This window comes from Streptomyces sp. ADI95-17, from assembly GCF_003846175.1.
In the GTDB taxonomy this organism is placed as follows: Bacteria; Actinomycetota; Actinomycetes; order Streptomycetales; family Streptomycetaceae; genus Streptomyces; species Streptomyces sanglieri.
Map to the genome: position 1 here is coordinate 932,917 of NZ_ML123044.1, position 57,671 is coordinate 990,587.

The following is a 57,671-nucleotide window of genomic DNA, read 5'->3' on the forward strand; positions in this document are numbered from 1 at the left end:
GCCTGGCGTCCATCCGCGGCCTCCGCGACGACCTCGATGTCCTCGCGGCCGGAGAGCAGAACGCCGAGGCCGGCCCGGACCACGGGGTTGTCGTCGGCGACGACGACCCTCAGAGCGTCGGGAGCGGCCATGGGCACCGCCGCGGGAAAGGGGGACATGGGCTCGGATGCCGCGGACTGCTGGGGGACGGGGAACGCGTTGGAGCTGGGCTCCGAGTTGAGCGGGGTGACGTGCGAGGACGTGTGCTGGGACGCGTGCTGTGCGGCCCAGTTCTGGCCCGACGCGCGGGAGACGTCGTCCGGCATCTGCGACCTCCTCTCAAGGGTCTATGGGGGGTGAGGGTGGAATCGGAGCGGTTCAGTCGGGCTGATCGGTGCCGGGAGCGGCCAGCAGTGCTGCGATCGGAAGCTCCAGACGGACCTCGGTGCCCTTGGCCGCCTGCCCCTTTCCGATACGGATGCGGGCGCCGATGGATGCGGCGCGCTCGACCATGCCCACCAGGCCGAAGTGGCCGGCGTGGCGGAGGTCGTCCAGAGTGATTCCGGTGGGCAGGCCTCGTCCGTCGTCGTACACGCTGACGCGCAGGACATCGCCCTTCACACCTGCGAGTACGACGAGGTAGGTGGGTTGTGCGTGGCGGTGCGCGTTCTCCATCGCCTCGGAGGCGATGGTGAGCAGCTGACGCGCGACAACCTGGGGGACGTGCGGTATCGGTGCGTCGTCGAGAAGCCGGAAGGTGGCGGTGAGTCCGTGCCGCCGCGTGAAGTCATCTGCTCGGGCGCGGAGTTCGCGTACGACGTTCACGCCTCCGTCGAGTCCGGACTCGCGGCGCAGGTCGGAGAGGAGCTCGCGGGACTCGGCGGCGGCCCGGCGGGCGGCACGGGCGACCAGTTCGGCCTGGTGCCTGACGGCGAGCGGGTCCATGCGGTCGGAGGAGCAGGCCAGGCCGTCGGCAGCGAGGGCCAGGCCGTGCAGGGTCTTGGCGACCGAGTCGTGCATCTCTCGGGCGAGGCGGGTGCGCTCGCCCTCGACGGCCTCGTTGACGGCGAGGCGGGCTCTGGTCTCGGTGAGGGCCTGACTGGCCGTCCCGAAGCGGAGGAGGAGATTGCGCAGGGTGACGCCGACGGCACCCGCGATCACGCAGAAACCGGGCAGCAGGAGCGCCGTGGCATCGGCGGGCTGCAGCTTCGGATCGGTTCCGTACACCCCGAGGACGATGACGATCTGGAGTGCGGCGAAGACCGCCGCACCGCGCCAGCCGTAGACGAGTCCGGCAAGCAGGGGGGTGCAGACGCTGACGTAGGCGAGGGTGGACTCGGGGCTTGCGGTGATCAGCAGCAAGGCGCCGAAGAAGGCGTCTATGCCCAGCAGCCAGGGGTGGCGCAGGAGTACGGGGCCGAAGCGTTCCCAGTCGCGGAACAGGACGTACGAGCCCATGAACGTGACGAGGATGGCCGAACCGATCAGCCAGGTGGCCAGCCCCGAGGCCGTGTGGCCGATGGCAAAGGGCGTGGCTATGGCGATCATCGCGAGCCGGAAGCCGAAGACCTGCCGGCACATCGCCTGGAGGGCGTTGAGCTGGATGGCGAACGCCGGGCGCGATCCGGGATCGGCGATGGCCCGGCGCACCTCCGCGTTCACTCCGGTCTGGATGCCGCCGAGTTGGAAAGCCATGGGCCTGTCACCTCCTTCTTCCCGTCCTGCCCGCCGTCCGCGTCGTTCACGTCATCGGTCCTAGAGGAAGCTGAGGTCGACGTTGGCTCCGTAGACGAAGCCGACGGTCAGCAGCACCAGGGTTCCGGGGAGAAGGAATGTGGTGACGGCAAAGGTCGCCTTGGGGACTGCCCTGGCCGCCTTCCTGCGAGCGTTCTGAGCATCCGTGCGCCGCATGTCGTTGGCGATCTGGATCAGCGTCTCCACGATCGGCGCACCGAGCTCCTCACCCTGCTGGAGCGTGGTCACGAACATCGCGACCTGCTCCGAGTCATTGCGCTTGCGCAGCTGCTCGAACGCCTCACGGCGGCTGACTCCCATGTCCATCTGGCGCAGTGTGATGCGGAGTTCGTCGGCCCACGGGCCCTCGTACTTCTCGGCGACGCGTCCCAGCGCCTGGCGGAAGCCGAGGCCCGCCGACACGACGACGGCGAGCACGTCGAGGAAGTCCGGGAGCGTCCGGTCGATGTGGTCGCGGCGGACGCGGACAGCCGACCAGAGGCCGACCTCCACCCAGAAAACACCGAAGGCGATCAGCACCAGGGAGAGAAAGAGCTGCCCGCGTATGATCATCGTGAACGCACCGAGCCCGCCGAGGGCGCCGTAGACGGCGCGTCGGGCAGCGTAGCGGTCGAGGGTCAGACCGCCCGGGTTACCAGCCATGTCGATCTGGCGGCGCTTCTTGTTGACGGCCTTCGGGCCCATCATCCGCAGGACCGCGGGCGCCCACCTCATGCCCAGCCGGTCGATGCCGGAGCCGACCGCGCTGGTGCGGGTCGAGCCGACCTCCAGTGCGATGGCCAGGTCACCGGGGAGCTTTGCGTCGGCCCGGTACATGCGGATGCCGGCGATGATGCCGTACACGGCCAGAGCCATGCCGCCCGCGAGCAGGAGGTCCATGTGTCCCCCGCCCATCAGACGTCGATCCGGGACAGACGGCGGATCACGATGAATCCGATCGCGTAGAGAGTGATGGCGATGACCACCGCGACCTGGCCGATGAAGGCACCGGTCATGCGGTCGAGGGCGCCTGGCATGACGGCGTTCATCAGGAGCATGGCGCCCAGGCCGAAGATGGGAACGGCGTAGGCGGTGACGGTGACCTGGGAGAGTTGGGTCTTGACCTCGCGTCGGGTCTCCTTGCGCTCCTCCAGCGTCTCGGTGAGGTTGCGCAGGGAGCTGACGACCGTACCGCCGGCCCGGTTGGACAGGACGAGGGTGGTGACGAGGACGACGAGTTCGCGGGAGGGAAGCCGATCGGTCAGCTCGCTCAGCGCGTCGTCGAGCGGTTCACCCACAGCGAGGCGTCGGGAGACCCTGGACAGTTCCTCGCCCGCCGGGTCCTCCATCTCGTCCGCCGCCATGCTGATGGAGGTGCGCAGCGCGAGGCCGGCCTGGGTGGCGTTGGCGAGGATACGGGCGAGCTCGGGAAGCTGGTTGATGAAGCGTTCGGTGCGCTTGGTCCGCTCCCAGTTCAGGAAGGCGTTGGTGCCCCAGAGGCCGATCAGGGCGGCGACCGGGCCGAAGAAGCTCGCGAGCATCGACGAGGCGATCATCCAGAGCCCGGCCATCGCGACGAGGGCGCTGACGAAGAACTCCCCCGGGGTGATGTCGAGGCCGGTGGCAGCCAGCTTGAGTTCGAGCTTCCGGCCGAGGCCGGTCTTGCGCAACCTGGCATCAAGGCCGCGGAACCGTCGGTGCCGCCCGGTCTCAGGAATCTGACCGGTGTACGACAGACGGTCCACCATGGCGTCCCGGTCGGCCTTGCCGCCGGAGTAGGCGTGCAGGCCCATGACGCCCGTGACGCCGGCGAGCAGCGTCACGCCGATGGTGAGAAGAGGAAGATTCGTCATGACACGTACCTAGTTGGCCTCTCGGGTGGCGAGCTGTTCGGCGGATTCGGCGACCCCGAAGGCCTGCGGGATGGGCTGGCTGGCCATGAAGAGGCGCTCGGCGATCTTGCGGGGGATCGGGAGGTAGTTGAACTCGCCGTTGATCCGCCCCTCGGCGTCCATCGGCTGGGCGTCGAACTTGGCGACCGTCACGATGCGGTAGGGGTCGCGCCCGTGCGAATCGAGGACGGCGATCTCGGTGATCTTTCGGGAACCGTCGGCGTGCCTGGTGAGCTGGACGATGACATCGACGGCGCTGTTGATCTGGTCGTGCAGCGCCTCGAACGGGATCTTGATCTCGGACATCGAGGCCAGGGTCTGCAGACGCATGAGCGCGTCCTCGGCGTTGTTGGCGTGGACGGTGGCGAGCGAGCCGTCGTGACCGGTCGACATCGCCTGGAGCATGTCGAGCGATTCGCCACCACGGACCTCACCCACGACGATGCGGTCGGGTCGCATACGAAGAGAGTTGCGGACCAGGTCACGGATGGTGATCTGGCCCTTCCCCTCGACGTTCGCCGGCCGGGACTCCAATCGGATGACGTGGCTCTGCTGGAGCTGGAGCTCGGCGGAGTCCTCGATGGTGACGATGCGCTCCCTGTCAGGGATCAGACCGGAGAGCGCGTTGAGGAGCGTCGTCTTCCCGGTGCCAGTGGCGCCGGAGACGATCACGTTGAGCTTGGCCTGGACAAGGCCGGACAACAGAATCAGCATCTGATCGTCGAGCGAGCCGACATTGATCATTTCCTGGAGCGTGAAGGCCCTCGGGAACCGTCGGATGGTGAGCGTCGCACCGGTCAGCGACAGCGGCGGGATGATCACGTTGACACGCTCACCACTGGGTAGACGCGCGTCGACCATGGGGTTCTGCTCGTCCACACGACGGTTGACCGTGGACACGATGCGCTCGATGGTCTGCATCAGCTGCTCGTGCGAACTGAAACGCATCGGCAGCTTCTCGACCTTGCCGCTGCGCTCGACGAAGATCTGGTCCGGCCCGTTCACCATGATTTCGGTGATCGACGCGTCTTCGAGGAGCGGTTCCAGAATGCCGAGCCCGAGGGCCTCGTCGACGACCCGGCGGATCAGCTGGGTGCGTTCGACAGTGGAGAGCACTGGGCCCTCACGGCTGATGATGTGGCTGAGTACACGCTCCAGCCTCGCTCGCCGGTCTGCGGCGGCGAGCGAGGACATTTCCGCCAGGTCGATCTCTTCGAGCAGCTTGGCGCGGTAGGTGGCCACCATGTGGCTGTCCTCCCGCGCCCCGCCGTTCTTCTCGGGGGCAGTCATGCGTGCCCGCAGACTCATTGCGTAACTCCTCGCTCAGACTTGCTTGTGGTGCTCCGGTTGTGCGATGCGGGCCCCGATCACCCTCGCGGCATGGTGGAACTGCGCTTGGCCCAACCCCAGTCGTCGATACCTGGAACGACGGAGGGGATCCTCACGCGGGTGGTGTAGGTCACGTCGCCGGACCCGCCGTGGCGGCTGAACTTCGAGTTCTTGTGGCTGCCGAGCCAGTCACTCATTGCCTCGCGGCCCGCCCGCTCGGAATCCCCACGCGGCACGTCCTGAGAGGCGGCGCGCGCCGCCGTGCGGGCGCCGGTGCCCGCCTGATTGGCGGCGTACGCTGCGACCCCCAACTGGATCGCGAAGAGACCCACCAGCAGCATCAGCGGGATGAAGCCCATGTACTCGAAGGCGACCTGCCCGCGGTCGCGGCGGGACGCAAAGGCCCTCCGGCCCGGTGTGTGCGTGCGCATGCTCATCGCTCGGCCTCCAACGGCGACGCGGCGTTGCCCTCGATGGTCATCGGCAGGTTGAAGACTCCGGGGACCAGGACCGGCACCCGCAGCTTCACCGTGGCCTTGTACAACCCGGACGAGTCATCGCACTTCGTCCGCTTCATCCCCTCCCGCCACACCTTCGGCAGGTTCTTCTCGGACGCGTCCCGGCAGGCATGACCCCGCGAGCCCTCCGAGATCGCCCCCGCGTGGGCTGCCTCGTCCGCCGCATTCGCCGCCAAAGAGAACGTGTAGCCGATCAACGCGCACTGCCAGAGCGCGACGCACAACAGGATGATCAGCGGCGTGACGCCCAGGAACTCGATCGCGGTCTGGCCCCGGTCACGCCCCCGGCCGACGAGGTGGACGCGCGTCCCACCCCGCGCCGGGGCGGCATCACCGTAACGCCTTCCCCGTATCTCCGTGTCTTTCGTCTCGGTTGCTGTCATTGGTCAACTTGCCCCCTGGGTCGTCTGCCGGTTCCGGGAGTCGCCGCCGCGGTCGCGTCGGCGACCGATCGAGCCTCGGTCGTTCTTGAACTTCGCGATGCTCTTCGCACCGTTCTTTTCCGCCTTCTCAGGAACCTTGACGATGCCGAGCTCGCCCGCAAGGGCCCAGAGGGCCTGTTTGACCGTGCTCTTGGAGTCGAGTTCATGCAGTCGGCCCGCGTCGACGACGGCCTGGAGTTCCTTGAAGTTCGCGGGAACGGCGGTGTTGGCCGTCGTGGTCCCGGTGATCTTCTCGATCAGCTGCGGCTGGATCTCGGTGCTGCGGATGAAGCGGTTGACAAGCGTGACCGTGTCCTCGGCCTTGCGGATCTGGAGCCGTTCCCACATCCGTACGACCCGCTTCGCACCACGCACCGCGATCACATCGGGTGTGGTGACCAGCAGTGCCGTGTCGGCCATCTCGATGGCCGCCGCGCTGGCGCCCTGGAGCTGGCTGCCGCAGTCGATCACCACGACCTCGTAGCGCGAGCGCAGGGCGCTGACGATCTGCCGGGCCGAGCGGTCGCTGACCTCCTCGGCGCTCTCGCCCTCGTTGGGGGCCAGCAGCAGCGCCAGGCCGGTGCCGTGACTGAACACGGCATCGGACAGGACGCGTGGCGATATGTCGTTGATCGTCGACAGGTCGACGATGGAACGCCGGAACTGCACATCGAGGTACGAGCCGATGTCGCCGGTCTGGAGGTCCAGGTCGACCAGGGCGACGTTGCGCCCGGATGTCTGCGCCGCCAGGGCGATCTGTACGGCGGTGACGGTGGCGCCCACACCGCCCTTGGCGCCGCTGACCGTGACGACCGTACCGCCGGGACCGGTGAAGACATCGGCCCCGGTGGTCAGGTGGCGGCGGACTCCGACGGACCACTGGGCCGCGGATTGAACCCTGTTGGCCAATTCTTCGTAGCTCAGGGGGAGGGTGACGACACCGCGCGCACCCGACTCCATCGCGGACGAGAACAGACCGGGGGTGACATCGGCGGTGATCAGCACGACCCCGATGGCGGGGAAGCGCAGGGAGACCTCCCGGATCAGTTCCAGCGCCGGCACCGGTCCGATCCGCTCGTGGACCAGCACGACCTCGGGCAGATCGTCCAGCGACTCGCCCGCGAGGCGGGCGAGGGTGTCGATCAGCTGGGTCGAGTCGGTGACCGGAGCGGCCGGCTCTGCGTCGGGGAGCTGGCTGAGCAGGGTGGTGACGGATCTGGCCGCGTCGACGTCACCGACGGCCGGGACGATCCTCGTGGTCATTCGATCCTCACTTGTCCTTGTCGAGCGTGTAGGTGCGGTCGCCCGGACGGATGGTGCTGTCGCTGCCGGAGGCGATGAGCGCGAGGCGTACGTGCTCCGCGAAGGACTCGGCGTAGGCGATGCGCTGGGTGTCGAGCGTGTTGAGCGCGAAGGTGATCGGGACGGCCTCGGTGCCCATGTTGGACTTGCCGTCGCTGCTGGGCTCCAGAGCGGTCAGCTTGCCGACGTCCAGCACCTTGGCGTTGGAGACGATGACCTTCGACTGGGACGCCTGACCGTCATTTTCACCGGCAAAGGTGGCGTAGATGTTGACGGTGGCACCGGGGGTGATCTTGCCCGCGACACCGGTCGCCGCGTCGATCATGATGGCGATCTCCTGTTCCCCGGGCTGGAGTTCGGGGCGGCGCTGCATCATGTCGGACTGGAGGAGCGAGCCCTTGCGCAGCTGGGTGACGGCGATCTTGCCGTTGACCTCGGAGAGGTCCGTCACCGCGTTGCCGGACAGCCAGCGCTTGGGCATCGAGATCTTTTCGAACTGCCCCGAGGACAGGGCGGTATAGGGGGCTACATCGGACTTCAGCTGGTAGGCCGAGACCTCCGGCCCGACCTTGGAATTGACGTCGCTGATCACCGAGAGCACGCCGGCGAAGGCGCCGAAGGCGCACAGAACCGACAAAAGCAGGAGTATCACGCCGCGGCGCTGACGGGAGTTCATGGGCCGGACAACCTCGTTCAATTCGGATGCGTGGGGCAGCGGACGGAAGGGCGTCTACGGAGGAAAAGCGGAAGCGCTGGGACTGCGGTGGCGCTAGGACTGCGGTGGTGCGAGCGCTCCTTGGCTGAGGACACCGGCTGGGTGCTTTCGGTTCTCCGCCGCGGGTAGCGGGGAGGAGCAGAACCCGCAGCGGTCACCGATGAGTTCCATTCCGCACCAGTGGCAGCTCTCCCGGCGCACCGAGGACACCAACTGGTACAGGACGGAGATGTCTGGCAGATAGGCGGCGAATTCCACCAGTTTCCCGGTTCCCCACCATGCGGAGGAATCGGACGGGAGTTCGGACTCGTGAATGGACTGGACCTTCCACGCGGGCGCGAGGGTCTCCTTCACCCACTCGGACTGGGACTGCCCCTTGGCGGTCATCAGATGAGTGGCGAATTCGGGGCCGGTCGGGAGTTCCGCCTTCGGGCCGACCTTGACGAGCTGTGGTTCGGGCCCCGTGACCACGGCGAACTGGGAGCCGGGCACCCAGGACTTGGCATGGGTCCTGAGGTCGACGGGGATCCGGTCGAACTTGGTGACCGAGTGGAGCAGGGCGCCCGCGTGGATGTAGTGCGCCAGCAGCCGGGCGGCGGAGGCTACCACTCCGGGGCTGAAGTCACAGATGGACAACTGGCGCAACTGCCGCACGAGTACGGCCACGCCGAGCGGTGGCAGGTCGGTCTTCACCAGGGCGATGCGGTCGCTCTCCAGGACCGAGCGGACGGAGTAGAGCCGACGCTCGTGGGCGGGCGAGATGGCGCTCGGATAGACGGCGACGACATAGCCGTGCTGTTCGAGCAGCACGTGCATGTCACCGATGGCCATGTCCAGCGCCTGGGCATCCGGAGCCTGCAACAGGGCGGCTGTCGGTGTCTGCTGATCGGTCGGAGGTAGTACCAAGTCAGCACTGGTCACTGCTATTGCGGTCGGCACGCTGTTCCCCGTTTCGGCTTCCGGCCGGACGCCGGTCATGACGTCGGCCGCAATCGCTCCTGCTCCGCGGTTCTGCCTCAGCACTTTATCCACGTCTTACCTGGCAGAGAACACTTTTCGGAGGCCAGTCCGACAACGTGTGCGAGGCGCCCGCGTAACGCCCCGGTGCTAAATCGGATCAAATCGAAAATCGTCAACTTCTGTACAACTGCGGAGGGTTACCGATACACCTTCCGGTCACCCGGGCCCCGAATTCATCGCCGCACGTCAGCGCGGATGCGGAACCTGCCGCGCCGACCCCCCGTGGAGGCCGGGCGGTCACTGTCCGAGCACTCCGGGCGCTTCACCCGCACGGGGTCCGACACGGCCGCACGAGGTCAACAAAACGTCAATTCACAGGGAAGCCGAGGCCGGTTCGGGGCCCAAGCGGAGGCTCCCGCACCCCGTCGCGGGGCCGGTTCGGAAGCGACCGGGCAGACGCGGTCGTCGCAGGTCCCGTTGCCAGAGGTCTTGACAACTCGATTGGTCTGGACCAGTTTTGTCGGCCAGCGGTGGCCACCGTTCCTCAACTCCACATCCCCTTCTCCTGCCCGTCACCTTCCGGACGGCCCGAGTACCGCCGGTCCACCCCGCCGGCTGTCGTACGGGTACCCCGGCAGGCATCCCCGACTCCCCACGGAGGCAGCAAGTGGAACCTTCCCCCGTCAACGGCCACAGAATCCGCAGGCGCTACAACCGTCCCCTCGTCGGCGCCGTCGCGGCCGTTCTCGCGGCCGGCGCGCTGACTGCCACGGGGCTCGCCGGAAATGCCCAGGCGGCCGACATCAATGTCGCCAAGAACGCGGGCTTCGAGTCCGGGCTCGCCAACTGGACCTGTTCCGGCGGCAGCGGCGCTGCCGTCTCCTCCCCCGTGCACGGTGGCACCGCCGCACTCAAGGCCACCCCGTCCGGCCAGGACACCGCGAAGTGCACCCAGACCGTGGCCGTGAAGCCCGACTCGACGTACACGCTCAGCTCCTGGGTGCAGGGCGGGTACGCGTACCTCGGCGCCAGCGGCACCGGAACCACCGACGTGTCGACCTGGTCCCCCGGCTCCGGCAACTGGACGCAACTCACCACCAGCTTCAGGACCGGGCCCAACACCACCTCGGTCCAGGTCTACACGCACGGCTGGTACGGGCAGGCCGCCTATCTGGTGGACGACGTCTCGGTCAACGGCCCCGACGGCGGGGGCGGCACCGACCCGGATCCGACCGTCCCGTCCGCCCCGGCCGGGCTCGCGGTCGGCACGACCACCTCCTCCTCCGTGGCCCTGTCCTGGAACGCGGTCTCCGGCGCGACCGGCTACACCGTCTACCGGGACGGCGCGAAGGCGACCACCACGACCGGGAACTCCGCTACGGTCACGGGGCTGGCCGCCGACACGGCATACCAGTTCTCGGTGACCGCCACCAACGCGGCCGCCGAGTCCGTCAAGTCCGCGACGGTCAGCGGCCGTACGGCCAAGGAGGGCGGCGGCAACCCCAACCCCGGCACCTCCGTCCCCAAGCACGCGGTGACCGGCTACTGGCAGAACTTCAACAACGGCGCGACCGTCCAGAAGCTCAGCGACGTGCCCGCGAACTACGACATCATCGCGGTCTCCTTCGCCGACGCCACCGGCACACCGGGCGCCGTCTCCTTCAACCTGGACACGGCCGGCCTGAACGGCTACACCGTCGACCAGTTCAAGGCCGACATCAAGGCGAAGCAGGCGGCCGGGAAGAACGTCGTCATCTCGGTCGGCGGCGAGAAGGGCTCCGTCTCGGTCAACAGCGACGCCTCCGCCACCAACTTCGCCAACTCGCTCTACTCGCTGATCCAGGAGTACGGCTTCAACGGCGTCGACATCGACCTGGAGAACGGCCTCAACTCCACGTACATGACGAAGGCGCTGCGCTCGCTGTCGCAGAAGGCGGGCTCCGGCCTCGTCATCACGATGGCCCCGCAGACCATCGACATGCAGTCCACCGCCGGTGAGTACTTCAAGACGGCGCTCGGCATCAAGGACATCCTGACCGTCGTCAACATGCAGTACTACAACAGCGGTTCGATGCTTGGCTGCGACGGCAAGGTCTACTCGCAGGGCTCGGTGGACTTCCTCACCGCGCTCGCCTGCATCCAGCTGGAGGGCGGCCTCGACCCGTCACAGGTCGGCCTCGGTGTGCCCGCCTCCACGAGCGCCGCGGGCGGCGGCTACGTATCGCCGTCGGTCGTGAACGCGGCCCTGGACTGCCTGGCCAAGGGCACCAACTGCGGTTCGTTCAAGCCCTCGAAGACCTACCCGGGTGTGCGCGGGGCCATGACCTGGTCGACCAACTGGGACGCCAAGTCGGGCAACGCCTGGTCGAACGCGGTGGGCCCGCACGTGCACGGCCTGCCGTAGCCGGTACTGCCCGGCCGGCAGCCGCACGGCCGGCATCAGTGACCAGCAGCGCCGCCGCTCCCCCGGCGGCGCTGCTGCACGTTCCGGGTCCGGTGGCCGTCCCGGGCCTGTCCCGGACCCGCAACAGGCTGTCCGGGACTGCCGACATTCCATGGCCGTTCGGAGATGTTCGTGGCACCGTTGTCTGGCGCGGTGGCGGTGCGACAGGGGGAGGGACATGGCCGGGGCGCGGATTCAGACGTTGGGCGGGGACGATCCGGCGGTGCTCGGACCGTACCGGCTGATCGGGCGGCTTTCGTCGGGCGGTATGGGGCGGATCTACCTCGCCCGGAGCGGTGCCCGGAGCGACGGGCGGGGCAGCGGGGAACTCGTCGCGGTGAAGACCCTGCTGGCCGAGGGCGAGATCAGCGACATCGACCGGCGCCGGTTCGCCCGCGAGGTGTCGCTGGCGCAGCGGGTCGACAGCGCGCACACGGCGCGGGTACGGGAGGCGGACCCGCGGGCCGAGCGGCCCTGGATGGCCATCGAGTACATCGCGGCGCCGCCGCTGTCCGAACTGGTGCGTGCCTGCGGGGTGTTGCCCGCGTCGGCCGTACGGTGGGTGGCGGCCGGCACGGCGAAGGCGCTGGTCGCCCTGCACGGGGCGGGCATCGTGCACCGCGATGTGAAGCCGCAGAACGTGCTGCTGCCGCTGGACGGTCCCCGGCTGATCGACTTCGGCATCTCGCACGCCAACGACCTCACCCGGACCAGTCTCACGCTGGGCACGATCGCCTTCACCTCGCCCGAGCAGGCGCGCGGGGAGCCGTCGACGGTCGCCTCGGACATGTACTCGCTCGGTGCCACGCTCTTCATGCTGGCCACCGGGCGCCCTCCGTACAGCCGGGACGGCGACACCCTGCGGTTGCTGGCCAGGGTCCAGCGCGGCGAGCTCGACCTCGGCGGGCTGCCGAAGGAGCTGGTCGAGACGGTCCGCCCGTGCCTGGCCGCGGATCCGGGGCAGCGGCCGGCCCCCGCCGAACTGCTCGCCCGGTTCCGCAGGGACCAGGCCGGGCTGCCGGCCACGGACAGCGGGGTGCGGTGGCTGCCGCCGAAGTGGTCGGCGCTGATCGGGGAGTACGCGGCCCAGGGCCAGGCGCTCGCGTCGGGACGCCCGTTCGATCCGGCGGCGGGGGGCGATGACCAGCCCACCGGCATGGTGCCGCCGCCGGGCCCCACCCGGATGTACACCGCGGACCGCGAGGCGCAGCTGCGGGAGCGCGAGCGGGCCGCGCGGGAACGGGAGCGGGCGGCGGAGGAACACGAGCGGGCGGAACGCGAGCGCGCGGAGAAGCGCGCGGCGCGGGAGCAGGCGGAACGGGAGCAGGCGGAACGGGAGCAGACTGAACGGGAGCAGGCGGAACGGAAGCAGACTGAACGGGCCGCGCAAGAACGAGCCCAACGGGAGCGGGCCCAGCGGGAGCAGGCCCAGCAGGCGGCCCGTGCCCGTGCCCGTGGAGCTCAGGCGCGGGCGGCCTCGTCCACCCCGGGCGCGACGCGCCCGACGCCCGCGCCGGCCGCTTCTTCGGGCGGGTCGTCGGGGTGGGGCTGGCTGATCGCCGTGGCCGCCGTCATCGCGCTCTTGTTCTGGCAGCCCTGGGCTACGTCGGGGAGCGGGAGCGCAAGCGGCGGGAGCCGTTCCGGCGTCACCGGATCCGGCGCCGTCACCTCCGGCAACGACCTCGGCACGCACACGGACGGCAGCGACACCGGCTCCGACTCCGACTCCGACAGCACCAGCAACAGCACCTATGGCTCCGGCAGCGGCGCCGAGGAGTCATCGCCCACTCCCACCCCCACACCGACGCCCACCCCGGACACCACCGACCGGGCGTTCGCCGCAGTGCGTGCCGGTGACTGTCTCGACGTGTACAACGCCGGGCACGACAACATGAGCGCCAGGACTCCGGTCCGGGTGGGCTGCCGGGCGTCCAATGCCTACATGCACGTCAACCGTGTCAGCACCGCCGCCGGGGCCGGCAGCTCCTGCGACAGCGGGCCGGGCTTCACCTGGTGGCGCAAGGCAGGTGCGGACGGTGTCGAGCGGACGCTCTGCCTCGACCGGGTGTACCAGGTGGGCCAGTGCTTCCCCGCGCAGGTCAAGGGGGCCACCAACGCGGATCTGACGGTGGTGTGGGACTGCGGCGCGTCGACCGTGCCCCGGGCCGGCCAGTCGATCCTCCGGATCACCGGCTACTACCGGGCGCCCGCGGCGGGCACGAAATGGACCTGTCCGGCCGGGCGTGGCGAGCGGTTCTGGTACTGGCCGGTGAACAACGGCCGGAGCATCATCTGCGCCTCGGCGGCCTGAACCGGAACGGCACCCCGGCCCCGGGGCCCTAGATCACCAGGCTCAGCAGCGCCGCCACCACGAACCCCGCGACCGACAGGACCGTCTCCAGGACCGTCCAGGACTTCAGGGTGTCGCGTTCGGAGATGCCGAAGTACTTCGACACCATCCAGAAGCCGCCGTCGTTCACGTGCGAGGCGAAGATCGAGCCGGCCGAGATCGCCATGATGATCAGTGCGAGATGCGCCTGCGACAGGTCCTGGCCCTCGACCAGCGGGACGACGATGCCCGCGGTGGTGACGATGGCGACGGTCGCCGAGCCCTGGGCGACGCGCAGGACCACCGAGATCAGCCAGGCGAGCAGGATGACCGGCAGGCCGACGTCGTTGAAGGTCCTGGCGAGCGCGTCCGCGATGCCGCTCGCCTTGAGGACGGCGCCGAACACACCGCCCGCGCCGACCACCAGCAGGATGTTGCCGACCGGCTTCAGGGACGAGGTGGACACCGATTCCAGGGACTTGCGGGACCAGCCGCGGCGGATGCCCAGCAGGTAGTACGCCAGCACCAGCGCGATCGTCAGGGCGACGAAGGGGTTGCCGAAGAACTCGATGACGGAGCGCGGCGTGGAGGGGTCCAGCGCGATGGAGGAGAACGTCGCGGCGAGGATCAGCACCAGCGGGGTGCCGATGATCGTGAGTACGGTGGAGAGCGCGACCGGTTCCTCGCGCGGGGTGACCCCGGCGGCCCGCTGCTCGGCGACGACCGCCGCCCTGGCCTCCTCGGCGGCCTCGACCATGTCCTGCGGGACCGGGACGAAGATCCGCTTCCCGATCCACGCGGCGTAGCCCCAGGCGGCGAGTACGGACGGGATGCCGACGACGACGCCCATCAGGATGACCCAGCCGAGGGAGACGTGGAAGAGTCCGGCGGCGGCGACCGGGCCCGGGTGCGGCGGCAGGAACGCGTGGGTCATGGACAGGCCCGCCAGCAGCGGCATCGCGTAGAGCAGGATCGACTTGCCGGACCGTTTGGCGGCGGCGTACACGATCGGCGCGAGGACGAAGATGCCGACGTCGAAGAAGACCGGGATGCCGAAGATGAGGCCGGTGAGACCCATGGCGAGCGGGGCCCGCTTCTCGCCGAAGAGGTTCAGCAGCCGGGTGCTCAACACCTCGGCGCCGCCGGAGACTTCGAGGATCGAGCCGAGCATCGTGCCGAGGCCGATGATGATCGCCACGTGGCCGAGGATGCCGCCCATGCCGGATTCGATGACGGAGACGGCGGCGGACTTCTGGACCGTACCGAAGAGTTCGGTGACGGAGAGTCCGGCGCCCAGGCCGACGGCTATGGAGACGGCGAGCAGCGCGACGAACGGCTGCAGTCTGACCTTGATGATCAGGAAGAGGAGGAGGGCTATACCGAGGGCGGCGACGGTCAGCAGACCGGCGGTGCCGTCGATCAGCGGGAGTATCCCACCGGTGTGCGGTGGTGTCTCGGCCGGTGGTGGGGTTGCGGCGAGCAGCATGCGTAACTCCGTTGTCGGAGACGGGGTTCCGGGTGTGGGGGAGCGCGGCACGGCGCCCCCATGGGGTGGGGCGCCGTGCCGTGCGCGGTGGTGCGGCGGTGCGGGTGCGGCAAGTGGATCAGCTGGTTCAGCCGAGGACCGCGAGCGCGTCGATCTCGATGAGCAGGCCCTTGGGGAGGCCGACGTAGACCGTCGTGCGGGCGGCGGGGGCGGCCTTGAGGTTCTGCTCGCCGAAGTAGGAGTTGTAGATCTCGTTCATCTCGGCGAAGTGGTCCACGTCCGTGAGGTAGACGCGCATCATCATCACGTCGTCCCAGCTCGCGCCGCCCTCCTCCAGGATCGCCTTGACGTTGGCGAAGGTCTGGAGGGTCTGCTCGCGCAGGGTCGGGCCGGCGGGGGTCGGGGCCTGGCCCTCCACGGCGGGCAGGAAGCCGACCTGGCCGGCGACCTGGAGGATGTTCCCCTTCTTCACGCCGTGCGAGAACTTCGCGGGGGGCGTGGTGTGGGTGCTCGGGGTGAGGGCGATCTTCTCGGTCATGGCTTTCAGGCTTTCTTGGGTCGGGTGGTGCCGGAGTACTCCCGGCTGATGGAGTCGGCGGTGCGGCGCACCAGCGGGAGCAGGGTGAGGAGTTCCTCGGCCGTGACGACGACATTGGGCGCGGAGACCGACATCGCGGCGACGACCCGCCCGTCCGCCCCCCGGATGGGGGCGCCGACGCAGTTGATGGACTCCTCGTGGCCACCGAGGTCGGTGGCCCAGCCCTGTTCGCGGACGACGGTGAGCTCCTTGAGGAAGGCACCGGCGTTCGGGGTCGAACGGGACGTGTACATGGGGTAGTCGAGCTTCTCGGCGACGGCGCGCCGCTCGGGCTCGGAGAGGTCGGCGAGGAGCAGCTTCGCGACGGCGGCGACGGTGATCGCGACGGGCTTGCCGATCCGCGAGTACATCCTGACCGGGTAGCGGCTCTCGACCTTGTCGATGTACAGGACCTCCTGCTCCTCGTACACCGCGAGATGCACGGTGTGCCCGCAGCTCTCGTTGAGTTCGACGAGGTGGGGGTGGGCGATCTCCCGTACGTCGAGGTTCTCCACGGCCTCCTGCGCGAGGGCGAAGAGGCGGGCGCCGAGGCGGTAGCGCTGGTCCTGCTGGCGGTAGACGAGGCCGTGCTCGTGGAGCGTACGGAGCAGGCGCAGCGCCGTGGACTTGTGGACGCCGAGCCGCTCGGCGACCTGGCCGAGGTCTGCGGGCCCCTGGGCGAGCAGCGGCAGGATGCTCAGCGCCCGGTCGACGGTCTGACTCATGTCGTACGTACCTCCTGGTCGTCCCCCGTCCACCCGGGGCCGAGACGAAGTCTCCCCCAGGCCTCGTCGTCCAGTGCGGCAAGGGAGTCGGCGTGCGCACGGGCCGGCGGGGCGGTGAGGTCGCCGGGGACGGTGAGGACGGCGGCGGCCATGAGGTGGCCGTGCCGGACGCGGTCGCGTACGGGGAGGTCGCGCAGGGTGGCGGAGAGGAACCCGGCGGCGAAGGCGTCGCCCGCGCCGACGGGGGCGACGACGTCCACCCGGAGGGCGGGGACGGTGGTGATGTCGGCGGCGTCCTGGGTGTCGGCGGTGCCCGAGAAGACCGTCGCACCCTCCGCGCCCCGCTTCACGACCAGGGTGGCCGGCTCCGGCAGCGCGGCCCGGATCGCCGCCGCACCGGTCACCCCCCAGGCCTCCTCCGCCTCGTCCTCGCCGACGAAGACCAGGTCGCTGCGGCGGGCCAGGTCGAGGAGCACCTCGGGGGACGCGTCGGCGTCGCGCCACAGGCCCGGCCGGTGGTTGACGTCGAAGGAGATCAGCGGGCGGCCGGGGCGGGGCGCGGTCAGGTCGTGGAGCAGGGCCAGGCAGTCGGCGGAGAGCGCCGCGGTGATGCCGGACAGGTGCAGGACGCGGGTCGCGGGGAGTGTGGCGTACGGGATGTTGTCCGGGGACATCGCGGAGGCGGCGGAGCCGGCCCGGTAGTAGGCGACCTCGTGCACATCGGTGGCCCGGTCGGTCGCGGTCCGGAAGTAGATGCCGGTGGGCCGGGACGGATCGCGCCGCACGCCGGAGGTGTCGACCCCGTAGCCGGCGATCGCCTCGACGAGGTGGTCGCCGAAGCCGTCCGCGCCGACCCGGCTGACCCAGGCCGCCCGGTGGCCCGCGGCGGCCAGTGCGCAGGCGACGTTGGACTCGGCGCCGCCGATGCCGCGGCCGAAGGACGGTACGTCGGCGAGGCGTCCGGGCTGCGACGGCAGGAACGTCACCATGGACTCGCCGAGGCACACAACTTCGGCGGCCGTGGCGGCGTCGGCGGTCCTGGCCGGGGTTCCGGACACTCGGGGCTCCTCGCGGTTCGGTGGTGCGGTTCGGGGCGCGGCGGGGGTTGCACGCCATTGACCCGGCGTCGGCTCGGATGTTAGACAGCGTCAAGCGATATACGCAATGGGTGTTGCACATGATGCAACGACGACTTCGATCGAGGAGGCCCCCTTGGCCGCCGACCGTCCTGTGTCCGGACTCGCCGACGAGCTGGTCGACCACCGCTTCAAGGCACTCCCGCCCGACGCGGAGGGCCTGACCGTCGGCGCCCTCGCCGCCGAGCGCCGCAACCTCTTCACGGGTGGCTTCACCACCCCGGTGCTCGCCCTGTCCGCGGAGTCGGTCGAACACAACCTCGCCCTCCTGGAGACGTACGCGGAGCGCCACGGGCTCGCCTTCGCCCCGCACGGCAAGACCTCCATGTCCCCGCAGCTCTTCGCCCGCCAGCTGGAGTACGGCGCCTGGGGCATCACCGCGGCCGTGCCGCACCAGGCGCGGGTCTACCGGGCGTACGGGATCCGGCGGATCTTCCTCGCCAACGAACTCGTCGACTCCCCGGCCCTGCGCTGGCTCGCCGCCGAGCTGGACTCCGACCCGGAGTTCCGCTTCGTCTGTTACGTCGACTCGGTGCGCGGCGTGGAGTTGATGGACGAGGCGCTGCGCGCGGCGGGCGCCTCCCGCCCCGTGGACGTGGTGGTGGAGCTGGGCGCGGGCGAGGGCGCGCGCACCGGCGCCCGTACCGAGGCCGACTGCGTGGCGGTGGCCGACGCGGTGGCGGCGGCCGGGACGCTGCGCCTGGTGGGCGTGGCCGGTTACGAGGGCGAGGTGCCCGACGCGTCCGCCGAGCGGGTACGGGCCTGGCTGGACCGGCTCGTCGCGCTGGCCGTCGACCTCGACCGGGCGGAGCGCTTCGCGGCCGGCGAGCAGATCGTGATCAGTGCGGGCGGCAGTGCGTGGTTCGACGCGGTGGCGGAGGTGTTCGCGCGGATCCCGGAGCTCTCCGCGCCGGTGTTGAAGCTGCTGCGCTCGGGCGCCTATGTCTCGCACGACGACGGCCACTACCGCCATCTGACCCCGTTCAACCGGGTGCCGGAGGAGGGGGCGCTGCAGCCCGCCTTCCGGCTGTGGGCGCAGGTCGTGTCGCGCCCGACGGACGAGCAGGCGTTCCTCAACGCGGGCAAGCGGGACGCGGCGTACGACCTCGACCTGCCCGAGGCGCAGGTCGTGCAGTCCGGCCGGGACGGCACGGTGCGGCCCGCGACGGGCGTCTCGGTGACCGGTCTCTCCGACCAGCACGCGTGGGTGCGTACCGAGCCGGGTGCGGAGCTGGAGGTGGGTGACTGGGTGGGGATGGGCCTGTCGCACCCGTGCACCAGCTTCGACAAGTGGCAGCTGATTCCGCTGGTCGCGGCGGACGGGACGGTCACGGACTACATCCGTACGTTCTTCTGATCCCTGCCGATCACCGCTGGTGCCTGCTGGTCCCTGGTGGTCCCTGCGTTCGGCCGACTGCGGGTGGGGGTGCGGGAGCTGCCCTGCGGAGCTGTTCCCCTGCCCCGCCCCTTCCCGTAACCGGGGGCCCGAGATGCCCCTTGCCCACCGAGGGGCCTGAGACACCTCTCGCCCGCCGAGAGGCCTGAGACGCTCCTTGCTCACCGAGGGGCTTGAACTGGAGCCCCCATGGACCTGGTCATCCGTAACGCCCACGTCGTCGACGGCACCGGCGCCCCCCGCCGCCGTGCCGATGTGGCCGTCGTCGACGGCCGGATCGCCGAGATCCGTCCCGAGGGCGCCCCCGGCCCTCGCCCCTCCGCCCGCCGGACGCTCGACGCCGACGGGCTCGTCCTCTCCCCCGGCTTCATCGACATGCACGCGCACAGCGATCTCGCGCTGCTCCGCGACCCCGACCACAGCGCCAAGGCCGCGCAGGGCGTCACGCTCGAAGTCCTCGGCCAGGACGGGCTGTCGTACGCCCCGGTCGACGACCGGACGCTCGCCGAGGTCCGCCGTTCCATCACCGGCTGGAACGGAAACGGCGACGACATCGACTTCGACTGGCGCACGGTCGGCGAGTACCTGGACCGGCTGGACCGCAACTTCGACGGCCGGGGCATCGCGGTCAACGCCGCCTATCTGATCCCGCAGGGCACGGTCCGGATGTACGCGGTCGGCTGGGAGGACCGCCCGGCCACCGGGGCCGAGCTGGACCGGATGAAGGAGCTCGTCGCCCAGGGCATGGCGGAAGGCGCGGTCGGCATGTCGTCCGGGCTCACGTACACCCCCGGCATGTACGCCGACGACGCCGAACTCACCGAGCTGTGCCGGGTGGTGGCCGAGTACGACGGCTACTACTGCCCGCACCACCGCTCGTACGGGGCGGGGGCGCTCGGCGCGTACGAGGAGATGGTGCAGCTCACCAGGAACGCGGGCTGCGCCCTCCATCTCGCCCACGCCACCATGAACTTCGGCGTGAACAAGGGCAGGGCCCCCGAACTGCTCGCCCTGCTCGACCACGCCCTCGACGCGGGCGCCGACATCTCCCTCGACACCTACCCGTACACGCCCGGCTGCACGACCCTCGTCGCGATGCTGCCGAGCTGGGCGAGCGAGGGCGGGCCCGAGTCGGCGCTCACCCGCCTCGCCGACGACGCCACGGCGGAACGGATCCGGCACCACATGGAGGTGCTGGGCTCGGACGGCTGCCACGGCGTGCCGATCGAGTGGGACACCATCGAGATCTCGGGGGTCGGCGTCCCCGCCCTCGCCGACCATGTCGGGCGTACGGTGGCCGAGTCCGCGCGGCTGCGCGGCGAGGCGCCCTGGGCGACCGCGCGCAGGCTGCTCGTCGAGGACCGGCTCGGCTCGACGATCCTCCAGCACGTGGGCCACGAGGAGAACGTGCGGCAGATCATGCGCCACCGGGTGCACACCGGAGGCAGCGACGGCATCCTCCAGGGCGACAAGCCGCACCCGCGCGCCTACGGCACGTTCCCGCAGTATCTCGGCCGGTACGCAAGGGAGTTGGGCACTTTGTCGCTGGAGGAGTGCGTCGCCCACCTCACCTCGCGCCCGGCACACCGGCTGCGTCTGGCCGACCGGGGGTACGTCCACGAGGGCTACCGTGCCGACCTGGTCCTCTTCGACCCGGAGACGGTGGCGGCGGGCTCGACGTTCGAGGAGCCGCGCACGCTGCCGGCCGGCATCCCGCACGTGCTGATCGACGGCCGGTTCGTCATCGAGGACGGCCGCCGCACCCAGGTACTGGCGGGCCGGGCCGTACGGGGAACGGGTCGCGCCGCCGGGTAACGCGTCCGGCTCTCACTCCCCCGCCTGCTCCTTCGCCTGCTCCTTCGCCTGCTCCTTCGCCTGCTCCTTCGCCTGTTCCTTCGCCCAGGCCAGGTCCTCCTCGGTCGGGGCGTCGTCCTGGGTGAGGCTGTGCCGCCAGTAGCCGCTGAACTCCACGGCCTTCCTGGCCAGCCCGCGCTCCTCGACCAGGTGGCGGCGCAGGGCCCGTACCGCCGCCGCCTCACCGGCCAGCCACGCGGCCCCGGAACCGGCGGGCAGCCGGGCCGCCCGTACCGCGTCCGGCAGCGACCCGCCCCGATCCCGGTGCACCCAGTGGACGCTCACCTCGCCGTCCGAGACGAGCGGCCGCTCCTCCGCCGCGTCGGCGACCTCGGCCCAGACGAGCGCCCGCGCCCCGGCCGGCAGCGACTCCAGCAGGGTCCCGATCGCGGGCAGCGCCGTCTCGTCGCCGGCCAGCAGCAGCCAGTCGGCGGCGGGCAGCGGCCGGGCGTACAGCGACGACGGTCCGACCATGCCGAGCACATCGCCGGGGCGCGCGTCCCGGCCCCAGCGGGCGGCGGGCCCGTCGTCGCCGTGGAGCACGAAGTCGACCGCCATCACATCCAGTCGGCGGTCGTACCCGCGGACGGTGAAGCTCCGCAGCAGCGGCCGCTCGGGCTCGGGAATCGCGAGGTACGCCTCGTACCACCGCATGCCGTACGTGTCGTCGGCCTCCGGCTCCGGCAGCCGGGGCACGCCCTGCCCCGCCCTCGGGAAGCAGAGCTTCATCTGCTGGTCGGGCCGGTCCTCCATGAGCTCCGCCAACGCGTCCCCGGTGAAGGTGACGCATGTCGTGCGCGGAGTGATCCGCTCCACGCCGACGACCCGTACGTACGACACGGTCAACGCCTGCCCCATCGCGGCTCCCACCTTCTCCGGCTTCCGCAGTTTCTGCGGCTTCTCCGGCTGATACTTTACGTCGTAAGGAATTGCTCGGCGAAGTTACTTTATGGCGTAAGGAGTCGCAAGTGGTGGTCTTTGCCGGACAGGGCGACGCCCGCCGTTCGATGTCCCTGCTCTGGCGCGCCGGCCGGCCGGAGCAGCCGGGCCGGCGCCCCGGTCCCGGCCCCAGGCCGGGGCTGAGCGTCGATGCGATCGTGACCGCCGCGATCGCCGTCGCGGACGAGGACGGCATGGCCGCGCTCTCGATGCGCGCGGTGGGCGAGCGGCTCGGCCGCACGGCGATGGCGCTCTACACCTACGTGCCCAGCAAGGGCGAGCTGCTGGACCTGATGTACGACGCGGTCCACGCCGAGCTGCCCACCGAGTACGACGACACCGGCGACTGGCGTGCGGGCCTGACCGACTGGGCGCGGGACGGGCTCGAATTCCACCTCCGCCACCCCTGGGTGCTCCAGGTCTCCCAGGCCCGCCCGGTGCTCGGCCCGCACGAGTACGCGGGGCTGGACACGCTGGTGCGCCTGCTGAACGCGACCGGGCTCGAAGCGCACTTGGTGCGGCGGCTGGCCGGCACGCTCTCCCACTTCGTGCGCGGCTGCGCCGGGACGGTCGCGGAGGCGCGGCAGGCGGCGGCGGTGACGGGCGAGTCGGACGAGGAGTGGTGGTTCGCCCGCTCGGCGCTGCTGGGCGAGGTGGCGCCCGACTTCGCGGAGCGCTATCCGAGCCTGGTCGCGATGGAGACCGGCTCCACGCCGCAGCCACCGGCCCCGGAGCCGGACGGGGAGGCGGTGCCGTACCTGGAGCGGGAGGCGCGGGAGACGTTCACCGCCGGGCTCGGGGTGCTGCTCGACGGGATCGAGGCGGCGGTCCGGCGCGCGGGCACGCCCCGGACATGAACGCGTCGCCGCCGCGGCACCCGGTGGGCACCGCGGCGGCGAGGGGTTCAGCGGGTCACGGCTTGGGCAGGGCACACCCCGCACGGTCGAGGTCGAACTTGTTGCCGGTGCCGATGCACGGCACGATGCCGTACGTCTCCTGGGCGTAGTTGATGCCCTCGCGCACCGTCACATTGCCGTTCTCGTCGACCTCGCACGGGTTGTTGTCCGTGCACTCCTGGCCGTCCTCGTTGCCGGTGTTGTTGACGGCGACGACCTTGCCGGTCGCGTTGTCGATCACCGGGGAGCCGGACGTACCGCCGATGGTCTGGCAGGCGGAGGTGTAGCGGACCGAGTCCTTCCAGGTCCACTCGCCTTCCTTGAGGCGGTAGACGAAGCCGTCGACGTTGCAGGAGTACGTGCGTTTCCAGTAACCGGACACGACGGTGATCGCGGTGCCCTGGACCGGGTGCGCGGTGTTCAGCTCCAGCGCCTTGATGCCGTAGGTGCTCTCGATCTGGGCGTAGGTGCTGGTGAGTTCGTACACCGATATGTCGGTGTCGGTCATCGTCCCGTACGCGATCTTGCTGGCCCGCAGGGTGCCGACGCCGCTGCCCGAGGCGTTGAGCAGGGTGAAGCTGCGGGTGGACGGCTGGTCGAGGACGACCTCGCCGGGGCCCGGGAATCCCGACTCCATGCAGTGCCCGTTGGAGAGCACCAGCGCGGGGTCGTCGGGCTGGGAGTCCGGGGTGCGGACGACGGAGCCGGAACAGTTGCTGAGCGCCACGGTGCCGGCGAAGTTGACCGCCTTGGGCCTGGCCTTCTCCTTGACCGCGGCGGGCGACGCCGCATCGTGGCCGGTTGCTGCGGTTGCGGGCGCGACGCCTGCCCCGAGGAGCAGGACAGCGAACAGCGCACCGACGAGAGGCTTGTTCATGTGGGGGTCCCCTCAAGTGACCTGAGCAGGGGCCCGATGGCTCCCGCCCACCGAAGTTGCCTTCGGATTTGACATGCGCATGTTGGCGTACCGCAGGGGCCCCCACAAGGGGCGGTTTCAAGCCGTCGGGCTCCGGGGTCCGTCCGGGCGCGGCCGGTTCCACCGGGGTGGCCCCTCACGCACCGGGGGAATCCCCCCGGGAATTCCGGGGGCCGGCCCCAGCGCGCGGCGGGGCGGTCGCGGGCGAAGATCCAATCGACACCGCAGAAAAGCAAGGTGAGGGGTACACACATGAGCAGGCACCGGAAGCGCATCGGCCGGCGCGCACTGCTGGCGACGGCGGCGGTCGCGGCGGGAGCGGTCCTCGTTCCCGTGGCGGCCCGGACCGCCACCGCCGGCACCGTGATCACCACGGATTCCGCGAGCGCCGCCGACATCGCGGGGACCGCCGGTGCCGAGCGGAGCCCCGTCCGTGCGCTGGAGCGGGCGGCCCATCCGCTGCGCTCGACCGAACCGGGCGGGAACACGGCCGACCTGCGCGCCCTGAGCACGATGGTCGGCGACGCCGACGTGGTCGGCCTCGGCGAGGCCACCCACGGCTCCCACGAGTTCTTCACCATGAAGCAGCGGGTCTTCCGCCACCTCGTCGAGACGAAGGGCTTCACCACCTTCGCCCTGGAGATGAGCTGGTCCGGTGGGCTCCGGATCGACGACTACCTCCAGACCGGCGAGGGCGACGCCCGCCAGCTGGCCGAGGAGGTCTTCGCCGAATCGCCCTGGGAACGCGAGGAGTTCGTCGGCCTCATCGAGTGGATGCGTGCCTACAACCGCCACCACCCCGACCGCACCCTGCACTTCATGGGCGACGACATCGGCGCCCCGGCGGTCGACGACGCGTTCTTCGGCCGGGTGACGGACTATGTGAAGGAGAACCACCCGGAGGCACTGCCACGGCTCGACGCGCTCTACACCGGACTGCGCCCGATCGACGACGTCTTCGCCTATCTGGGCAGGCCGCTCGCGGAACGGAAACGGCTCGCCGCCGACGCACAGCGGGCCCTCCGCCTGATCAGCGGCCTGAAGGGCTCTGGCGAGGCGTTCGCCTGGGCCGAGCAGAACGCCCGCTCCATCGCCCAGACCGCCGAGTTCCTCACCATGAACCCCGACGACCCGGATGCGATGGCCGAATTCCAGCGCTTCCGCGACGAGGTGATGGCCCAGAACATCGTCTGGTGGCAGCAGCGGACCGGCGGCAAGATCCTGCTGTCGGCGCACAACGACCACGTCGGCTACTTCGCCGGTGACCCCGAGCTGTATCCGAAGACGCAGGGATCGTTCCTGCGTGATGCGATGGGCCGGAACTACCTGCCCATCGGCTTCACCTTCGACCGGGGCTCCTTCCTGTCGAAGGAGAGCGCCCTCGGCGGCAAATGGAAGAAGTACACCGTGGGCGCGGCCGGGCCCGGCCGGAACGAGTACACCCTCGATCAGGTCCGCTACCGGGACTTCTATCTGGACACCCGCAGGGCCCCGGCCGCCGCGCGCGCCTGGCTGAAGGTCGCCCGGCCCACGCTCGGCATCGGCACACAGTTCCCCGAGGAACCGCGCGATGTCGCTCTCGCCAGGTCCTACGACGTCCTCATCCACCTCCACGAGGTCCGGGAGGCCGACGGACTGAAGCCACGACCGTGACCGGATCCGGGCACCGGACGCCGGGTCCGGACCCGGCGAACCGGACCCGGACCCCTCCCGCGACGGGCGGCCACCGCCCCGGCTTGCGTACGGTCGGCACATGACCTCCGACCGCGCCGCCGATCCCGGCCCCCGCCCCGCCCTCGACCTGGACGCCTACCTCGCCCGCATCGGCTGGAGCGGGGAGCGTCGGCCCACCGCCGACGTACTGCGCTCCGTGCACCGGGCCCATGCGCTGGGCATCCCCTTCGAGAACCTGGAGCCGGTGCTGGGCAGCGCGCCCTCGCTGGCGATCGCCGACCTGGAGGCGAAGCTCGTACGCGGTGGGCGCGGCGGATACTGCTACGAGCACAACACGCTGCTCGCCGCCGCGCTGACCGCGCTCGGCTTCCGGATCACACTGCTCTGCGCCCGGGTCGTGGTGGGGGCCGGGCCCGGGGACATCCGGCCGCGTACGCACATGCTGATGCTGGCCGGGGTGCCGGGCGAGCCGACGCCGTATGTGGCGGACGTCGGCTTCGGCTCCATCGGCGCGCTGCTGGAGCCGGTCCCGCTGGCCGCCGGTACCGAGGTGGCCGACACCCCGCGCCGCCACCGGCTGGTGAACACCCCGCACGACGGGCCGCTCGCACAGTGGGAGCTCCAGGCGCACACCCCCGACGGGGCGTGGGAGTCCCAGTACGCCTTCACGGTGGAGCCCTTCGAGGCACCGGACTACGAGGTGATCAACTGGCACATCGCGACCAACCCGCGCTCCCCGTTCTCACGCCGGGTGTACGCCCAGCGCACCACCCCGGACGCCCATCTGTCGCTGACCGGCCGCACCCTCACGGTGACGGCGCCGGACGGCACCCGCGAGGTCCGGGAGCTGTCGGACGGGGCGGAGGCGCTGCGCGTACTGGCGGCCGACTTCGGCATCCGCGTGCCCCCGGGCATCCGGCTGCCGGAGTAGGAGGGGGGAGAGAGGAGACGGGGAGAGAGGGGGACGGGGAGACGGGGAGGGGGAAACGCTCGTGGCGCATCTCACCCGCCCGCGTCCGTCACGCCCGGATTCCACCGCATTCGAAGCCCCGCCCCCGTCCCCGCCCGGCGTTCCCACGGTCGCGGACTGTGGGCGCATGGCTATGGAAGACGGGGCGGGGCCGAGGGAGTACCCGGGTGGGGCAACCGGGAGGGAAAGCCCGGGCAACAGGGGCAACGCGGTCGTAAGCTCCCAGACATGCAGGTCATCCAGTCCACGAAGCTCGCCAATGTCTGTTACGAAATCCGGGGCCCCGTTCTGGAGGAGGCGATGCGGCTGGAAGCGGCCGGTCACCGCATCCTCAAGCTGAACACCGGCAACCCTGCCGCGTTCGGGTTCGAGTGCCCGCCCGAGATTCTTGAGGACATACTGCGCAACCTCTCCGGGGCGCACGGCTACGGCGACGCGAAGGGGCTGCTGTCCGCGCGGCGGGCGGTGATGCAGCACTACCAGACCAAGGGGATCGACCTCGACGTCGAGGACATCTACCTGGGCAACGGCGTCTCCGAGCTGATCCAGATGTCGATGCAGGCGCTGCTCGACGACGGGGACGAGGTCCTCGTGCCGGCTCCGGACTATCCGCTGTGGACCGCCTCGGTGTCGCTGGCCGGCGGCACGGCCGTGCACTACCGGTGCGACGAGCAGTCCGACTGGATGCCGGACCTCGCCGACATCGAGCGGCGGATCACCGACCGCACCAAGGCCCTCGTGATCATCAACCCGAACAATCCGACGGGTGCGGTGTACGACGACGAGATGCTGCGCGGGCTGACGGAGATCGCCCGGCGCCACAACCTGGTCGTCTGCTCCGACGAGATCTACGACCGGATCCTGTACGACGGGGCGACCCACACCCCGACCGCGACGATCGCGCCCGATCTGATGGTGCTCACCTTCAACGGGCTCTCCAAGAACTACCGGGTGGCCGGCTACCGGTCGGGCTGGCTGGCGGTCTGCGGCCCGAAGGCGCACGCCTCCTCGTACATCGAGGGGCTGACGATCCTCGCCAACATGCGGCTCTGCGCCAACATGCCCTCGCAGCACGCCGTGGCCACCGCGCTCGGCGGGCGGCAGTCGATCGAGGACCTGGTGCTGCCGGGCGGGCGGATCCTGGAGCAGCGGGACACAGCGTACGACCTGCTGACGCAGATCCCCGGCGTGACCTGTGTGAAGCCGAAGGGGGCGCTGTACCTCTTCCCGCGCCTGGACCCCAAGGTCTACAAGATCAAGGACGACCGGCAGATGGTGCTCGACCTGCTGCGGGCCGAGAAGATCATGGTCGTGCACGGTACCGGGTTCAACTGGCCCGAGCCCGACCACTTCCGGGTGGTGACGCTGCCGTCGACCGAGGATCTGACGGACGCGGTGAGCCGGATCGCGCACTTCCTGGACGGGTACGGCCAGCCCTAGCCGACGGCCACCGCCGATTCCACGGAACCAGGAATCGATGGCGAACAACTTTAGACTGAATCCAAGGTAGGATGGTCGCACTGCAACACCAGGAGGCCATCCATGTACGAACCGATCCGCACCAAATCGGTCCACACACCGGCCGACCACGCCGACGACTTCCCGCACCGTTCCCGTGAGGAAGAGCTGGACATCCAGCTCGCCGGGCACCTGGCCGCGCTCCTCGCGGTCACCGACGAGCTGGGCATCGGCGAGGCGGGCGACCGCATCGCCGGACAGGTCGCCAGGCTGCGCGGCGCGCCGCCCGCCCGGCACGCCGGCCGGACCGACGCGCCCGCGTCCGCACTGCACCGCCGCGCCCACGCCCTCGCGGGCCGGGCCCTGGTGGTGGCCGCGTCCCGCGCCGACACGGCCGTCGCGATCCTCGCGGCCGAGCGCATGGACGCCCACACCGCGGCGCTCGCCGCCCCCGCCGCGTCGGCACGACTGGTCGGCGCCCACTGACGGCCCCGGTCCACGTGCCGTCGAGGCGCGTGGGCCGGGTGCCACTCACCCCTGCCCGGCGGGCAGTTGTTCCTGAGCCCGTTCCGCCTCCGTTGCGTACTGGGATCATCGCTTAACCTTCCGTCCACCCAACTCCGCCTGGAATGTGGGTTTCCGCGAGCAGGCTTCGCATGTGAGACGCATCGTGGGAATCGTCCTGGCGGTGTTGCTGATCGGCGGAGTGGCAGTGGCCGTCGCAGCAGGCCGCGACAGCAAGGACAAGAGCACGGCAACGAAGACCGTGCGCGGAGTGATCGGTTCGGAGAAGGCGGAGTTCTTCGCCGACCCCGACGTGGTGAAGGCCCTCGCCGCCAAGGGGCTCACCGTCAAGGCGGAGACGTCCGGGTCCTGGGCCATGGACCGACTCCCCCTCAAGGGATATGACTTCGCCTTCCCCGGCTCCAAGGCCCCGGCCGACGAGCTGCAGCGCCGGTCCGCCGTCAAGGGCGGGCCGCTCAGGCCCTTCTACTCGCCGCTGGTCGTCGTCGCGCACCGCGCCGCCGCCCAGGTCCTGGCGGACAACGGGCTCGCCACACTGAGCGGGAAGTCCAGCGGCAGGCTGCTGATGGGGCCCTATCTCCGGGCCGCCCGGTCGGACCGGACCTGGCAGCAGCTCAAGGAGGCGGGAAAGCACGCCGAGTTGACCGGGACCGTGTTCATCACCAGCACCGATCCCGTCTCGTCCAACTCCGGCGCCCTCTACCTCGCCGCCGCCTCGTACGTCGCCGACGGCGGCCGGGTCGCCGCGGACGACGCCGCGATCGACCGCACCGCACCACTGCTGAAGAAGCTGATCCAGGTGCAGGGGGCGCAGCAGACCAGCAGCGACGCCCCGTTCCGGGACTTCATCAGCGGGGTCGGCAATCCACTGGTCCTGGTGTACGAGTCGCAGGTCGCCTCGCTGCTGACGCAGCGGCAGGACGCCGGGGACCTGGTCCTCCTCTACCCCGACACCACCGTCTCCAGCGACCACACCCTCGTACCCCTGACCGGGACCGGCCGGCGGCTGGGCGAGCTGCTCTCCACCGACCCGCGGCTGCGCGAGCTCGCCGTACGGCACGGCTTCCGGCCCCAGGGCGCCGCGGCCGAGTTCACCGCCGCCACCGCGGACCACACCGACTACATCGACCAGAAGCTGACCGGGGTCCGCCAGGCGCCCGTGCCCACCGCCAAGGTGCTGCGCGCGATGGCCCGGCGGACCCGCGGCTGACCACACACGCCTTCCTGGAGACCTCAGCCATGACCGAAGAGCCGCAGCCGCTCAGTCTCACCCCGCCGGGCGACTCCGCCCCGCCGCTGGTCCTCACCCCGCCGGAACCGGTCGCCCCGGTCCGGACCGAGCAGGCGGCCGGTCTCGTGCCGGTCGACGAATCGGTGCGCACGGAGATGACGCGCCGTGCCACCGAGTACATCGGTGCCCTCTCCGGGCTCGACGCCCGGTCCCCCGAATTCACCACCCGGATCGGGGAGATCGCCGCGCTCGGGCAGGGCGACATCCGCAGCGCCGCCCAGCAGTCCAACCGGATGCTGGACCGCACCGTCCGCTCGCTGGCCGGCTCCGGGGGCGTGGACGCGCAGTCCAAGGTCGGATCGTCCCTGGTCGAGCTGCGCCGCACCGTCGAGGACCTCGACCCGCGCGACACCCCGGGCCGCGGCGCCCGCCGGCTGCTGTCCAGGCTGCCCGGCGGCAACAAGATCCGTGACCACGTCGCCAAGTACGCCTCCTCGCAGGCCACCCTGAACCGGATCGTGGGCTCGCTGCGCGGCGGGCAGGACGAACTGCGCCGCGACAACGCCGCCCTGCACACCGAGCGCACCCGGCTCTGGGAGACCATGGGCAAGCTCCAGGAGTACGTGGTGCTCACCGAGGCGCTGGACGGCGCCGTCGAGCAGCGCATCGCCGAGGCCGCGGCCACCGACCCGGCGCAGGCGGACGCGCTGCGGGCCGATGTGCTCTTCCCCGTACGGCAGAAGCACCAGGACCTGCTGACCCAGCTCGCGGTCTGCGCCCAGGGCTACCTCGCGATGGACGTCGTACGGCGCAACAACGACGAGCTCATCAGGGGCGTCGACCGGGCCGCGACCACCACCGTCTCCGCGCTGCGGATCGCCGTGATGCTCGCCTCGGCGCTGGAGAACCAGCGCAAGGTGACCGAGCAGGTGCAGGTGCTGCGCTCCACGACCGAGGACCTGATCCGCGGGAACGCGGAGATGCTCGCCGGCCAGAGCGGCGAGATCCAGCGCATCGCCGCCGATCCGGCGGTGAGCGCGGAGACGCTGCGTACCGCGTTCCAGCAGATCTACCGGACGCTCGACGCCATCGACACGTACAAGGCGCAGGCCACCGAGTCGATGGCGGCGACCGTGGAGTCGCTGACCTCCGAACTCCGGCAGGCCGGTGCCCACTTGGAGCGCAGCCGGTCGGCGGGCGCCCTGGAGAGCGGTGGTCTCGGATGACGCACCGTCCCCGGCAGCGGCTGAGACGGCTTCGGCGCCGGGTCGCGCGTTCGCTGGTCGCGCTGCTGGCCGTCGCCGTGCTCGCCCCGCTCGCCGCCTGCTCCAGCTCGGACGACGGGGCGCCGGGCGGTGCGTCCGGCGGGGCCGGAAGGGACGACGGCAAGCCGCGGGCCGGCACGCTGCGGATCCTCGCCTCCAGTGAACTCGCCGACATGAAGCCCCTGTTGGAGGAGGCCCGGAAGGCCACCGGGATCACCGTGCGGCCCACCTGGACCGGCACGCTGGACGCCGTCGAACTGCTCGGCTCCGGGAAGGCGGACGGGGCGTACGACGCGGTCTGGCTGTCGTCCAACGACTATCTGCGGCTGCGCCCGGACGCGGCGAGGCGCATCACGTCGGAGACCCCGCTGATGGTTTCTCCAGTCGCCCTCGGGGTCCGTCCGGCGACCGTGAAGCGGCTGGGCTGGAAGCCCTCGGACGTGACCTGGCCGCAGGTGCACCGGGCGGTCGCCGAGGGCCGGCTGACGTACGGGATGACCGATCCGGACCGTTCCAACTCCGGTTTCTCCGCGCTGGTCTCGGTCGCCTCCGGGCTCTCGGGCGCGCAGTCCGCGCTGACCGACGCCGATGTCCGGGGCGCGAGCGGGAAGCTGAAGGAGTTCTTCGCGGGGCAGCGGCTGACCTCCGGCTCCTCGGGCTGGCTGGCCACCGCGTACGCCCGGCGCGGCAATGTCGACGCGCTGATCAACTACGAGTCGGTGCTGCTCTCGCTGAACCGAGACAGCCACACCGGGCTGACCGTGATCCGCCCCCGCGACGGGGTGGTGACGGCCGACTACCCGCTCAGCGCGCTGGCCGCCGCCGCTCCCGAGGCGAAGGACTCGGTCCGCGCGCTGACCGCGTATCTGCGCACCCCGGACGCCCAGCGGAAGCTGACCCGGGACACCTTCCGCCGCCCGGTCGTTCCCTCGGTGCGGCCCGCGGCGCCGCTCGCCGCCGACGCGCGTCGCGAACTGCCGTTTCCCGGCTCGCGGTCGGTGGCCGACGGGCTGCTGCACAGTTACGAGAACAAGCTCCGGCGGCCCTCGCGCACCGTGTACGTACTGGACACCTCCGGCTCGATGGCGGGCGACCGGCTGAAGGCGCTGAAGGCGGCGCTGACCGGGCTGACCGGGGACTTCCGGGAACGGGAGGAGGTCACGCTGCTGCCCTTCGGCTCGTCGGTGAAGCAGGTCCGTACGCACACGGTCGACCCGGCCGATCCGCGGCAGGGCCTGGCGGCCATCAAGTCGGACACGGCCGCGCTGACGGCCGGTGGCGAGACGGCGGTCTATTCGAGCCTGAAGTCGGCCTACGAGCAGATCGGCGACGGCACCGAGTCCGCGTTCACCTCGATCGTGCTGATGACGGACGGTGAGAACACCACGGGCGACACGGCCGCCGGATTCAGCTCCTACTACCGTGCGCTGCCGGCCGCGCGTCGGGCCACCCCGGTCTTCCCGGTCCTCTTCGGCGACTCGGACCGGGGCGAGCTGGACCGGATCGCCGCGCTGACCGGCGGCCGGCTCTTCGACGCGACGAGGGAACAGGGGCCCGGCTCGCTGGACGGCGCCTTCGAGGAGATCCGTGGATACCAGTAACCCGCCCGACGGACCGGGAGGCGGACCCAACCGGGTGCTGGCGTACCTGGAGTCGCGGAAGAACCTCACCGGGAGCGCCTGCGGGATCGCCGGTCTCGCCCTCACCTTCACCGGCCTCGCCGGGGCGTACTGGCCGGTGGTGGTCGTCGGGCTGTACGGCGCGGGCGCGCTGATCGCGCCGCCCGAGCGGCCAGCGGTCCCGGTCTTCCCCGATCCGTCGACCCAGCTGGACGCGGTGCGGACCGACTACGTGGCCCTGTGCGGGTATCTGGACGAGGTGGAGCTGCCGCCCGCCGCGTCCGGCCGGCTCACCGAGCTGACCGCTCTGCTCGACGGGCTGCTCGCCCCCGGACCGGTGGCCGAGGCGCTGGCCGCCGACCCGGAGGGCGTGCACGTCCTGGCGCGTGCCGTGCGCCGGGACATCCTGGAGTCGGTCGACGCGTTCGTACGGATCCGCCCGTGGACCCGGATGGTGCCGGGCACGGAGCCGCCCGAGCGCCATCTGGAACGGCAGCTGGCACTGCTGCACCGGGAGGTCGAGGAACTGGCGACGGCACTGCGGGAGGCGGAGGCCCGCCGGCAGCAGACCCACACCCGCTATCTGGAGGACCGGGGCCGGAACGGGTAGTGCCCGGTGGAAGGGCGGAAAAGGGGCGGCCCCCGGAATCGTGAGGGGATTCCGGGGGCCGTACCGCGGCGGGCTGTTGACCCCACAGGTCAGGGCGGATGTCCGAGGCCCGGCCGCGGGGGTGTGCGGGGCGCACCCGCGCGTGGGTGCGCCCGGGGGCATCAGCCCAGGCGCTGGACCAGCGCGCGGTACTCGTCCCACAGCTCCTTCGGCGTGTGGTCGCCGAAGGTGTTGAGGTGGTCGGGGACCAGCGCCGCCTCCTCGCGCCAGATCTCCTTGTCGACGTCGAGCAGGAAGTCCAGGTCGGACTCGGAGAGGTCCAGGCCGTCGGTGTCGAGGGAGCCCTTGGCCGGCAGGATGCCGATCGGGGTCTCGACTCCCTCGGCCCTGCCTTCGAGGCGCTCGACGATCCACTTCAGGACGCGGCTGTTCTCACCGAAGCCGGGCCACACGAACTTGCCCGCGTCGTTCTTGCGGAACCAGTTCACGTAGTAGATCTTCGGGAGCTTGGCCTGGTCCTTGTCGGCACCGACCTTGACCCAGTGGTTCATGTAGTCGCCCATGTTGTAGCCGCAGAACGGCAGCATGGCGAACGGGTCGCGGCGCAGCTCGCCGACCTTGCCCTCGGCGGCGGCGGTCTTCTCGGAGGCCACGTTGGCCCCGAGGAAGACACCGTGCTGCCAGGTGAAGGACTCGGTGACCAGCGGGACGGCCGAGGCGCGGCGGCCGCCGAAGAGGATCGCCGAGATCGGCACGCCCTTCGGGTCCTCCCACTCGGGGGCGATGATCGGGCACTGGCCGGCCGGGACGGTGAAGCGGGCGTTGGGGTGGGCGGCCGGGGTGTCGGACGCGGGCGTCCAGTCGTTGCCCTTCCAGTCGGTGAGGTGGGCCGGAGCGGTCTCCGTCATGCCCTCCCACCACACGTCGCCGTCGTCGGTGAGCGCGACGTTGGTGAAGACGGAGTTGCCCCACATGGTCTTCATCGCGTTGGCGTTGGTGTGCTCACCGGTGCCGGGCGCGACGCCGAAGAAGCCCGCCTCCGGGTTGATCGCGTACAGCTGGCCGTCCTCGCCGAAGCGCATCCAGGCGATGTCGTCGCCGATGGTCTCCACGGTCCAGCCGGGGATCGTCGGCTCCAGCATGGCGAGGTTGGTCTTGCCGCAGGCCGACGGGAAGGCCGCCGCAATGTACTTGGGGGCCTCAGCCTCACCCTGCGGCGGGGTGAGCTTGAGGATCAGCATGTGCTCGGCGAGCCAGCCCTCGTCACGCGCCATGACGGAGGCGATGCGCAGCGCGTAGCACTTCTTGCCGAGCAGGGCGTTGCCGCCGTAGCCGGAGCCGTAGGACCAGATCTCGCGGTCCTCGGGGAAGTGCGAGATGTACTTGGTGGTGTTGCACGGCCACGGGACGTCCTCCTGGCCCTCCGCCAGGGGCGCGCCCAGCGTGTGGACGGCCTTGACGAAGAAGCCGTCGGTGCCCAGCTCGTCCAGGACGGCCTGTCCCATGCGGGTCATGGTGCGCATCGAGACGGCGACGTAGGCGGAGTCGGTGATCTCGACGCCGATCGCGGAGAGCGGCGAGCCGACGGGGCCCATGCAGAAGGGGACGACGTACATGGTGCGGCCGCGCATCGAGCCGCGGAAGACACCGTTCTCACCGGTGAAGATCTCCCGCATCTCGGCGGGGGCCTTCCAGTGGTTCGTCGGACCGGCGTCCTCCTCCTTCTCGGAGCAGATGAACGTACGGTCCTCGACGCGGGCGACGTCGCTCGGGTCGGACGCGGCGTAGTACGAGTTCGGGCGCTTGGCCTCGTCGAGCTTGGTGAACGTGCCCTTGGCCACGAGCTCCCCGCACAGGCGCTCGTACTCGGCCTCGGAGCCGTCGCACCAGACCACCTGGTCCGGCTCGGTTATCGCTGCGATCTCGTTCACCCAGGAGACGAGCTCCTGGTGATCGGTGGGGACGGTGAGGGGAGCCGCGATGTCGCGCGCCACGATCGCTCCTTGTTGAGGGTGTCTGTTTGGTAGTTGCCCCGTGGGGGCTGCGACCCGGATGCTTCTACCCCTTCGAATCCCGTTGGCGCTCATCCGGTGCCGACCGCACTCATTTGATCATCCGACCGTTTCGCCCATATGTCCAGGGGGGCGCACACGTGAGCATTGCCACTCGTATCGGTTACATCCACGGGTCGGTTACGTCCAAGGGGGGAGGCCGTACCTACGGTCGCGTAGGTACGATGCGGGAATGACTGCTGCCGCCGCCGCGCCCGGGACCGCCGGGCTGGAACCAGCCGAGTCCGATCCCGTCCCGGTGAAGCCGCGAATGCGCGGCTGGCTGCACGCCGGGATGTTTCCCGCCGTGATCGTCGCGGGGGTGGTGCTGATCGCGTTCACCGACAGCTCCGTCGGCCGGATCGCCTGCGGCATCTACACCCTGACCGCGTGCCTGCTGTTCGGTGTGAGCGCGCTCTACCACCGGGGCACCTGGGGTCCGCGCGGCGAGGCGGTGCTCCGTCGGCTCGACCACGCCAACATCTTCCTGATCATCGCGGGCACGTACACCCCGCTGACCCTGCTGCTGCTCCCCGAGTCCACCGGGACACCGCTGCTGTGGGCGATCTGGGCGGCCGCCGCGGCGGGGATCGCCTTCCGGGTGTTCTGGGTCGGCGCCCCGCGCTGGCTCTACACGCCCTGCTATCTGGCGATGGGCTGGGCCGCGGTCTTCTTCCTGCCGGACTTCATGCGCACCGGCGGGATCACCGTGCTGGTGCTGGTCGTCGTCGGCGGGCTGCTCTACAGCGCCGGGGGCGTCATCTACGGCATCAAGCGGCCCAACCCCTCGCCGCGCTGGTTCGGCTTCCACGAGGTGTTCCACTCGCTGACCCTGGCGGCCTTCGTGGTGCACTACGTCGGCATCTCGCTGGTCGCCTACAACCACCACTGATCAGCGCCCCGGCCGGTGCCGGCGCCCCGCCGATGCCGGACAATGACCGCCATGGCCGTCACCTCCCGTACCCCTTCCGTTTCCGCTCCGGGAACGCCGCCGCAGCCGGGGCTCCGCGAGCGGAAGAAGCTCCGGACCCGGATCGCGATCCGGCAGGCCGCGTACCGGCTGATCGCCGAGCAGGGGTACGAGGCGACGACGGTGGAGCAGATCGCGGCGGCGGCCGAGGTGTCGCCCAGCACCGTCTTCCGGTACTTCCCGGCCAAGGAGGACATCGTCCTCACCGACGAGTACGACGGGGTGCTGGCGGCCGCCCTGCGCGGCCGCCCGGCCGGGGAACCGCCGCTGGAGTCGCTCCGGCACGTCCTGGCCGAGGTGCTCGCGGAGTTCCTGGCGACCGGGGAGCAGGAGCTGCGGCAGCGGACCCGGCTGATGGTGGAGGTGCCGGCCGTCCGGGCCCGGACGGCCGGGAGCATGTCGGACACGGCCGGGGCGCTGGCCGACGCGCTCGCCGCCCGCACCGGCCGCGAGCCCGGTGATCTGGCGGTCCGGGTGTTCGTCGCGGCGGTGCTCGGCACGCTGCGCGAGGTGACGCTGTGCTGGGGCGAGCAGGGCCAGGAGGGCGACCTCGTCGCGATGACCGGCCGGGCCCTGGACATCCTGGAGGGCGGTCTGAGGCTCTGACCGGGGGCCGGGCCCCCGGTCACCCGGCGGACGTCACCTGCCGCCGAGACTCCGCGCCAGCTCCTGCGCGTCCGTCGTCGGCGCGTCGCACACGAAGTGCCTGCACACGTACGCCGTCGGCGCGTCGCCCACCATCGGCCGGTCCGCGAGCAGCGGGAACTCCGCGCCGCCCGTCTCCCCCGCCGCGACCACCGCGCCCGGCGCCGTACCCAGCAGCGCCGTGCGGTGCAGCTCCCCGCCGACCGGTCCGGCGACGGCGACCTCGCGCGGCCCGTCCAGCAGCGCCTCCGCGACGGCGAGACCCCAGCTGGTGAACCGGGGGGCGCGCGGCCCGAGCGCCTTGATCACGCCGAGCGCGCTCTCCGCGGCGGTTCGGTGGGCCTCGGAGCCGGTGTGCGCGGCGTACGACAGGAGCGCCCCGGCCGCCGCCGTCCAGCCGGCCGGGGTCGCGTTGTCGGTGGGGTCCTGCGGGCGGCGGATCAGCTGCTCGGCGTCGTCCGCCGTGTCGTACAGCAGGCCGCCCTCGCCGGTGAAGTGCTGGAGCACGATGTCGAGCAGGAAGCCGGCGAACTCCAGCCAGACGCCCTCGCCGGTGACCGCGGCCAGCGCGAGGAAGCCCTCGGCCACGTCGCCGTAGTCCTCCAGGACCCCGGCGTGCCCGCCGGGGCGCCCGTCCTTGGACGTACGGTCCAGCCGGGCGACGGCCCCCATGTGCACCCGGACCAGCAGGTCGGCGGCCTCGGTGGCGCGCTCGACGAGGTCGGGCCGGTCGAAGTACGCCCCGGTCTCGGCGAGCGCGGCGATCGCCAGGCCGTTCCAGGCGGCGACCACCTTGTCGTCCCGGCCCGGGTGCGGGCGCGGTCCACGGGCGGCGAGCAGCGCGGCCCGCACCCGGGCGACCCGGTCCGGGTCCGCCCCGGCCCCCTCCGGTGCGAGCAGGAGCACCGAGGATCCCTCCTCGAAGGTGCCCTCCTCCGTCACCCCGAAGTACTCCGCGGCGAAGGCCGCGTCCCGGTCGCCGAGGGCCTCCCGCAGCTGTGCGGGCGTCCACACGTAGTACGCGCCCTCGACGTGCCGTCCGTCGCCGTCCTCGCTGTCGGCGTCGAGCGCGGAGGCGAAACCGCCCTCGGCGGTGCGCAGTTCGCGGACCATGAAGTCGGCGGTCTCCAGGGCGACCCGGCGGGCCTGCTCCGAGCCGGTGGTCCGCCACAGGTGCGCGTAGACCCGGCAGAGCAGCGCGTTGTCGTAGAGCATCTTCTCGAAGTGGGGCACCAGGGTGCCCCCGGGCCGCTGGCGCAGCACGTACCGGTGGAAGCCCCCGCCCAGCTGGTCGAAGAGGCTCGACCGTGCCATGGCCCCGCACAGCCCCTCGGCCATCTCCAGCGCCCCCGCGGACTCCGTCCGGGCGTGGTGGCGCAGCAGGAACTCGATCGTCATGCCCGGCGGGAACCTGGTGTCGCCGGAGCCGAGCCAGCCGCTCTCCGGGTCGTACTCCCGGCTGATGCCCAGCAGCGCCCGTGCCAGCTCCGCCTCGCCGGGGAGCCCGCCGTCCCCGTGCTCCAGCTGCCGCTCCGCCAGATCGCGGGTGATCTTCCCGGCGACCTCCCCGACCTCCGTGCGCCGGTCCGTCCAGGCGCTGTGGACGCCTTCGAGCACCTGCCGGAAGGACGGCATCCCGTGCCGGGGCTCGGGCGGGAAGTACGTACCGAAGTAGAAGGGCTTCCCGGCCGGCGTCATGAAGACGGACATGGGCCAGCCGCCCTGCCCGGTGGCGGCCTGCACGGCCTCCATGTAGACGGCGTCCACGTCGGGGCGCTCCTCGCGGTCCACCTTGACGTTGACGAAGTGTTCGTTCATGTACGCGGCGACGGCCTCGTCCTCGAAGCTCTCGTGCGCCATGACGTGACACCAATGACACGCAGAGTATCCGACCGACAGCAGAACGGGTACATCGCGCCGTTTCGCTTCCTCGAACGCCTCGGGTCCCCACGGCCACCAGTCGACCGGATTATCGGCATGCTGAAGCAGATAAGGCGAGGTCACACCAGCCAACCGGTTCATACGACCCAGCCTCTCACGCCGACACGGCCCTGCCGGTTCGACCCGGAAGCCCCCGCCCTACTTGGCCGATTTGCACTCATGCGCCATCACGTGGTGAATGCGGATCGCCCCTTTTGCACCCAGGCCGCCCTGCGGACGCTGGAGGTTCTGCCCCGGCCTAAAGCCGGTGCCCGACTGGAAGCGGGCAGTACGCTGAGTCGAGCAGCACCGCATCCTCGAAGGAGGTACTTCATGACCGCCGAGATGGTGGCGCCCGCGTGGATGCACACGCAGATCAGCGCGGAACAGTACGACTCCTGGTCCGAGGAGCAGTGCGCCGGCATCGAGATCGTGGACGGGATGGTCGTCGTGAGCCCGAGCGCCTCCAAGCGGCACAACCGGCTGGCTCGGCTCTTGGCCAATGCCCTGGACGCCGCCGCGGGCCCGGACTGGAACGCCGACACGGACTTCGACGTCCGCCTGCAGGACGTTCCACTCATCAACCGCCGACCGGACGTCACCGTCTACCGGGCGGAGACCATCGACCTCACGCCCACCCGCCCCGAGCACGTACTCCTGGTCGTCGAAGTCGTGTCGCCCGGTTCGGAGACCACCGACCGGATCGTGAAGGTGGACCAGTACGCCAAAGCCGGCATCCCCTTCTACTGGCGCATCGAGCAGTCCGCCACCGGCGTTCCGATCGTCTACACCTACGTCCTCGACCCAGCCACCAGGGCCTACCGGGACGGCGAGGTGTTCACCGGCACCGTGAAGGCCACCGCGCCATTCCCTGTCACGGTCGACCTCGGGGCCCTGTGAGCAACAAGGAATCGCCCGCGCCCTCGGCGCCTCCGTGTCCTGCGGGCTAAGGCATGTCCGCAACCGGGGGCCTCTGGGCATCGGTCCCCAGCTCGGCCCGGACCGGTGTTGTTTCGGCATTCCGCGTGTCCCGCGCAGGCCGTGTCGCTTTGGTGACATCTCTCTTCAGTTCGCTGAACTCGTTCTCAACGTCGGTTTGTTGCCTGACCAGCAGCGTCGCCGCATGGGTACATCCGTGCGCATGCGGCGGTCTTGACTGATCCGCCACGAGTACGCAGAGTTAGCGCACGCGTGGGGGTGACAGTGGAGTCGCTGGTGGGGGTGCCGAGTGCGCGGCAGCGCTTGTTCTCCGAGCCTCAGCTCGATGACTCGGGTGCAGACACCCTCGACCGGTACAACTGGCAGGCCTCGATGGCAGCAGCCGACGGCCTTCGTCTGTACTTGGACTCGCTCGACGGCGATGGACGCCCGTCCAAGGACATCGACAGTCGCATCGTCTGCGAGTTGCAGGAAGACTGGGCAGCGGTCGACGGTGACGCGGTTGAACTGGTCTCGGCCAAGCACCGAGACGTAACCACAGGTCCCTTCACGACGGTCAACGCCCTTGCCGACGCCGGCGGCGTGGCTCACCTCTTCGGCCGTTGGAACGCACTGCACGAGACCGTCACTTGTCGACTCGTGACGACGTTTGGCTTGTCGTCCGACGCGCAGAAGCTCGAAAAGGCCTGGGTGAAGCTGAGAGAGCTTCGCATGACACGTCAGCCCCTGGACGTGCCCGATGATCACCGCACATCCGTTGCGGACCTCTGCCAGGCCCTGCGGTCGTACTGCAAGGAACTGCCTTCAAGTTGGGCACCAGCCGCAAAACCTATGCCGCCTCCTACCGATGTGGAGATCGCGCAGGTTGTCCGATTTATGGCTGTGCTTGATGTCGAGGCCGAGAAGCCTCTCCGCAGCCAGCTCGAGTTCGCCGCCGCAAACATGTATGCACGCCCGCTATGTAACCGCTTGGGCCTTCCGATCGACCCTGAGTCGATTTGGGCAGCTGTGCATGACATCTTCTACGCACGCATGCGCAAGGCAGGACCCATCCCGACGGGCAAGCTGCCCGCCGTACTCGCCTACCGGGTTGGCGCCACATCACCGAACACGGCCCAGTTGGAGCGCTCCCTCCTAAACCGAATCGTCACACTTGACGACATCGACCTGGCGGTCAGGACTGCCATCTCCCAGCCTCACGGCTATCGGCCACTTCCCCGTCTTCAGCGAACCACCAAGCTCGCTGTGAAGATGCAGGCAGGCCAGTGTCCGGACAACAGCATCGAACGAGCTGAGCACCTAGCTCAGGAGTACAGGGACTTCTGGCGTGATGAGCGCAGCGGCAACCCCACCGCCCGAGTGGCTCAAGCACGCCTCGATCGCTACCTCTTGCGCATCAGCGACGAAGCAACCCAAACCACACTCTCAGAAGTACCTCGAGGGCCAGCGTTCTGGAAGGCCGTACAACACCTTCTCGCGGCCTCACCGCCAGCCGAGCTGCCAAACGGGATAGACAGCGAGCTGCTGCTCGGGGGAATCTGCGATCTGAGCAGCCAGTGCAAGGTGTGGTTCAGTGACCGCTTCGACGTAGACCAAGCCATCGAGGCCATCCAGCGAGGACAGGGGCAGATCTCATGAACGACGCCCTGGACCGCGCCCTGCTGCGCGAGGACCTCGCCTATCACCAAACACGGGTCCTTATCCTCGTGACCTCCGTGGCCGGCACCACTGGCCACAGCGGCAAGCTCGATGGCCTAACAAAACTGGCGAAGCTCGACTTCCTGTTGCGCTATCCCGCCTTGGCCTCCACAGTGCTCGACTTGCTTGATCCGCGAGATCAACGTCTGGCTCTGGCCCCTGAGGAACTAGCGGCACCAACCGAGGTTGAGGCACCGATGACTCGATACAAATACGGCCCTTGGGATGACCGCTACTACGCAGTCATTGGCGCACTGGTAGGACGCGGCCTTCTTCGCTACGCAAAGGGCCGCAGAGGAAGCGTGGCGTTGGTTCCGACGCCGTCGGGTAAGCGACTTGTGGCAGATTTGGCTGCCACAGAAGCATGGGCGGTTATTAAGGAACGCAGCGACGCCGTCGCAGAAGCCTCTGCAGACATGACCGGAAACACCTTGAAGGACCTCATCTATGAGCGGCTGGCCGATCTAATGAACCGCCCACACAGGGAGGTCATTCAGTGACTACTAAGTTTCGCCTCGAGAAGGTAGAGATCCATTCTACTGAGGGACCTGTGCAGTATCAGTTCCCGTCAGATCTGACAGTCCTGGCCGGCCCCACGGGTGTTGGCAAGACCACGCTTCTCGAACTGATCAAGTGGGGCCTAGGAGGCGACGGCCAGCTAGCCCCCGTCGTAACGGAAAACGTTCTAGACCTCTCGCTTCAAGTCTCGGTCGGTGAAAGCAGGTTCCGCCTCTCTCGAAGTCTTGACCCGCAAAAAAGGAACAACGTTCGCGTCACAGATCTCGTGACCGGCGAGCGCCTTCGAGATCATCAGGTTAAGTCGGGCGAGGATGGCAGCCTTAACGCTCTTCTCATGACGAGCCTAGGGCTTCCGACTGACATGCGTGCCGCTGCACAGACTGGCCGCAGCACGAAGGCTGGGTCGCGGATTACATTCGCAGACATCTTCACGTACATGTACGTCCCCCAATCAGAAATAAACCGAGACATCGCGAGAAGCCAAGACTCGTATCTCGAGCCGAAACGCAAGGCAGTATTTGAGCTCATTTTTGCGCTTGCCGATCCGGAGCTCTTCGACAAGCGTTCAGAGGCGAACACCCTCAAGGGGATGGTCGAAGAAGCCTCAGATCACCACAAGAAGATTCTCCAATTCTTGCGGGACAGCAACACGCAAAGCAAGGAAGAGGCGGAGCAGGAACGCGAGAAAGCCCTCGATTCTCAGCGAGAGGCAGAGGAACAGAGGACACAGCTCAGGGACGATATCGATCCCGTCACCGATCGCGAAACGCAGGCGCTCCGCGACCTGCTCAGCGAGGCTGAGCGAAGTCTCGCTGATGCACGTAGCACGGCGGTTTTCCTCGGCCGGCAAGCAGAGGAGCTCTCCGGCGAACGCCGTCGGGTAAATGCTGACCTGGCTCGCCTGAACCGAATGCGCGACGCGGGCGAGAGGTTGGCACAGATCGAGTTCACCACCTGTCCCCGCTGTATGCAGGCACTGAAAACCCGCGAGGTGCCCCATGGGCACTGCCGACTGTGCTTGCTTCCGGATGAAGCAGCATCGACGGATGAGCTCGATCAGTACGAAACCGTGCAACTCATGGATCAGATGGAAGAAATGGAAAAGCAGCTGGCCTTCGTTGACCAGCAGACACAGAATGCACGGCAGTTGATCCTGGACCGCCAAAATCTTGTTCGACACCTTGAGGCCGCGATCGACACACGGACAGCCAACCGCGTAAGCCCGCGGCTTCAAGCGTACAGCGACATCTCCGAGAAAATCGCAGCCTCGCGGGTCGCGCAGAAGTACTTTGAGAATGTCCTGCAGCAATGGGACCGGGTTGCAGATCTGGCAAACGTGGAAGACGAACTCCGGAAGAAGTACGAGCGAACCGTCCGGGAAATCGAGCAGAAAGATTCGGAACTCCAGGAGCGGCGAAGGTACATCGTTGGCGAGATTTCCAAGGAGTTCAATCGCGTTGTATCAGACCTGCAAATTCCTGGAGTTAAGGAAGCCAGCATTCACGAAACCAACTACCTGCCACTGCTTAACGGGAAACCCTTTAAGCACTTCTCCCGGGGTGGCGGCATCGTAACTGCCACACAGGTTGCCTATTGGACTGCTCTGCTCGCGGTCGCTCTTCGGGAGAGGGGCGTCCCTTACCCGACTTTCCTGCTTCTCGACAGCCCTCGCCTTGCCCTGAACGAGGAACAGGATCTCACTTCCGGTCTCTACCGGAGGTTGGTGACCCTGGCCGAGGCAAACTCCGGACGAGTTCAGATAATCGTTGCCGACCACGCTCTGCCAGCGGTATACCGAAAGGACTATGCCGAGATCGCCTTCAGCTACGCGAAGCCAACAATTAGTTCCGTGAAGCACCCTGGAAAGGGAGGCGTTAAGCCGTTGGGCGCTACGGCTGGTTAAGGGAATCCCCGCCGTCTCCGACAGGCAAGTTCATTTCGGGCGAACGAAAATCAAGTCACCCGCCCTCAGCCTCAAGCGCCTTCTGCAGGCGGGCGCGAGCGCGGTGGAGATGGACGTGGAATGTGTTCGCTGCAACACCGAGGTGATCGCCAATCTCATTTGCATGAAGGCCAGTTGCCGTAAGCAGCAGAAATGATCTCTGTCTAGCTGGCAGTGCGGCGATGGCCGACTCGATCAACTGCATCAGGTTGATGGAGTCGTAGTCTTCGTCCGCTTCCGGAGCAATCGTCTCAAGCATCTCGCGATCAACAGAGTCCCTCAAAGGTCCGGCTTCGCAGGTGGTCGACGGCGAGATTGCAGGCCACCTTCGTGACGTAGGCGCGGGGTGCGGCAAGGTGGTCCCAGTGGTGTGCGACCCGGACGAAAGCTTCCTGCGCGATGTCTTCAGCGTAGGCGTCGAGCTTGGGATACCGGCGCCTCATGACGGCGGACGAGGCAAGAGGGCCCAGGTCCCGAGTTTGGGCGGGATGCACATGCCAGTGCCGATGAAGCCGCAGTGCACCCAGATACGGTCGGCCGCCCCGGCGCCTGGGTCTACCCTGGCCGCGCCGTAGCTGATCACCCTCGGCGCACCCGCCCTGTAGTCCTCACACTCGACCACGGGCGGCGGGTGCTGACCACTCCCGTCACCGCCACTCTGGCCCCACGGGGCTGCTGCCGGATCGGGAAACCTGTCGCAGCCCCGTGGCGGCCCACCCCCTGCCACTCCGCCACGCAATCCTGACTGTGGCGTGGGCCGCAGAATGCGGCTCCGCGCCCCCTACTCCTCAGCGGCGACAGCGGGTGCGCTGCCCTCCAAGTACTGGCGGATACTGGCGATCTTCTCGGGCCCCCACTCGGGCGAAGCGGCCAGTTTGGCCTCCACCCAGGCGTCGATACTTGCGTTCAGGTCCTCATCGTACGTATCCACGCGACTCCCGCCCCTGACACACCCCAGGCCATGACTGCCTGGCCACTCACACGCCCTGCCGCTAGTGACACGCAGAGTATCCAACTGGCAGCAGAACGGGAACATCGTGCCGTTTTGCTTCCTCGAACGCCTTGGGTCCCCACGGCCACCAGTCGACCGGGTTGTCAGCGTGCTGAAGCCGACATGGCGAGGTCGCACCAGCCAACCGGTTCATGCGGGTCAGCCTCCCACAGGGTCTGACGCGAGCACCGCAACCCGCCCGAGCCCGCCACTCTCGGCCGGGTCGGGGTCCCACTGCCCCGGAACCGCCGGCTGGCCTTGGGGACGAGTGGTGCGTCGATCGCGCCGCCTGACTTCTTGTGCAAGTGACAGTATCTGAAGTACCTTGCAAAACATGCCAGATGACGCATGGTCACCACCTCCCGTCCTACTGACAGTCGATCTCGTGATCCTGACGCTGCGGGAGAGTCGTCTGCACGTGCTCTTGGTGGAACGGGGCGAAGAACCCTTCCAGGGCGCCCTCGCGCTGCCGGGAGGATTTCTGAACCACGATGAGGAGGAGATCCTCGACGCCGCCCACCGCGAGCTGAGCGAGGAAACGGCACTGACCTCCGGCTGGGTGCACCTTGAGCAACTGGCCGTGTACGGAAGTCCGGGCCGCGACCCGCGGGGACGAGTCGTCTCCGTAGCTCACCTGGCGATCGCACCGGGGCTGCCCGATCCCGTCGCGGGGACGGATGCCACCGAGGCCGCGTGGATTCCCGCGGACGCCGTCCTGTCCGGCGAGACCGCTCTCGCATTCGACCACCGTCGCATCGCCGAAGACGGGATCGAACGCGCGCGCGCCAAGATCGAGTTCTCGGCGCTGGCTACCGCTTTCTGCGGGGAGAGCTTCACCATCGCGGAGCTCCAGCAGGTGTACGAGGCCGTCTGGGGCACTCCGCTCGACACCCGCAACTTCTATCGGAAGGTCCAGGCCGCGAAGGGATTCATCGTTCCCACCGGCGCGGACCGCAAGGCCACAGGGGGGCGGCCCGCGCGGCTGTACCGGGCCGGGCCGAACACCGTGCTGTTTCCACCGCTGATCCGACCCCGCACGACAGAGGAAGAGGAGTAGATGTCGAAACACCTGGTGGTGATTCTCACCGCCCTCAATCTTGAGTATCAGTCCGTGCGCGAGAGGCTGGTGGATCTTCGATTACATCTCCACAAGAGTGGTACCCGGTTCGAAGTGGGCGTCGTGAAGGGCACGTCGTGCCGTGTCGCGCTCGGTCTGACGAGCAAGGGAAACCAGTCCTCCGCGGTGATCGCGGAACGCGCGATCCAGGAGTTCTCGCCCGTGGCCGTGCTGTTCGTCGGGGTCGCCGGCGCCCTGTGGGATGCCACGAGGCTGGGTGACGTGGTGGTGGCGTCGCATGTGTACGCCTACCACGGCGGCACCAGCGAGGACGATGGGCTCAAAGCCCGCCCTCGGGTGTGGGAAGCGCCGCACGGCATCAGCCAGCTCGCCTCGCACCTGGCCCGCCTGGACGAGTGGGCGGATCCCCCGCCTGGTCACGAGGACCGACCGCAGGTGCGTTTCGGGGCTGTCGCCGCCGGCGAGATCGTCCAGAACTCGAGGATCTCGGCCGAGGCGAAGTGGATCCGGCAGCACTACAACGATGCGCTCGCCATCGAGATGGAGGCCGCCGGTGTGGCCCAGGCCGGCCATCTCAGCGGAGCTCCCGTGGCCATCGTCCGGGGAATAAGCGACCGGGCGGACGGCACGAAGAACAGTTCGGACGACCGCAACTGGCAGCCTCGGGCCGCGGCGAACGCGGCGGCTTTCGCCGTCCGCCTGGCAGTGGAACTGGTGAACGAGCAGGGGGAGTCCGCCATGCAGTCCGCAATAGCCCAGGACGACAGGGACCGTTCGGTCGAGCGATTAGACCGGGGGGTCATCAACACCGCTCACAACAGCACCGTCGGCATCATGGCCAGCTCGGTCACGGGCAGCAGTGTCCACATGGGCACGGCCCCGAAGGCATCCGGTCCGACGGACCTGGTCACGGAGCTGAACGGGTTCCGCGACCAGCTGAGGTGGCACCGCGCCGAGGGCGTGCTCGACGAGGACAGTTACCAGGCGGCCCTGACCGATCTGGAATCCTCCCTCCGGTCGGCCGGAGAGCGTGCCCATGGGTCGTCGAAGCAGACCGTCCTTGCGCTCAAGAGGCTGCGTGGACTGGTCGCGGAATGCCCCGCGCTGGTAGCCGCGTTGGCCCCCCTGGTCGCTGCAGCCGGTGGCCTGGCATGAGCCGCGACGACAGTGCCGCGTACAGCTCGGATTCGTACAACTCGGCCGCATACTCCACCGTCGGGATTCAGGCCGAGACCGTCCACGACTCCCACGTCTACATCGTCCACCCGGACGCCTCGCCGCAGGAGAAGTACCGGGTCGGTGTGCGACTCCTGGAGGACGGCGTCCCCAGTCGCGCCCGGGAAATGATCACTGATGCGATCGCCCACGGCCACGACGGCACGGAGGTGCGCTTCCATTGGGTGCTGGCCATGCTCAGCGCACGTACCCACCACGACCTGAGCGACGAAGAGGTTCAGCGGCTGCGCTACACCGCCGGGCGCGTGCGGGACTACGCCGAGGACGAGTGGACGGAAGCCCTACGCGTCACCTTCGACCTGTTGGCGGCGCTCAGCACGGCCGGCAGCGAGACCGGACCCGTACTGAAGCAGTTGCAGGACCTGCCGCACCGCCAGCACGACGCGATCCTCCGCCACCTCGACCTCATGCTCACCGGAGGCCTGAAGGACTACCTGTGGGCGGAAACCCTTGAACGGGCCAAGGCAGAACGCTTCGCCAACGACCGGGGCCAGCGGGTCTGGACCTACTTCGCACCCACCCCCATCGGGGCACGGGCCGTTTCGCCCCGCCCGAGCACCGCTGCCGCCGCCAAGGCGGCCTTCCCCCTCCGCGCGATCCTGTTCGTCGTCAGCAGTGCGCTCCTCTGGGCCCTGGCATTGATCACGGATCCGGCCCAGGCGATCGTCGAGTTACCGGTGGCACTCGGCGCGGGCCTGACCGCGGCCCGCTTCGGCGTCCGGTGGTGGGGCCGGTGGCCCGGGCCGGGCCTCGCGGCCGGGGCGCGCGTCCCCCACCCACGCGATCCTGCCTGCGACTCCGCACCCGGCCCGGACTCCGGACCCGACTCCGGCCCGGACTCCGCCGAGGGTAGGTTCACCAAGCGCGTCCGCCATTCGTTCGATCACTACTTCAGCAGGCGCAGGCCCCACGGGTTCACCTCGGACGCCTGGCTCGCCCACACGGATCAGATCCGCAGCGGCCTCGCCGCCGAGATCGCGGATCTCTACCGGGAGAGCCGGATCGGTGTGGAGCGGGTCGAATGGCTGATCCGGTACCTCGCCGAGGATGCCCGGAATCGCTACAACAGCGGCACCCTGTTCGATCAGCACCACCAGGACCGGACTCCGGGCAGGACGAAGGCCCTGACCGTGGCAGCCCTCGCCGTTCTCGGCACGGCGGCTCTGGCCGCGTTCGCCACGGCGGTCACGGATGCCGCCCAGCAGCAGGTTCTGTGGGCGTTCCTGGCCGTGCTCGGTGCGGCCTGGTCCGGGCACGCAGCCGCTTCCCGTTGGCTGGAGGTCCGGCGTGAGGAGCACCGACTGGACCGGGAGAATCGGGAGTACCTGGAACAACTGGCCGCACGGCAGAGCGCCTACCAGCGCTGGCAGTCCTTCCTGGACGACAAGCGGCCCAGCGAACAGGAGATGGAGACTTGGCTCGCCTGCGACAAGACGTCGTTCGTCGACGAGGCGCTCCAACACCACCGGCTCACCTGGCGTGACCTGATCACTCACACCATCCTGGTGGCCCCGGCTCCCTCCTACAAACGGGGCCGGGTCCGCGGCGGCCCATGGCGGTACTCGCACTACGTCTTCCGACTGTTCCTGTTCACCCAGGACGGCATCCGCGAGATCAGCTCCGAGTTCGACTTCTCCGACGCGACGCGCAGGAACGAGCAGCGGAACAACTACCGGTTCGACGCCCTGACCTCCGTGCAGGTGACGGAGAACGCCGACGTCGGCTACGACCTGGAGCTTCTCCTCGCCAACGGACCAGCCAGGAAGATCCGCGTCAAGGACGCCGAAGCCCGTCAGCTGGCGCCGACCGAGAATCCCAAGGAAATCTCCGAGATCAGCCTCAGCGCGGCCGGCTCCACCCACACCTTCCGCCTCCTGGAGGGGATAGCGGCGGACGGGAAGAGCTGGATCGAACGGCACGGCCCCGACAGCCTGGCGCCCTTCCAGATCGCCGGCTGATCCTGAACTCGAGCCGAGGAGCACCTGTGACCTGCACGGACGACGTCACCGAGAGCAAGGTCCTGCTTGCCGAGTACGACCGTCTCAAGGAGGAACAGAAGACCCGCATAGGGTTTCGCGACAACCTGCTCTACTTCACGCTCGCCGCAGCCACCGCGGTCGTGGCGATCACCGCCCAGAGCGGACAGCCCCGGCTGCTGCTCTTCGTTCCGGCGATCTGTCTGATCCTGGGCTGGACCTACCTGGCCAACGACGAGAAGATCTCGGCGATCGGCGACTATGTCCGCGACCGGCTGGGACCCCGCCTGGGGGAGCTCACCTCCGCCGACGGCGCGGTGTTCGGCTGGGAGGTCTACCACCGCGACGTCGCGGGCCACACCGTGCGCAAGCGGCTTCAGAGCGCAGTGGACCTGTTCACGTACCTGGTCCTGCCCCTGGTCTGCACGACCGCGTTCTGGTGCTCTCCCGTCGTTCAGCCCCTGCTCCTGCTCGCGTCTCTCGGACAGACGCTCGCCCTGGCCGTACTGGGCTTGCAGTTCCTGCGCCGTACGGAGCGGTAGCACCACAGGCCTCGACAGAAACGCGTACGGCACCCCCGGCCGCGGGGCGCGAGTCGAACTCCGCCGTAGAGTCAGCAGGCATCCGACTCGGGCTCGCGGACCAGCCGAGCAGTAGGTCCTGGCAAGCGACAACAGCGTCGAGATAGGAAATGAAGCGTTCCCGGGGGATGCCGAGGCTGCCTCGGATCGACCAATAGGACGTGTGTGGGAAACGGGGCACCTTACGCAGACCCGACTCCTTGTATCGCTTCGCTGGCGCGCCCGGCACATGCTCTGCGGCCAGCACCGACGTCAAACGTGCGAGGCGTTTCCGGACTCAAGCCATCTCCACTCGCCGGCAGCGAGAGTGCCTCCCTCCAGGTGCTGGCGGATGCTGACGTACTGCTCGGGCGTCCACTTGGGAGAGGCCGCTAACTGATCTTCGACCCAGCGCCTATGTCTCTATCTAGCCGCTCACCGAACGTGTCCATACCGGCCACTCCTTGGAAACGCCCCGGGTCAGAACTACCTGGTTGTTCACATGCACTGGCACCAGTGGCACGAGCTGTAGCCCACGCTCAGGAAGACCGGCACGTCGCGCCGCTCGGCTTCGGTCATCGCCGCTTCCCCCCATGGCCACCAGGCCACCGGGTTGGAGGCGTGCTGGAGCAGGTAGGGCGACTGCGAGTCGGCCAGTCGATTCATACCGGCATCGTTGCACGCGTGGGAGCGTCCGTCGGCGGACGGGCCGAAGGATGCGCGCGCCCCCGGTACGGCCGCACCGTGGAACCGGCGGCGAAATCGAACAGCTTTGCGATCATTTCACTTTCACGGCCAGATCTTGATCGCTGGGGTCCCGCGGATCAACGGGCAACCGGAAGTCGGCGCAGAGCACGGTCGGTTCGGTGGAGCCGAAGGCGTTTGCGATCACGCTACCGAGCGGATGCGGCCGGACACCTTTCGTGATCCTGGCCGGTCTGCCCGCCGGACCCGCGCCCGCACACCACGGGTGCGGCGTCTCGCGCCGACGGGCCGCAGACAGGAGACTGGGGCCCTGTCTTCGAACCGCCGTCCGCCGTGCGCGGCAGACGCGACCGTCGTATCCGAAGGAGGACACCTATGCGGGACAGCCATCGGGCCGAGGCCGAAGGGCTGTTGGTACGCGCCGTCGAGGAGGAGATGCGGCGCTCGGGCGGCCGGACCGACGCCGGAACGCTGACGGCGCGCGGGCGGGCAGCGCTGGATTCACTGGCGGACGCCGCGGCCGAGGAGTACGCCGCCTACGTCCAGGCACTGGACGCGGCCGAGGCCGGGGCGCAGCCACTGGCCCAGCGCTTCAGCCGCGGGTCGCTGGGAACTCCACTGCTGGTCACCGGAGTTGCCGCGGTCGCCGCCTTCGGCGCGGATGTCGCGTTCGGCACGGCGACCGGGCCGGCCCTCGGCGCGGGCGCCGTCGTCGCGGTCGCGGGGGCCACCGCCACCGTCGCCAAGGTCACCGCCTCGCACTGGCCGGCCGCCCACCGGCGGGCCGGAGCGCTCGGACAGCCCGGCGGCGCCGAGCAGTTGCGGCTGCAGTGGCTGGCGGCGCTGGAGGTGCGGGGCATCCGCCCCTTCATCGACCAGCAGCGGATGCTCACCGCCTCGTCCCGCACCCCGGCGAAGAAGGTCCCCGCGCAGTCGCGGACGGCTCCGTCGCCGCGCCGCACGGACCGCAGCGCGGCGGCCCGTACCCGCGCGCTCCTGGAGCAGTCGTTCGCTCATCTGCCCGCCTGTGACGGGCCGTTCGCGGGACGGCGCACCGAACTGGCGCAGATCGCGCAGTGGGTGCGGGAGGCCCGCGCGTCGACGGAGACCAAACCCACCGTCGTCGTCCTGCACGGCACGCCCGGCTCCGGGCGCACCACGCTCGCGGTGCGGGCCGCGCACAGCCTGAAGGACCTGTTCCGCGGCGCCTGCGTGGTCGATCTGCGCGGCGATGTGACCGGTGAGGCGCCGCTGCCGACCCGCGACGCGCTGCTGCATCTGCTGAACCGGCTGGGCGCGCCCCGTGAGCAACTGCTGTTCCGGGACGGGGCGGCGTCCCCCGGCGGGGCGGACCCGTCGGCCCGGGGCAGGGCGTCGGCCGAGCAGCAGGTGCGGCGGCTCAGCGAGCTGTACCACCAGCACCTGACCGGCACCCCCGTGACGGTCGTCCTCGACGACGCCGGTGACGCGGCACAGGTGCGCACCCTGATCCCGGAGCGCTCCGACAGCCTTGTGCTGGTCACCGCCCGGGAGCCGCTCCGGCTGCCGGACGACGTCCCCGCCCGGGTCCATCAGCTGCCGGTCGGCGCGCTCGACGCGGCCGGCGCGGAGGAACTGCTGCGCGAGGCGGCCGGGACCCCGGAGGAGGGGCCGTACGACTCCCGGGCGACGGACACCGTCGCGGAGCTGTGCGGCGGGCTGCCGCTCGCGCTGCGCATAGCGGGTTCCTCGCTCGGCGCCCGCACCCGCGACGACCTCGCCACCGGTCTGGCCGGGTACGGTCCGGTCGAGCCGGTGGAGCGGGCGCTGTGGCTGCGCTACACCGACCAGACCGAGCAGGCCCGGCGGCTGCTGCGCAGGCTCGCGCTGGCCGGGCGGGCGAGCCTGGGCGCCGCCGCGGCGGCGGCGCTGCTGTCCGCCGACGAGCAGGAGGCCGAGCGGCTGCTGAAGGACCTGGCCGGGGCCGGGCTGCTGACCCATGTCCGGGGCTCGCGCTACCGGCTGCACGACCTCGTCCGGGGCTTCGCGCTGGCCCGATTGCGGGACGAGGAGCCGGCGGCGGACCGTACGGCGGCGCAGGAGCGGCTGATCCGGAACTACGCGGACCTGGCCGGTGCGGTGATCCGCATGGTGGACGGCAAGATGTCCACCCGGGCCGGGCAGTTCGGCTCGCACGGCTTCGGTTCGCTGGACGCGGCGCTGCGCTGGCTGGACGACGAGTCGAGCTTCATCACCTCCGCGCTGCGGCACGCCGAGGGCGTCGACCAGGGCGCCGTGTTGGACCTGCTGGGCGCGCTGTGCGACTACTGCCTGCTGCGCGGCGACCTCTACCGGCTGGGCGAGATCAGCGAGTTGACGCAGGCGGTGGACAAGGGACTGCTGGAGCGGTCCGTGCAGTGGCGTACCGGCATCGCGGCCCGCCAGCTCGGCGAGCTGGACAAGGCCCGCACCACGCTGTCGTCGGTGGTCGGCCTCTACCGCGAGGCGCAGAACGGGGCGGGTACGGCGCTGGCGCTCTGTTCGCTCGGCATCACCCTGCACCACCAGGGCAATCTGACCGAGGCTTCGGCGCGGCTGCGCGAGGCGATCGAGCTGCAGTCCTCCGAGGAGCAGGCGGAGGACCGGGCCTGGTCGATGCACGCCCTGGCGGCCGTGGAACGCGACCGGGCCCGGCTCGCGGAGGCACTGACCCTGCTGGACACCGCGCTGGCCCTGCACCGGGAGGGCGAGTCGCTGCACGGCGAGGCGTGGACCCGCTTCCAGCTCGGCCAGACCCTGCTGCGGATGGGCGAGGTGGCGCGGGCCGAGGAGGCGCTGGGCAGGGCCCTGGAGCTGTACGGCAGCACCCGTGACGAGCGCGGTGAGGCGTGGGCGCTGACCCAGCTGGCCCGGGCCCGGCTGCTGGACGGGGATCCGGCCCCGGCGGTGGAGCAGCTGAATCTGGCGCTGGAGCGGCACCGGGACAACGAGGACGCGCGCGGCGAGGCGTGGACGCTGTTCTACCTGGGCCAGGCCCTGGAGGAGAGCGGCGACACGGACCGGGCGGTCCGGCAGCTGGAGCGGGCCCGCACGATGTTCTCCCGGATGCGGGACGTGTACGGGCTGGCGTGCGCCCGCCACCACTCGGGCCGGGTCACCCGTGACCAGCGGGCGGCCCAGACCGGGAACCTGCGTAACTCCGGCTTCGCCCGCCAGCTCCTGATGGACGCCCGCGCCGACTTCCGGCGCATCGGGGTCGCCCACGGCGAGGCGTGGACGTGCCTGGAGCTGGCGCTGATCGACGCGGGGAACAACCGGTCCCCGCAGGCGCTGGAGCTGTGCGGCGAGGCGGTGGAGCTGTTCGACTCGTACGGCGACGCGCGGGGCGCGGACTGGGCCCGATTCCTGCGCTGCACACTGCTGCCCTACGCGTCACCGGGCGGCAGCGAGGTGGGCACGGCGGTGGCCCAGGAGGAGCTGGCCGAGCTGCTGCGGGCCGGGCACCCGGCGCGCGACGGCAAGCTGGAGGACTGCGCGACGGGCTTCGCCGTGGTGCTGAACCGCGGCGTGGACCTGGAGGACGGCTGGCAGGCATGGCGCCTGGGCATGACGCCGACGCGCCACGCCCGGGAGGTCATGGGCGTACCCGTACCGGCCGCCTACGGCCCGGCCGGCGACTGAGGACGTCCCGGGTCCGGGTACGTCCGTGGGTCCGGGTACGTCTGTTGCTCCGGCCGGTCACCGACCGGCCGGACCGGTGTCGGGGCGGCTCCGGAACTCCGGGGCCGCCCGCGTTCACCGCCGTCTGCTTCGGGTTACTTCCGCTTCGCGGAACCGGCCGCCACGGGGGCTTCGGCCACCGCGTCCGGATCCGGGGCCTCCTCGAAGTCGACCTTGCCCATGTGCCGGTTCATGGACTTCATCAGCAGCCACACGCCCACGGCGAGCGCCGCGAAGACGATGAAGCCGAGAACGCCGGGGGTCACCTTGTTCTTGTCGAGCTCTTCGGCAAGCGGAACGAGGTCGGTCAGTGCCTGGGTCGCGTACATATCAGGCATTGTCGCGGATGCCCGCGAAGAGGTCGCTCTCGGGGAGGGAGGTATCGACGAGAGACTTCGCCAGCTCGTACTCCTCGGTCGGCCAGACCTCCTTCTGGATGTCCATCGGGACGCGGAACCAGCCGCCCTCCGGATCGATCTGGGTGGCGTGCGCGATCAGCGCCCTGTCCCGGATCTCGAAGAAGTCCGCACACGGAACGTGCGTGGTCAGCGTGCGCTCGTCGCGCCCGAACTCCTTCCAGCGCTCCAGCCACTCGCCGTACGGCGACTCCAGCCCGCGGGCCAGCAGCGCCTCGTGCAGCGCCACCGTGCGCGGCCGGTTGAAGCCCTGGTTGTAGTAGAGCTTCTGCGGCTGCCAGGCCGGGCCGAACTCCGACTCGGGGAACTTCTCGGCGTCCGCCGCACCGTCGAAGGCGATCATCGTGATCTTGTGGGTCATGATGTGGTCGGGGTGCGGGTACCCGCCGTTCTCGTCGTACGTCGTGATGGCCTGGGGCCGGAACGCACGGATGCTGCGGACGAGCCGGCCCGCGGCCTTCTCCTCGTCCTCCAGCGCGAAGCAGCCCTCGGGCAGCGGCGGCAGCGGGTCGCCCTCGGGCAGGCCGGAGTCGACGAAGCCGAGCCACTCCTGCTCGACACCCAGGATCTCCCGGGCCTCGTCCATCTCCTTCTTGCGCACCTCGTGGATGTTCTCCTCGATGTACGCGTCGCCCTGGAGCTTGGGGTTGAGGATGGAGCCGCGCTCGCCTCCCGTGCAGGTCACCACCAGCACGTCCACCCCCTCGGACACATACTTGGCCATGGTGGCCGCGCCCTTGCTCGACTCGTCGTCGGGGTGGGCGTGAACGGCCATCAGTCGCAGCTGCTGGGTCAAGACTCGATCCTCAGTGATTCGGCATGTGGGCAGGCTTCTATAGTGACCGAACCGGGGGACGGAAAATTCCTCGATCCCCGGTACGGGAGGAACGATCATGACGGCGGTGCCCGAGACGCTTCCGGAGAACCGCTACGGCCGCTCCGCGGACCAGCGGGCGGACCGCAAGCTCAAGATCATCGGTTCGGTGCTGGGCGCCGTGCTGCTCGGCGTGGTCGGCTGGATCGGCTACGACTACGTCACCGGCCAGGGCATCAGCGCCGAGGTGATCAAGCGCCAGGTCGTCTCCGACCAGCGGGTCGACATCCACCTGGAAGTGCGCAAGGACAAGGACGCCAAGGGTTACTGCACCCTGCGCGCGCAGCACGAGGACGGCAGCGACGTGGCCCGCAAGGACTTCCGCTTCGACGAGCGCACCGACCGGATCGACCGCGTCCTGTCGCTGCGTACGACGGCCAGGGCCACCAGCGTCGAACTGCTGGGCTGCACCACCGACGGCGGGGCGTCACGCTGACCGGCGCACGCCGCCGCTGAACCAACCACACCCGGGCTGACCTGCGCACACGCGGTCCCGGCGTTTTACCTTCTCCCCCTTTTCCTGCGGAATTGTTAGGCTCGTGGTTTCGCCCACCCGTGGAAGCACATGCTTACGGGTAGGGCGATGCTTTGTATTCCCAGTACCGACGAGGAGCACCCTGTGACCCAGACCAGCGAAAACGTCACCTGGCTCACGCAGGAGGCGTACAACCAGCTCAAGGCCGAGCTGGAGTACCTGTCTGGTCCCGCGCGCACGGAAATCGCCGTCAAGATCGCGGCGGCCCGTGAGGAGGGCGACCTGCGCGAGAACGGCGGGTACCACGCCGCCAAGGAGGAGCAGGGCAAGATGGAGCTCCGGGTGCGCCAGCTGACCCAGCTCCTGGAGCACGCGAAGGTCGGCGAGGCGCCTGCCGACGACGGCGTGGTCGAGCCCGGCATGGTCGTGACGATCGCCTTCGACGGCGACCCGGACGACACGATGACCTTCCTGCTCGCCTCCCGCGAGTACGCGAGCTCGGACATCGAGACGTACTCCCCGCAGTCGCCGCTCGGCACCGGCGTGAACGGCAAGCGGATGGGCGACGACGCCGAGTACGAGCTGCCGAACGGCAGGACGGCCACCGTGAAGATCCTCGCGGCGAAGCCGTACACCGGCTGATCCCGCACACCGACGCGGGGGAGCCCCCGGCCCGGGCGACGACCGACGGGCCGGGGGCTCCCCCGCGTCGTGCGGCGCCCCGCGCCGGGAGGGGGTCAGCGCCGGGAGGGGGTCAGCGCCGGGAGGGGGTCAGCGCCGGGAGGGGGTCAGCCCATCACCAGATAGCCCGCGTCCCGCAGCGCCGCCGAGACCTCCGCGCAGTGCTCCGGCCCCTTCGTCTCCAACTGGAGCTCCACCTCGACCTCGGTGAGCCCGAGCCGGGGATCGGTCCGCACGTGACCGATGTCCAGCACATTGGCGTCCACCACCGAGAGCACGCCGAGCAGCGTGGCCAGCGCGCCGGGGCGGTCGGTCAGCCGCAGCCGCAGACTCAGATAACGGCCGGCCGCCACCATGCCGTGGGTCAGAATGCGCTGCATCAGCAGCGGGTCCACGTTGCCGCCGGAAAGGAGCGCGACCACCGGCCCGTGGAACGACTCCGGATCGCTCAGCAGCGCCGCGACCGGGCTCGCGCCGGCCGGCTCCACCACCAGCTTCGCCCGCTCCAGGCAGAGCAGCAGCGCACTGGACAGCTCGTCCTCGGAGACCGTACGGACCTCGTCGACCAGCTCCCTGACCAGCTCGAACGGCACATCGCCGGGGCGCCCCACCTTGATGCCGTCCGCCATCGTGACCGGCGATTCGATCGACACCGGATGGCCCGCGGCCAGCGAGGGCGGATAGCAGGCCGCGCCCGCCGCCTGCACCCCGACGATCCGCACATCGGGCCGGACCGCCTTGACCGCCACCGCGATGCCCGCCGCGAGACCGCCGCCGCCGATGCCCACGACGATGGTCCGCACTTCGGGGCACTGTTCGAGGATCTCCAGCCCCACCGTGCCCTGCCCGGCGATGATGTCCGGGTGGTCGAAGGGGTGGATGAAGACCGCACCGGTCTCCTGGGCGTACTCCTGCGCGGCGGCCAGTGTCTCGTCCACGACATGCCCGTGCAGCCGGACCTCGGCCCCGTACTGGCGGGTCGCGGCCACCTTCGGCAGCGGCGCCCCGACCGGCATGAAGACCGTCGACCGTACGCCGAGCAGCGCAGACGCGAGTGCGACACCCTGCGCATGGTTTCCGGCGCTCGCGGCGACGACCCCGGCCGCCCGCTCCACCGGCGACAGGCCCGCGATACGCACGTACGCGCCACGCAGTTTGAACGAGCCGGTCCGCTGGAGGTTCTCGCACTTGAGGTGGACCGGCGCACCCACCAGGTCGGTCAGGTGGCGGCTGCCTTCCATGGCGGTCATCCTGGCCACGCCGGAGAGCATCTTCTGCGCTCCGCGGACGTCGTCGAGGATCAGCGGGGGAAAGTGGCCGGTCGCGCGGAAGTTCATACGGTAAGTCTTGCAGCTCGGCAGGGCACCGGCCGCCGCGTCCCGTCCCCTCCTGGGCC

The 57,671-nt window shown here is 69.7% G+C and carries 49 protein-coding genes and 2 pseudogenes (1 of these 51 running past the window's edge); 26 read left to right on the forward strand and 25 right to left on the reverse strand.

The genetic code is table 11. The features are described 5' to 3' along the window. The 10 genes from EES42_RS04045 to EES42_RS04090 form a co-directional block, all read right to left on the reverse strand. Positions 1 to 305, reverse strand: the start of a protein-coding gene (locus tag EES42_RS04045) for a response regulator transcription factor (protein ID WP_124716691.1). Its footprint begins 790 nt before the window's first position; 305 of the gene's 1,095 nt are visible here — the first part of the coding sequence; it begins with the start codon at positions 303 to 305; its stop codon lies off the left edge, out of view. 52 nt (positions 306 to 357) lie between these two features. Further along, a complete protein-coding gene (locus EES42_RS04050) occupies positions 358 to 1,674 on the reverse strand; it encodes a sensor histidine kinase (protein ID WP_124716692.1) in 1,317 nt (438 codons plus the stop codon). Between the two features lie 60 nt (positions 1,675 to 1,734). Further along, positions 1,735 to 2,613 (reverse strand): DUF5936 domain-containing protein, encoded by an 879-nt coding sequence (locus EES42_RS04055; protein ID WP_124717403.1) that lies wholly within the window; start codon positions 2,611 to 2,613, stop codon positions 1,735 to 1,737. 14 nt (positions 2,614 to 2,627) lie between these two features. Beyond that, a complete protein-coding gene (locus EES42_RS04060; protein ID WP_124716693.1) occupies positions 2,628 to 3,566 on the reverse strand; it encodes a type II secretion system F family protein in 939 nt (312 codons plus the stop codon). Positions 3,567 to 3,575: 9 nt separating this feature from the next. Then, positions 3,576 to 4,913, reverse strand: coding sequence for a CpaF family protein (locus EES42_RS04065; protein ID WP_124716694.1), 1,338 nt, complete (start codon positions 4,911 to 4,913; stop codon positions 3,576 to 3,578). Positions 4,914 to 4,972: 59 nt separating this feature from the next. After that, positions 4,973 to 5,371: a TadE/TadG family type IV pilus assembly protein gene (locus tag EES42_RS04070; RefSeq protein WP_323138503.1), complete on the reverse strand. Its 399-nt coding sequence runs from the start codon at positions 5,369 to 5,371 to the stop codon at positions 4,973 to 4,975. Then, positions 5,368 to 5,835: a TadE/TadG family type IV pilus assembly protein gene (locus EES42_RS04075; protein WP_124716695.1), complete on the reverse strand. Its 468-nt coding sequence runs from the start codon at positions 5,833 to 5,835 to the stop codon at positions 5,368 to 5,370. Before EES42_RS04075 ends, EES42_RS04070 begins: the two co-directional genes overlap by 4 nt. Positions 5,836 to 5,838: 3 nt before the next feature. Further along, a complete protein-coding gene (locus tag EES42_RS04080) occupies positions 5,839 to 7,137 on the reverse strand; it encodes an AAA family ATPase (protein WP_124716696.1) in 1,299 nt (432 codons plus the stop codon). Positions 7,138 to 7,144: 7 nt separating this feature from the next. Next, on the reverse strand, positions 7,145 to 7,852 hold the full coding sequence (gene cpaB, locus EES42_RS04085) for a Flp pilus assembly protein CpaB (RefSeq protein WP_124716697.1): 708 nt from the start codon (positions 7,850 to 7,852) through the stop codon (positions 7,145 to 7,147). 93 nt (positions 7,853 to 7,945) lie between these two features. Next, complete coding sequence (locus tag EES42_RS04090; RefSeq protein ID WP_124716698.1) at positions 7,946 to 8,812, reverse strand: hypothetical protein; 867 nt, start codon at positions 8,810 to 8,812, stop codon at positions 7,946 to 7,948. 736 nt (positions 8,813 to 9,548) lie between these two features. Between EES42_RS04090 and EES42_RS04095 the strand changes: the two genes are divergently transcribed. Together EES42_RS04095 and EES42_RS04100 are read left to right on the forward strand one after the other, a co-directional pair. After that, complete coding sequence (locus tag EES42_RS04095; RefSeq protein WP_124717405.1) at positions 9,549 to 11,255, forward strand: chitinase; 1,707 nt, start codon at positions 9,549 to 9,551, stop codon at positions 11,253 to 11,255. Between the two features lie 262 nt (positions 11,256 to 11,517). Beyond that, the gene (locus tag EES42_RS04100; protein WP_241196233.1) at positions 11,518 to 13,605 is read left to right on the forward strand and encodes a serine/threonine-protein kinase; all 2,088 of its coding nucleotides are present in this window, start codon (positions 11,518 to 11,520) and stop codon (positions 13,603 to 13,605) included. 28 nt (positions 13,606 to 13,633) lie between these two features. Here EES42_RS04100 and EES42_RS04105 read toward each other — a convergent pair whose 3' ends face one another. The 4 genes from EES42_RS04105 to EES42_RS04120 form a co-directional block, all read right to left on the reverse strand. Beyond that, entirely contained in the window at positions 13,634 to 15,109 is a 1,476-nt protein-coding gene (locus EES42_RS04105) for a GntP family permease (protein WP_124716699.1), read from the reverse strand. Positions 15,110 to 15,236: 127 nt separating this feature from the next. After that, entirely contained in the window at positions 15,237 to 15,647 is a 411-nt protein-coding gene (locus EES42_RS04110; RefSeq protein ID WP_124716700.1) for a RidA family protein, read from the reverse strand. Between the two features lie 5 nt (positions 15,648 to 15,652). Then, the gene (locus tag EES42_RS04115) at positions 15,653 to 16,411 is read right to left on the reverse strand and encodes an IclR family transcriptional regulator (RefSeq protein ID WP_124716701.1); all 759 of its coding nucleotides are present in this window, start codon (positions 16,409 to 16,411) and stop codon (positions 15,653 to 15,655) included. After that, on the reverse strand, positions 16,408 to 17,469 hold the full coding sequence (locus tag EES42_RS04120; protein WP_124716702.1) for a sugar kinase: 1,062 nt from the start codon (positions 17,467 to 17,469) through the stop codon (positions 16,408 to 16,410). Before EES42_RS04120 ends, EES42_RS04115 begins: the two co-directional genes overlap by 4 nt. A 154-nt stretch (positions 17,470 to 17,623) precedes the next feature. On the opposite strand from EES42_RS04120, the gene EES42_RS04125 reads away from it, so the two are divergent. Together EES42_RS04125 and EES42_RS04130 are read left to right on the forward strand one after the other, a co-directional pair. Then, complete coding sequence (locus EES42_RS04125; RefSeq protein ID WP_241196234.1) at positions 17,624 to 18,904, forward strand: alanine racemase; 1,281 nt, start codon at positions 17,624 to 17,626, stop codon at positions 18,902 to 18,904. Between the two features lie 228 nt (positions 18,905 to 19,132). Beyond that, on the forward strand, positions 19,133 to 20,758 hold the full coding sequence (locus EES42_RS04130; RefSeq protein ID WP_124716704.1) for an N-acyl-D-amino-acid deacylase family protein: 1,626 nt from the start codon (positions 19,133 to 19,135) through the stop codon (positions 20,756 to 20,758). Between the two features lie 12 nt (positions 20,759 to 20,770). On the opposite strand, the gene EES42_RS04135 is transcribed toward EES42_RS04130, so the two are convergent. Further along, entirely contained in the window at positions 20,771 to 21,655 is an 885-nt protein-coding gene (locus EES42_RS04135; protein WP_124716705.1) for a siderophore-interacting protein, read from the reverse strand. A gap of 110 nt (positions 21,656 to 21,765) precedes the next feature. Between EES42_RS04135 and EES42_RS04140 the strand changes: the two genes are divergently transcribed. Then, complete coding sequence (locus EES42_RS04140) at positions 21,766 to 22,593, forward strand: TetR/AcrR family transcriptional regulator C-terminal domain-containing protein (protein WP_124716706.1); 828 nt, start codon at positions 21,766 to 21,768, stop codon at positions 22,591 to 22,593. A 55-nt stretch (positions 22,594 to 22,648) separates the two neighbouring features. Here EES42_RS04140 and EES42_RS04145 read toward each other — a convergent pair whose 3' ends face one another. Then, positions 22,649 to 23,509, reverse strand: a complete 861-nt coding sequence (locus EES42_RS04145) for a S1 family peptidase (protein WP_124716707.1) — start codon at positions 23,507 to 23,509, stop codon at positions 22,649 to 22,651. Between the two features lie 291 nt (positions 23,510 to 23,800). On the opposite strand from EES42_RS04145, the gene EES42_RS04150 reads away from it, so the two are divergent. From EES42_RS04150 to EES42_RS04185, 8 genes are all read left to right on the forward strand, one after another. Further along, positions 23,801 to 25,201, forward strand: coding sequence for an erythromycin esterase family protein (locus EES42_RS04150; protein ID WP_124716708.1), 1,401 nt, complete (start codon positions 23,801 to 23,803; stop codon positions 25,199 to 25,201). A 100-nt stretch (positions 25,202 to 25,301) separates the two neighbouring features. Next, positions 25,302 to 26,153, forward strand: a complete 852-nt coding sequence (locus tag EES42_RS04155) for an arylamine N-acetyltransferase family protein (RefSeq protein WP_124716709.1) — start codon at positions 25,302 to 25,304, stop codon at positions 26,151 to 26,153. A gap of 267 nt (positions 26,154 to 26,420) precedes the next feature. Next, the gene (locus EES42_RS04160) at positions 26,421 to 27,632 is read left to right on the forward strand and encodes a pyridoxal phosphate-dependent aminotransferase (protein ID WP_124716710.1); all 1,212 of its coding nucleotides are present in this window, start codon (positions 26,421 to 26,423) and stop codon (positions 27,630 to 27,632) included. A 102-nt stretch (positions 27,633 to 27,734) separates the two neighbouring features. After that, entirely contained in the window at positions 27,735 to 28,136 is a 402-nt protein-coding gene (locus tag EES42_RS04165) for an SCO4983 family protein (RefSeq protein ID WP_124716711.1), read from the forward strand. Between the two features lie 145 nt (positions 28,137 to 28,281). Next, positions 28,282 to 29,385 (forward strand): substrate-binding domain-containing protein, encoded by a 1,104-nt coding sequence (locus EES42_RS04170; RefSeq protein ID WP_206433358.1) that lies wholly within the window; start codon positions 28,282 to 28,284, stop codon positions 29,383 to 29,385. 29 nt (positions 29,386 to 29,414) lie between these two features. Beyond that, positions 29,415 to 30,632 carry a toxic anion resistance protein gene (locus EES42_RS04175; protein WP_124716713.1) on the forward strand — a complete coding sequence of 406 codons (1,218 nt, stop codon included), beginning with the start codon at positions 29,415 to 29,417 and terminating at the stop codon, positions 30,630 to 30,632. Further along, positions 30,629 to 32,272: a vWA domain-containing protein gene (locus tag EES42_RS04180; protein ID WP_124716714.1), complete on the forward strand. Its 1,644-nt coding sequence runs from the start codon at positions 30,629 to 30,631 to the stop codon at positions 32,270 to 32,272. Before EES42_RS04175 ends, EES42_RS04180 begins: the two co-directional genes overlap by 4 nt. Next, on the forward strand, positions 32,259 to 32,900 hold the full coding sequence (locus EES42_RS04185; RefSeq protein WP_241196235.1) for a hypothetical protein: 642 nt from the start codon (positions 32,259 to 32,261) through the stop codon (positions 32,898 to 32,900). Before EES42_RS04180 ends, EES42_RS04185 begins: the two co-directional genes overlap by 14 nt. 161 nt (positions 32,901 to 33,061) lie before the next feature. Here EES42_RS04185 and EES42_RS04190 read toward each other — a convergent pair whose 3' ends face one another. Further along, a complete protein-coding gene (locus EES42_RS04190; RefSeq protein WP_124716715.1) occupies positions 33,062 to 34,894 on the reverse strand; it encodes a phosphoenolpyruvate carboxykinase (GTP) in 1,833 nt (610 codons plus the stop codon). A 250-nt stretch (positions 34,895 to 35,144) separates the two neighbouring features. Here EES42_RS04190 and EES42_RS04195 point away from each other — a divergent pair, with 250 nt between their 5' ends. Together EES42_RS04195 and EES42_RS04200 are read left to right on the forward strand one after the other, a co-directional pair. Continuing rightward, entirely contained in the window at positions 35,145 to 35,843 is a 699-nt protein-coding gene (locus tag EES42_RS04195) for a PAQR family membrane homeostasis protein TrhA (protein ID WP_124716716.1), read from the forward strand. Between the two features lie 51 nt (positions 35,844 to 35,894). Next, entirely contained in the window at positions 35,895 to 36,527 is a 633-nt protein-coding gene (locus EES42_RS04200; RefSeq protein WP_206433359.1) for a TetR/AcrR family transcriptional regulator, read from the forward strand. Positions 36,528 to 36,560: 33 nt separating this feature from the next. Here the strand turns inward: EES42_RS04200 and EES42_RS04205 are convergent, their stop codons facing one another. Next, a complete protein-coding gene (locus EES42_RS04205) occupies positions 36,561 to 38,588 on the reverse strand; it encodes a thioredoxin domain-containing protein (RefSeq protein ID WP_124716718.1) in 2,028 nt (675 codons plus the stop codon). Between the two features lie 231 nt (positions 38,589 to 38,819). Between EES42_RS04205 and EES42_RS04210 the strand changes: the two genes are divergently transcribed. The 4 genes from EES42_RS04210 (at position 38,820) to EES42_RS04225 (ending at position 43,545) form a co-directional block, all read left to right on the forward strand. Continuing rightward, positions 38,820 to 39,386 (forward strand): Uma2 family endonuclease, encoded by a 567-nt coding sequence (locus EES42_RS04210; protein WP_124716719.1) that lies wholly within the window; start codon positions 38,820 to 38,822, stop codon positions 39,384 to 39,386. Between the two features lie 303 nt (positions 39,387 to 39,689). After that, positions 39,690 to 41,063 (forward strand): hypothetical protein, encoded by a 1,374-nt coding sequence (locus EES42_RS04215; RefSeq protein ID WP_124716720.1) that lies wholly within the window; start codon positions 39,690 to 39,692, stop codon positions 41,061 to 41,063. Continuing rightward, on the forward strand, positions 41,060 to 41,623 hold the full coding sequence (locus EES42_RS04220; protein ID WP_124716721.1) for a hypothetical protein: 564 nt from the start codon (positions 41,060 to 41,062) through the stop codon (positions 41,621 to 41,623). The genes EES42_RS04215 and EES42_RS04220 overlap by 4 nt, the downstream gene beginning before the upstream one ends. Beyond that, the gene (locus EES42_RS04225; RefSeq protein WP_124716722.1) at positions 41,620 to 43,545 is read left to right on the forward strand and encodes an AAA family ATPase; all 1,926 of its coding nucleotides are present in this window, start codon (positions 41,620 to 41,622) and stop codon (positions 43,543 to 43,545) included. The genes EES42_RS04220 and EES42_RS04225 overlap by 4 nt, the downstream gene beginning before the upstream one ends. A 55-nt stretch (positions 43,546 to 43,600) precedes the next feature. On the opposite strand, the gene EES42_RS04230 is transcribed toward EES42_RS04225, so the two are convergent. From EES42_RS04230 to EES42_RS04240, 3 genes and pseudogenes are all read right to left on the reverse strand, one after another. Then, positions 43,601 to 43,843: an RNA polymerase sigma factor gene (locus EES42_RS04230; protein WP_124716723.1), complete on the reverse strand. Its 243-nt coding sequence runs from the start codon at positions 43,841 to 43,843 to the stop codon at positions 43,601 to 43,603. Positions 43,844 to 44,365: 522 nt separating this feature from the next. After that, positions 44,366 to 44,515: a hypothetical protein gene (locus tag EES42_RS44575; RefSeq protein ID WP_164495161.1), complete on the reverse strand. Its 150-nt coding sequence runs from the start codon at positions 44,513 to 44,515 to the stop codon at positions 44,366 to 44,368. 64 nt (positions 44,516 to 44,579) lie between these two features. After that, positions 44,580 to 44,729, reverse strand: a pseudogene (locus tag EES42_RS04240) (DUF255 domain-containing protein); the annotation flags it as partial. 180 nt (positions 44,730 to 44,909) lie between these two features. Here EES42_RS04240 and EES42_RS04245 point away from each other — a divergent pair. The 4 genes from EES42_RS04245 to EES42_RS04260 are packed head-to-tail and all read left to right on the forward strand — an operon-like array spanning position 44,910 to position 49,407. After that, entirely contained in the window at positions 44,910 to 45,632 is a 723-nt protein-coding gene (locus tag EES42_RS04245) for an NUDIX hydrolase (RefSeq protein ID WP_124716725.1), read from the forward strand. Further along, positions 45,633 to 46,808, forward strand: a complete 1,176-nt coding sequence (locus EES42_RS04250) for a 5'-methylthioadenosine/S-adenosylhomocysteine nucleosidase family protein (RefSeq protein ID WP_124716726.1) — start codon at positions 45,633 to 45,635, stop codon at positions 46,806 to 46,808. Then, entirely contained in the window at positions 46,805 to 48,847 is a 2,043-nt protein-coding gene (locus EES42_RS04255; RefSeq protein WP_206433361.1) for a hypothetical protein, read from the forward strand. The genes EES42_RS04250 and EES42_RS04255 overlap by 4 nt, the downstream gene beginning before the upstream one ends. A gap of 26 nt (positions 48,848 to 48,873) precedes the next feature. Beyond that, positions 48,874 to 49,407 (forward strand): hypothetical protein, encoded by a 534-nt coding sequence (locus EES42_RS04260; RefSeq protein WP_124716727.1) that lies wholly within the window; start codon positions 48,874 to 48,876, stop codon positions 49,405 to 49,407. Positions 49,408 to 49,935: 528 nt separating this feature from the next. On the opposite strand, the pseudogene EES42_RS04265 reads toward EES42_RS04260, so the two are convergent. Next, positions 49,936 to 50,091 (reverse strand): annotated as a pseudogene (locus tag EES42_RS04265) (DUF255 domain-containing protein); the annotation flags it as partial. A gap of 414 nt (positions 50,092 to 50,505) precedes the next feature. On the opposite strand from EES42_RS04265, the gene EES42_RS04270 reads away from it, so the two are divergent. Beyond that, positions 50,506 to 53,790, forward strand: coding sequence for a tetratricopeptide repeat protein (locus tag EES42_RS04270; protein WP_124716728.1), 3,285 nt, complete (start codon positions 50,506 to 50,508; stop codon positions 53,788 to 53,790). 134 nt (positions 53,791 to 53,924) lie between these two features. On the opposite strand, the gene EES42_RS04275 is transcribed toward EES42_RS04270, so the two are convergent. Together EES42_RS04275 and mca are read right to left on the reverse strand one after the other, a co-directional pair. After that, a complete protein-coding gene (locus EES42_RS04275) occupies positions 53,925 to 54,158 on the reverse strand; it encodes a hypothetical protein (protein WP_124716729.1) in 234 nt (77 codons plus the stop codon). 1 nt (position 54,159) lies between these two features. Then, positions 54,160 to 55,041, reverse strand: a complete 882-nt coding sequence (gene mca / locus EES42_RS04280; RefSeq protein WP_124716730.1) for a mycothiol conjugate amidase Mca — start codon at positions 55,039 to 55,041, stop codon at positions 54,160 to 54,162. A gap of 97 nt (positions 55,042 to 55,138) precedes the next feature. Between mca and EES42_RS04285 the strand changes: the two genes are divergently transcribed. Together EES42_RS04285 and greA are read left to right on the forward strand one after the other, a co-directional pair. Continuing rightward, entirely contained in the window at positions 55,139 to 55,555 is a 417-nt protein-coding gene (locus tag EES42_RS04285) for a DUF4307 domain-containing protein (protein ID WP_124716731.1), read from the forward strand. A 183-nt stretch (positions 55,556 to 55,738) separates the two neighbouring features. Further along, positions 55,739 to 56,236: a transcription elongation factor GreA gene (greA, locus tag EES42_RS04290; protein ID WP_124716732.1), complete on the forward strand. Its 498-nt coding sequence runs from the start codon at positions 55,739 to 55,741 to the stop codon at positions 56,234 to 56,236. Positions 56,237 to 56,382: 146 nt separating this feature from the next. On the opposite strand, the gene ilvA is transcribed toward greA, so the two are convergent. Further along, positions 56,383 to 57,612, reverse strand: a complete 1,230-nt coding sequence (gene ilvA, locus EES42_RS04295) for a threonine ammonia-lyase (RefSeq protein ID WP_124716733.1) — start codon at positions 57,610 to 57,612, stop codon at positions 56,383 to 56,385. Between the last annotated feature and the right edge of the window lie 59 nt (positions 57,613 to 57,671).

Excerpts from the sequence above, each read along its gene's own strand:
- EES42_RS04135 (WP_124716705.1), bottom strand. The coding sequence starts at position 21,655 with ATGGGGCAGGCGTTGACCGTGTCGTACGTACGGGTCGTCGGCGTGGAG.
- EES42_RS04180 (WP_124716714.1), top strand. The coding sequence starts at position 30,629 with ATGACGCACCGTCCCCGGCAGCGGCTGAGACGGCTTCGGCGCCGGGTC.
- EES42_RS04165 (WP_124716711.1), top strand. The coding sequence starts at position 27,735 with ATGTACGAACCGATCCGCACCAAATCGGTCCACACACCGGCCGACCAC.
- cpaB (WP_124716697.1), bottom strand. The coding sequence starts at position 7,852 with ATGAACTCCCGTCAGCGCCGCGGCGTGATACTCCTGCTTTTGTCGGTT.
- EES42_RS04080 (WP_124716696.1), bottom strand. The coding sequence starts at position 7,137 with ATGACCACGAGGATCGTCCCGGCCGTCGGTGACGTCGACGCGGCCAGA.
- EES42_RS04055 (WP_124717403.1), bottom strand. The coding sequence starts at position 2,613 with ATGGACCTCCTGCTCGCGGGCGGCATGGCTCTGGCCGTGTACGGCATC.
- EES42_RS04275 (WP_124716729.1), bottom strand. The coding sequence starts at position 54,158 with ATGTACGCGACCCAGGCACTGACCGACCTCGTTCCGCTTGCCGAAGAG.
- EES42_RS04155 (WP_124716709.1), top strand. The coding sequence starts at position 25,302 with ATGACCTCCGACCGCGCCGCCGATCCCGGCCCCCGCCCCGCCCTCGAC.
- EES42_RS04145 (WP_124716707.1), bottom strand. The coding sequence starts at position 23,509 with ATGAACAAGCCTCTCGTCGGTGCGCTGTTCGCTGTCCTGCTCCTCGGG.
- EES42_RS04075 (WP_124716695.1), bottom strand. The coding sequence starts at position 5,835 with ATGACAGCAACCGAGACGAAAGACACGGAGATACGGGGAAGGCGTTAC.
- EES42_RS04115 (WP_124716701.1), bottom strand. The coding sequence starts at position 16,411 with ATGAGTCAGACCGTCGACCGGGCGCTGAGCATCCTGCCGCTGCTCGCC.
- ilvA (WP_124716733.1), bottom strand. The coding sequence starts at position 57,612 with ATGAACTTCCGCGCGACCGGCCACTTTCCCCCGCTGATCCTCGACGAC.
- EES42_RS04070 (WP_323138503.1), bottom strand. The coding sequence starts at position 5,371 with ATGAGCATGCGCACGCACACACCGGGCCGGAGGGCCTTTGCGTCCCGC.
- EES42_RS04065 (WP_124716694.1), bottom strand. The coding sequence starts at position 4,913 with ATGAGTCTGCGGGCACGCATGACTGCCCCCGAGAAGAACGGCGGGGCG.
- EES42_RS04150 (WP_124716708.1), top strand. The coding sequence starts at position 23,801 with ATGAGCAGGCACCGGAAGCGCATCGGCCGGCGCGCACTGCTGGCGACG.
- EES42_RS04270 (WP_124716728.1), top strand. The coding sequence starts at position 50,506 with ATGCGGGACAGCCATCGGGCCGAGGCCGAAGGGCTGTTGGTACGCGCC.
- EES42_RS04110 (WP_124716700.1), bottom strand. The coding sequence starts at position 15,647 with ATGACCGAGAAGATCGCCCTCACCCCGAGCACCCACACCACGCCCCCC.
- EES42_RS04175 (WP_124716713.1), top strand. The coding sequence starts at position 29,415 with ATGACCGAAGAGCCGCAGCCGCTCAGTCTCACCCCGCCGGGCGACTCC.
- EES42_RS04160 (WP_124716710.1), top strand. The coding sequence starts at position 26,421 with ATGCAGGTCATCCAGTCCACGAAGCTCGCCAATGTCTGTTACGAAATC.
- EES42_RS04195 (WP_124716716.1), top strand. The coding sequence starts at position 35,145 with ATGACTGCTGCCGCCGCCGCGCCCGGGACCGCCGGGCTGGAACCAGCC.
- EES42_RS04205 (WP_124716718.1), bottom strand. The coding sequence starts at position 38,588 with ATGAACCGGTTGGCTGGTGTGACCTCGCCTTATCTGCTTCAGCATGCC.
- EES42_RS04050 (WP_124716692.1), bottom strand. The coding sequence starts at position 1,674 with ATGGCTTTCCAACTCGGCGGCATCCAGACCGGAGTGAACGCGGAGGTG.
- EES42_RS04200 (WP_206433359.1), top strand. The coding sequence starts at position 35,895 with ATGGCCGTCACCTCCCGTACCCCTTCCGTTTCCGCTCCGGGAACGCCG.
- EES42_RS04245 (WP_124716725.1), top strand. The coding sequence starts at position 44,910 with ATGCCAGATGACGCATGGTCACCACCTCCCGTCCTACTGACAGTCGAT.
- EES42_RS04255 (WP_206433361.1), top strand. The coding sequence starts at position 46,805 with ATGAGCCGCGACGACAGTGCCGCGTACAGCTCGGATTCGTACAACTCG.
- EES42_RS04060 (WP_124716693.1), bottom strand. The coding sequence starts at position 3,566 with ATGACGAATCTTCCTCTTCTCACCATCGGCGTGACGCTGCTCGCCGGC.
- EES42_RS04210 (WP_124716719.1), top strand. The coding sequence starts at position 38,820 with ATGACCGCCGAGATGGTGGCGCCCGCGTGGATGCACACGCAGATCAGC.
- EES42_RS04220 (WP_124716721.1), top strand. The coding sequence starts at position 41,060 with ATGAACGACGCCCTGGACCGCGCCCTGCTGCGCGAGGACCTCGCCTAT.
- EES42_RS04250 (WP_124716726.1), top strand. The coding sequence starts at position 45,633 with ATGTCGAAACACCTGGTGGTGATTCTCACCGCCCTCAATCTTGAGTAT.
- EES42_RS04285 (WP_124716731.1), top strand. The coding sequence starts at position 55,139 with ATGACGGCGGTGCCCGAGACGCTTCCGGAGAACCGCTACGGCCGCTCC.
- EES42_RS04130 (WP_124716704.1), top strand. The coding sequence starts at position 19,133 with ATGGACCTGGTCATCCGTAACGCCCACGTCGTCGACGGCACCGGCGCC.
- EES42_RS04105 (WP_124716699.1), bottom strand. The coding sequence starts at position 15,109 with ATGCTGCTCGCCGCAACCCCACCACCGGCCGAGACACCACCGCACACC.
- EES42_RS04230 (WP_124716723.1), bottom strand. The coding sequence starts at position 43,843 with ATGCTTGAGACGATTGCTCCGGAAGCGGACGAAGACTACGACTCCATC.